Below are 57,671 nucleotides of genomic sequence, written 5' to 3' on the forward strand. Positions count from 1 at the left end.
GCACATGATATTTTTGTTTAATCTCTATCAGATGTTCCGGCGATAGGGCATTAAACGCTTCAACCATCCATTCCGGCCAACCTTGACCTTGAATGATATCCTTTTTAAAAGGTGTTTCTTGCTCCCAGGTATATTTTCCGTCGTTTAAACTAATTAAATCGTTAAAGCACATAAAATTATTGACCCATCCCCAGACCAGATAACTACCAATACCGTAACGCAGTGGATCTAATAGCACATGGTCAATGGTTTTATACGTGCCCGGCTCACACACCATTAAAATAGTGGTACTGAGTGGATAGGTGGAAAAATTATGCACCACAACCCCATGTAAATCGGCCCAATCATACTCTTTTATCCGTTTTTTATTGGGGTGTAAAAAATGAATCGGATTTTTAAACGAGGTAAAATTAAAGAAATAGCTTTCATTAATATACACTTTCTTGGTTTTACGATTAAGGATTATTGGACTACCTTTTCGTGTAAAAAGATTTTGGTATAATTCGGGAATCATTAAATATAGAGTAATAACAAAGCAAATAATAATAATATACGGAATCATAAATATAGCCATATGACTAATAGAATCTATATTTATTAATGTAAGTAAATATATTGATACTGGTATAACGAAAATCAATAAAATTGTAATAATCCCACTAACACATAAATAAAAAATCTGATCAGATGAGGTTTTACGAAGAAAAGCACAGTAGTTATCGTTGGCATACAGTAAGCGATCATCGGCACCTGAAAGGTAATTCGTACCTTTATCTAAATCATCTATCCAGCCTAATATTTGTGGGCGATATTGTGATGGCATAATTGCTCCTAATTATTCCTTTTGCTTTGTTTTTATTGGCTAATCTGGTTATTGCACATGATATTTTTGTTTAATCTCTATCAGATGTTCCGGCGATAGGGCATTAAACGCTTCAACCATCCATTCCGGCCAACCTTGACCTTGAATGATATCCTTTTTAAAAGGTGTTTCTTGCTCCCAAGTATATTTTCCGTCGTTTAAACTAATTAAATCGTTAAAGCACATAAAATTATTGACCCATCCCCAGACCTGATAACTACCAACACCGTAACGCAGTGGATCTAATAGCACATGGTCAATGGTTTTATGTGTGCCCGGTTCACACACCATTAAAATAGTGGTACAGAGTGGATAGGTGGAAAAGTTATGCACCACAACCCCATGTAAATCGGCCCAATCATACTCTTTTATCCGTTTTTTATTGGGGTGTAAAAAATGAATCGGATTTTTAAACGTGGTAAAATTAAAGAAATAGCTCTCATTAATATACACTTTCTTGGTTTTACGATTAAGGATTATTGGGCATCCTCGCCGTGTAAAAAGATTTTGGTATAACTCAGGAATACAAATGTATAAAGCAAAAATACTAGTAATAAATGAAATGAGAAAAGTAATAAACATAAAACTTTCAGTTTCGGGATTAAACTCAAAAAGTAACAGAAAAGATATATAAATCGCTGGAAATAAACATATAATGATAAATGTAGAAACACATAAATAAAAAATCTGATCAGATGAAGTTTTACGAAGAAAAGCACAGTAGTTATCGTTGGCATACAGTAAGCGATCATCGGCACCTGAAAGGTAATTCGTACCTTTATCTAAATCATCTATCCAGCCTAATATTTGTGGGCGATATTGTGATGGCATAATTGCTCCTAATTATTCCTTTTGCTTTGTTTTTATTGGCTAATCTGGTTATTGCACATGATATTTTTGTTTAATCTCTATCAGATGTTCCGGCGATAGGGCATTAAACGCTTCAACCATCCATTCCGGCCAACCTTGACCTTGAATGATATCCTTTTTAAAAGGTGTTTCTTGCTCCCAGGTATATTTTCCGTCGTTTAAACTAATTAAATCGTTAAAGCACATAAAATTATTGACCCATCCCCAGACCAGATAACTACCAATACCGTAACGCAGTGGATCTAATAGCACATGGTCAATGGTTTTATACGTGCCCGGCTCACACACCATTAAAATAGTGGTACTGAGTGGATAGGTGGAAAAATTATGCACCACAACCCCATGTAAATCGGCCCAATCATACTCTTTTATCCGTTTTTTATTGGGGTGTAAAAAATGAATCGGATTTTTAAACGAGGTAAAATTAAAGAAATAGCTTTCATTAATATACACTTTCTTGGTTTTACGATTAAGGATTATTGGACTACCTTTTCGTGTAAAAAGATTTTGGTATAACTCAGGAATACAAATGTATAAAGCTAAAATACAAGTAATAAATAAAATGAGAAAAGTAATAAATAAAAAACTTTCAGTTTCGGGATTAAACTCAAAAAGTAACAGAAAAGATATATAAATCGCTGGAAATGAACATATAATGATAATTGTAGAAACACATAAATAAAAAATCTGATCAGATGAGGTTTTACGAAGAAAAGCGCAATAGTTATCGTTGGCATACAGTAAACGATCATCAGCATCTGAAAAGTAATTCGTACCTTTACCTAAATCCCCTATCCAGCCTAATATTTGTGGGCGATATTGTGATGGCATAATTGCTCCTTTTCGTTAATTAATTTTCTTCGACTTTTTGGTAATAATTAGTGGGACTGCTTCACGGTTATTATACTCAATGATTATTTGGTATTTTTTTATACCAATAGCGTTAATTGTGCCTGCAATCCATTTATTAATAATCAACCCATCTCTGTCAATGCTATCATCTTGTTTAACAATAACATTTTCAACATTACTATATTTTGGTTCGCTTTCGATCACTATTGTTCCATCTTCTAGAGTATGTGTTAATTGAAATTCAGCTGGCTCATGGATATAACGCTCGCCAGTTTGGGAAGGAAATTTGCTTTTCATTGCCGGCAATTCATATTTATTGAAAAACATTTTTTTATCAGTGCAAATACTTTTGTCGGTCACAGGACCATTTTTTATCTCTAAAACTTCAATACCGTTGGTTGATACACGGCATTTTAAATCAATATATTTATCGGTTATCACACTTGATTGGTTATCAAGATATTCCCAGTTATAAAGATATAAACGAATGGAAGCCGTTAGTACTTCGTTAGGATTGGCTTTGGCAAAATCAGGAATATCCACATAAAAATAGATGTGACGTTGAAAGATATTGGCTGAATGAGGCATTGGTACAACAGGGACACCATTATAAAGCGGTACCTTACGGATAAAGGTTTGGATGCCATAGATGGCAATGGTATAGTCATTGAGCGCTAAACCAAAACCACTGTGTGAACGGCGATCATCTTCATGATAAGCGTCATAACCTAAATATTCGAACTCTGCGTGTTTGCCAAAATAGCAACGATTTAACCAATGCTGAATAGGCGTGTATTTATCATACTTTTTACTAAACAAAATGGCAATTGCACCACCTATCATTAAAACAACACCGATAATAATGGGGATCAAGGTACCGATTAAAGCTATGGCTGCACCCATAATTAAAACAATAGAACCAATTGATCTCATGTAAAAATATCTTTTATTTTCCATATCCAACATATCAAACGCACTATTTAACTCAGTAACAGCATCAAGGACGGTGATTATTGTTGTTACTCTGGTAACAGTTTTACTAATTAGAGTATTTAATTTTAATTGGCTATTGATGGCTTGAGTATTAGCATTGATAACCATAGCGTCTTTTAACTTCATCAAGAGTTTAATATTATGGTATTGATTAATTATATCAACCCCCATCGTTGCCAGATATACCACATCTTTTATTAGTTGAACTTTTACTTGTTGTTCGCCACTGCCCTCTTTTGCAACGCCCCACTCTTTAAGCGTGTCGTTTATATTCATCAAAGTGATAACACCTGATATCGAATTCACTGTCAGATTAATGGCAAAAGTTAATTTTCTAACTTTGATTTCGTTATTAACGTTTTCTAACCTAGATTCATTATTGGCATTTTCTAATTCAACTTTAGTTTTGTTTGAAAGATTTTCTATATTTTCTTTTTCTTGATTTATTTTTATGATTTCATTGTTACGATTTCTTGAACTAATTTTTATTTTTTTATCTTGGGTTGACTTCATGCCTTCGGTTGCATTACCAAGCTGAGCTCGAAGGTTTTTTTGTTTATAAATTAGCTTAAAATAGTCTTTATACGCATTTTCAACAAATTTTTTTAATGGGTAGGGGCTTAATATCCCATTGGTTTGCTTAATAAAATCGACAAATAAGCTTTTTGTTATTTTGTCTGGAAAACAGAGCGTAAATTTGGCTTTTTTGGTTTTAATTGTACCTGTTTTGGTCACCTCTTCATCAATGTCAAAATTTTGCAAAAACTCCAGTTCATGCGGATGATAGATACCTCGATTAAAAAAACCTCGCTGCATTTGGGTTAATAAATTTTGAATTTTAGCGTAATTTTGGGGGTTTATTTGTATAGTAATTTCAACTGGCATCGCTCCGATTCTGACTAGTTGATCAAAAGCGTTAAGTCGCATCCACGGTGATTTTATGGCGGTATGTAAATTATCTTTAATTAGTGCTGCCTGCTTTCTTAAGGCGGTGCTATTTAATAAATGTTTTATATTAGCGCTATGGCCTGAGTTTGACGTTTTTGATTGAGCCATTTCTGACATCTGTTGATTGACTTTTTCAAGATCTTTATTTAATTTTTGAATTTCAGCCTTATATTTTCTTTTGTCCTCTATCAATTTTTTAGTTTCAGTTTCAGCTTTCTCATTGTTTGAATTTTTCGCATTTTGTTCTTCCAGTTCTTCTATTTTTTGCTGATAGCTTTTAATTTTAACTTCATAATTTGCTTTATGCTGTTCTAATATATGTAGTTTTCTTTTTAGTTCTACTTCACTTACTTCTTCAATTGCTTTAGTTATGATAGCTCCAACTCTTAATGCATTTGATATAATATCTCTGGGTTTTAGTAGTCGATTATCCGCCAGATCAACATATACCTCTTCATCACGATCAATACCTTTAGGGTTATTATAGTCAATAATGTAATAGATGCTTTCTGGATTGCTAAGCAGTTCATCCCACAAGGCATTATCAGTACCTAACTTTATTTCTGAATGGGTTGAGTCTAATAGTATTTGCGTAACTTCATTTATATGCGCTATCGAAGTTGTTTCAACTGAAAAATCAAATTCACGTTGCCAAAAATGGACTGGGTTAAAACTGCTTGGTTTTGCTTGATCAAAGTCCGATATAAACTCTGGCTTACCAAACAACCAGCGGACATAAGTAAAATAATCTTGTGACCATTCTTTACAATAATCTACAACTTCGTTATAAGCCACCTCTAATTCGGTATTAAAACTCTTAACTGTTTCTTGATTAACACAGTCATCAAAATCGTCTAATGCTTGCTTTTTGTCTGACGATAGTCTGCCTATTATAGCTCGCATTCCTGCTGATACGGGGATACCGTTATAGCCAACATTATCATTACCAGAATTTACAAGTTTTTCAATCGCTTCCTCTACTTTATCAATTTCACGATCATAATACATTACAATTGACTGACGGTACTGAGTCATTAATTCAAATATCATCCGTTTTTTTAACATTCCAGCATCATAATATTTAAAACGTTGCTGCAATTTTGGATTGACTGTTTTGAGCATATTTTTGGCGCGTTGTTCATAAATTTTAGTTTCTTTATCGATGTCATCCAAATTATCAATAACTTCTTCAGCAAGTTTTAATTCGTCATCAGTCAGAGGTTTTTCATTAAATATATGCAAATGTGAAAGCCGCTGAGAGTTTAGCTCTTCAGCAATACCAAAAGTGTCTTCCACAACGACACCACATGAGGAACCTGATAATGGATTGACGTGGTAGGCAAATGAACGTTTTTGATCATAAAGACTGATAAAAGGATGTGCCGATTGGAAGTTTGGCAACAGGTCTTTTTTTATTCTAAATTCAAGTACATTACTGACACTTTCGGTATCATCTGCTTTGCCAAAAATATCCACAAAAGGTACTGCTCGATTGCTGGTTGCTTGATCGGGATCGTCTTTCAATTTGGTTATGTCAATGTGGGTAAAACGAGATAGCGCCAGTTTGTCTTGTTCTTTAATATATTGATCAATTGTTTCGCTAGACCAAGGTTGTGAAACATATGCTACCCATGCATCGGTAAAGATTCGATCATCCAAATTAATAAATGAGGCTGGAATGGAGTGGCAGGCATTGTAACATGCTTTTGATAATGGTCTTGGTTCTGTACCACTTAAACTATAAGCATCTTTTAAACGTAATACACCATTAAAACACTCATAAGCTTCAAGCATTCGTGTATTAATATCATCTCCTTTTTGTTGCATCACATAAACATAACCTTTGCGCAGAGTACGCAAAATATAGCCATAATCGTTTAACTGTTCGTCAGGCATGCGATTTTTAAAGTTTATTTTTTGTGCATAATTAGCTAACGATTGATAATCTACATCACTTTTTGCGCCTTTAAACGGCGCTAATTTAATTACCGCCTGACGCAGTAAAAACACCGGAATACCTTTTCGTTCACATGCAGGACATTTTCCAGCAGCTTGTCTTTTATTTTGATTGCCTATATTTATTTCTTTTCCCATGTTGGTTATGCCTTATTATTTTATTTATCTAATATCCCTAATGTTTGTACTTTCAATAGCAATATTGGCATTATTAATTTGTGTTGATAGTGTTCCAGGTGTTTTTTTAGCAAGCTCCGTTAGCATTAAAACTTTGGGATTTTGGGTAAAGGCTTGATGGTGCCTTAAACCACAAATTCCCCAAAATAAAATATCACCAGCATCAACTAAACCTAATTGCATAGCTTGCTCAACCAATTGTGTCGCCTCGGCGATAATATCCTTTGATAGTGGTAAAGATTGTTGATCTTCAAATTGTAATCGGTTATTTGCCCAAGCATTAACCAAAGTACGAACTATTCGAATATTTTTAATAAGCAGATTGTCATCAATATCCCAACTTTTTTCTGGGATGGGTTCGTTATTAGCAGTAAATTGAATAAATTTACCATTATGAATTGAAGGATAATAATAGTTGTAAATTTGAGAAAATTGCGCTTTTAACCACGCTTTACTTTGATTGGACCCCACTTCATCCAAAAATTGCATCCGAAAAGGCTCAAAAAATGGATAATACGGTTCTTTTAAAGTCCGACCAATTGAATTGCCAATATTAATTAATTGTTTTGCCAATGCTGAGGGTTTTTGGTCACTAACCAGATAAGCACAGATATAACGTTGTGACCAAAAACACTCTAATGCCGCTTGTCGGCTAATGTCATCAATTATGACATCATCGGTTAATATACTTGGCTCAGCCAATTGAATCAATGTCGGGCAAACACTTTGATCGTAATTCAGATCAGTACGTAATACTGTTGTTAGTTTTTTTTCACCAAAAGCTTTATTTTCGCCAAATTGATACGTTAGTTTTTCAAGTGATAACGGACTTGCCCAATGAAGTACAACTCTATTATCAATTAACAGATAACGATATCTTCTAAAATTCTCAAACTCATTTAATTCCTCGAACATTTCTAACCTTTTTTCCTACCGCGTTTATCATTAATTTCACTCATTTTTAGTAAAATAGTTATTTTTTGTTTACGCCTGTTTTCTTATAGCATTACATTTTAAGTAGACTTCATCGACAATGCCCCAACTCAATGACCTTTTCGTTGATTTTAATAGATGAATTACTTTGATCTAACATTGGGTTGACCAATAGCTTTTGGTAGCTGAAAGTGGAAATAATTGAATAATCGCAAAGTTGATTTAATTGTTCATCTATTGAAATTAGATAAATAACAATCAATCTATTGTTTATAATATCAATTCTAAGCGAATAACGATTTTTTAAAACCGTTTTAAAAGTGCGTTAACACTGGCTAATGTTATTTTTTAAAACGATGTTTCTATTACTTCCTTACATATCCTAACGAACTAAATTCTATTTATTATTTTTAAAAATGAAATATTTACCAATATTATCCTTAATATAAGTAAGTTACATTTAGTTTAAAGAATATAATTTATTTGTATGATTTTTAAGCTGTTATTGTGTTTTTTAACTTAATTATGTGTTCTTTTTTATCAATTTATAGTCAAATAATCATTATTAGCATGATTATAATCACTCTTAGCAAGCTAAATAAGGGAGACAAAATGCCAATTAACTGTAACATTTATTCATTTAATTTCAAGGTTAGAAATTAACATTTATTAAAAATAATGTTGCAGATTATTTTATATAAAAAGGATAACGTTACTTCTCTTATCTCAAAATAATATGATTGAAATACTAATATTTTGTTTTTATAACTGTTATTGCTTACTATATTGTTAAGTGTTTTCGAGATAATTAATACTGAATTTATTGTTTATTAATCTAATAAATTTAACACACTAGGAATTAGGAACCCATGCATATACATTTTATTATTCATGAAGATTTCGAAGCACCTGGAGCTTATGAACAATGGGCCAAAATGCACCATCACACTATCAGCTATTCTCGGGTTTATCTTGGTGAACCTCTTCCCAACAATGTAGATAATATTGATATATTGATTATTATGGGTGGCCCACAATCACCAGCAACAACCAAACAAGAGTGCCCTCATTTTGACTCGCTAGCCGAACAAGCTGTAATATTATCGGCTATCAATTCAAAAAAAATCGTACTTGGCGTCTGTCTTGGTTCACAATTAATTGGTGAAGCTTTAGGAGCCCCACATGGTCATAGTCCGGAAAAGGAAATCGGTAAGTTCCCTATCACCTTAACTGAAATAGGTAAAAATAATCCTTTATTTGTTGATTTTGGCAAGGGTTTAGCTGTCGGCCATTGGCACAATGACATGCCAGGTTTAACCCAAGAAGCACATATTATTGCCTATAGTGAAGGCTGCCCACGACAAATCATTGCTTATGGTCCTTTAGTATATGGTTTTCAATGCCATATGGAGTTAACTTTAGAAGTTGTTGAACAGCTGATTGCTCACTCAGAAAGTGATCTTAATCAAGCAGCAAAATATCGTTTTGTTGATACACCTAGCCAACTTCGTTCCCATGATTATTCTGAAATGAATCAGAAACTGTTTGGCTTTTTAGATAAATTAAGCCTTAATTATTTATCACTTATAAAAAAATAAGCAATTTAGTAGTTAGGATGATTGTTGTATGCAAAACACTATTGTAGATAAACCTAAAAAACGCAGTAATTTAAGGTTAAAATTAGGTAAGGAGTATTTTATTCTCAAACGTAAACTAGATTGGTGGCGCAACCGTCACTCCTATAGCGTAATTGATAAGAATAATAATACTTGCTGCTATTCTCATAAAAAACATCAATCGGTATTGTTAAGACAACTGAAAGATGTTGATATGTATTTGCAATATAACAAAATTACTAACCTTCGCTTAGCAATTGAACAGCTCGACGGTTCGATAATTAAGCCCAATCAACGATTTTCAATTTGGCAAAAAGTTGGTCGACCATCTAAGAAACGCGGCTTTTTAGAAGGTCTCTCATTACATAATGGCCAAATCGGCAAAGATATTGGTGGTGGTTTATGCCAACTTGGCAATTTGATTTACTGGATAGTATTACATTCAGATTTAACCATTATTGAACGATGGCGTCATAGTTTTGATGTTTTTCCGGATGTTAATCGTACTATTCCATTTGCTTGTGGTGCAACACTTTCTTATAACTATATCGATTTACAATTACTCAATAAAACCAATACAACCTACCGACTTAATCTTTGGTTAGATGATGAATATTTACATGGTGAACTGCTTGCCAATACACCTTTATCTTATCACTATGAAATATTCGAAACCGATCACGTTATTGAACAACAATGGTGGGGCGGATACACTAGACACAATAAGATATGGCAACGAAAAACCCATTTGCTCGATAATCAAATAGAGGAAAAACTCATTAGTGAAAATCATGCAATTATGATGTATACACCTTATTTAACACAACCAGACAAAGTGTAAAAATTATACAGCAATGATATTAAATTAGATAGTCATAAGCTATCTAAACAATAGTTTGTGGGATATATTGATAGACCGTATACTCGACAGTATAAATGAGTTAAAAATACTTAATAAATGAAAGGAGCAATTTCATGGCTTATACATTACCCCCTTTACCTTATGCTTATGACGCTTTAGAGCCTTATATTGATACTGAAACAATGCATCTTCATCATGACAAACATCATCAAACTTATGTAAATAACGCTAATGCATTATTAGAATCTCTACCTACCGAAGTTAAAGACTTTTGCCCTGAAACATTACTAAAAAATCTAGACAAAGTCCCTGCAGACAAAATTACTGGTGTTAAAAATAATGTTGGTGGTCATGTTAACCACACTCTATTCTGGGAATTATTAAAAGTTGGAACTGAACTTAAAGGTGAACTTAAAGCTGCTATTGAAAAAGACTTTGGTTCAGTTGATGCATTTAAAGAAAAATTCTCAGCTGCTGCGGCAACTCGTTTTGGTTCTGGTTGGGCATGGTTAGTATTGAAAGATGATAAGCTAGAAGTGGTTTCAACTGCTAATCAAGATTCCCCAGTTATGGGTGAAAAATTCTCAGGCGTTTCTGGCACACCAATTTTAGCGCTTGACGTTTGGGAACACGCTTATTATTTAAAATATCAAAACCGCCGTGCTGATTACATCGGTGCATTTTGGAATGTTATTAACTGGGATAAAGTAGCTGAATTATACGCAGAAGCGAAAAAATAAGCTCATTTAAAAATATCACATTATAAAAATGACGCAATATGCGTCATTTTTTATTTATTATTCATTTACATTATTATCAATGATGTGAACAAATTGGTAATTGCTAAGTTATACTTAAATCCGTTACAATGTAGGATTAATTAAAAAACTTAAAAATTAACAAAACAACATAATATGTTTGAAATTAATCCTATCAAATCGAAAATAGCCGAATTAACCGAGCGAACAGATGTGATTCGGGGGTATCTTTGACTACGATCTCAAGAAAGAACGTCTTGAGGAAGTCAATGCTGAATTAGAACAATCGGAAGTTTGGGCAGATCCAGAAAAAGCACAAGCATTAGGTAAAGAACGAGTAATGCTTGAAGAGATCATCAATACCATTAATTCATTAGATCAAGGACTTGATGATGTTGAAGGCTTACTTGAACTTGCTGTTGAAGCAGAAGATCAAGATACTTTTGATGAAGCAAATCTAGAACTAGAGCAATTAGAAAAAAAACTAGCTGGTCTCGAGTTCCGTCGAATGTTCTCAGGTGATTATGATAGTGCTGATTGTTATTTAGATATTCAATCTGGATCAGGTGGCACTGAAGCACAAGATTGGGCGGAAATGCTACTTAGAATGTATCTCCGTTGGGCTGAATCAAAAGGATTTAGTACCGAAGTGATGGAAGTATCAGATGGTGACGTAGCAGGCATTAAATCGGCCACTATTAAGGTATCTGGTGATTATGCTTATGGTTGGTTACGTACCGAAACTGGCGTTCATCGCTTAGTTCGTAAAAGTCCATTTGATTCAGGTAACCGACGTCATACATCATTTGCATCGGTATTTGTCTATCCAGAAATTGATGATAATATTGATATTGATATCAACCCTGCCGATCTACGTATTGATGTTTATCGCGCATCTGGTGCAGGTGGTCAGCACGTTAATAAAACTGAATCTGCTGTTCGTATTACCCATGTGCCAACAGGGATTGTGACTCAATGTCAAAACAATCGCTCTCAGCATAGTAATAAAGATCAAGCGATGAAACAGCTCAAAGCGAAACTTTATGAGCTGGAAATGCAGAAAAAGAATGCCGAAAAACAGCAGATGGAAGAAAATAAATCCGATATTGGTTGGGGTAGTCAAATCCGTTCATATGTACTTGACGACTCGAGAATTAAAGATTTACGTACCGGCGTCGAAACCCGTAATACTCAAGCCGTTTTAGACGGTGATTTAGATCAATTTATTGAAGAAAGCTTAAAAGCAGGTTTATAACCCTGTTTGGTGATAAATAAAAGGTAATATTATGTCAACACAGCAAGAGCAACAAAACCATATTGAAGAGTTAAACAACGAGCTTACAATACGTCGTGAAAAGCTAGCTGCAATTCGCGAACAAGGCATTGCTTTTCCAAACGATTTTCGTCGTGATGCAATCTCAAGCGATCTTCATAAATTGTATGATGATAAAACTAACGAAGAGCTAATCGAAAATAAAATTATCGTTACTGTTGCTGGTCGCATGATGATGCGCCGTATTATGGGAAAAGCATCATTTGTATCACTACAAGATGTAACTGGACAAATCCAACTTTATGTCACTCGTGATGATCTACCAGAAAATTACTATAATGAACAATTTAAAAAATGGGATCTTGGTGATATTGTTGGTGCTAAAGGTTATTTGTTCAAAACCAAAACTGGTGAGCTTTCAATCCATTGTCAAGAAATTCGCTTATTAACAAAAGCACTACGCCCATTACCAGATAAGTTCCATGGCTTAGCCGATCAAGAAATGCGTTATCGTCAACGTTATCTTGATTTAATTACTAATCAACAATCTCGAGATACCTTTATTGCTCGTTCAAAAGTGGTGACTGAAATTCGCAACTTTATGCTTGAAAACCACTTTATGGAAGTTGAAACACCAATGATGCAAGTGATTCCTGGTGGAGCTTCAGCAAAACCATTTATTACTCATCATAATGCGCTAGATTTAGATATGTACTTACGGATTGCGCCAGAACTTTACTTAAAACGTTTAGTTGTTGGTGGATTTGAACGAGTATTTGAAATTAATCGTAACTTCCGTAATGAAGGGGTATCACCACGACATAATCCAGAATTTACAATGATGGAAATGTATATGGCTTATGCCGATTATAAAGACCTAATTGTATTAACCGAAGCATTATTCCGCCGTTTAGCTATCGCAGTAACTGGTGATGCAGTTGTACAGTATGGCGAACATACTTTTGATTTTGGAAAACCATTTATCAAAATGACGATGCGTGAAGCAATTTGTCATTATCGTCCAGAAACGAATAATGCGGATTTAGATGATTTTGATAAAGCATGTGCAATTGCCAAAGATGTGGGAATCAAAGTAGAAAAAGGTTGGGGATTAGGTCGAGTTGTAACTGAAATTTTCGAAGAAGTGGCTGAAGCTAACTTAATACAACCAACTTTTATCACCGAATATCCAGCTGAAGTATCACCACTGGCTCGTCGTAATGATGAAAACCCATTTGTCACTGACCGCTTTGAATTTTTCATCGGTGGACGAGAAATTGGTAATGGTTTCTCAGAACTTAATGATGCAGAAGATCAGGCGCAACGTTTTGCCGATCAAGTATCACAAAAGGATGCCGGTGACGATGAAGCAATGTTCTATGATGAAGATTACATCACCGCATTAGAACATGGTCTACCACCAACTGCTGGCTTAGGGATCGGTATTGACAGAACTGTAATGTTATTTACCAACAGTCATACTATTCGCGATGTAATTTTATTCCCGACAATGCGTCCAATTAAATAACGGTTGTTGATTACTATTAAACCAAACTCACTTATTGAGAAATAAGTGAGTTTTTTATTTATCAAAATAGATCTGTTTGATTTTAGGCGTATGGATTACGCATTACAATACCACTAAACCGCTAATGAGAGACACAGACAAGATTAACTCTACCGCCACCATAATTCATTGTTAAATCTACATGACCATATCTCGCAGAAACTATATACCGATAATTCTTATCATAATCATTGCCCTGGTTGAGAACCTCATCTGTCCAGTACCACCAAAGGGAGGTTTGGAAGTCGTTAAAGTTGGCATTGTAATCACCCATAGATCCCCACTCTGCAAATAAACCTGCACCGATGTTACGTTCATAATAACCATCAGATGATGAAGGAGTTGCACCAACAAAACCTTGACATCTATAATTATTTGATGGGCAAATTGCATTAGTTAAATCCTTTACTTCAGTAATACGATAACCAATCTTTTCACACCACGATATTTGTTGATAGCTGTAGTTTTTAGGCCCTCGATTGACGAACCATTGTTTTAACTGGAAACCGTATTTAATCACTTCATTATCACTACTGTCTCGACCAACTAACTCGAAAGTCTGGGGCAAAGAAGGGTTATATATATTATCAGGAGAATCTGATTCCCACTCAGTAGCAACAGGACCTGTCAGTTTAACTCGTACACTTGTACCTGAGGGATCTGGTGTCATCGTTGCTTTAATACCTTCGCGTTCAACCTCTTCCCATTTTAAGGGTTGAGCAACACCACCTATAATTAAATCAAAATATAAACCATCGGCGCCTGTCGTTGGGAAGTTTAAACCATAAGTGGTCGAATCAAACGACTGGGTAATAAACCCATTTTCAGGATCCCAAATGGATGGAGGACCTGCAAAATGCCCCATATTTGTTACTTTTGAACCATATAATAAATTGGGTTTAGCAAAACACACTTTTGGCGATATTTTAGGATTGATATAATAAGTTGTATTACTCGCGTTAAAAGTATTACTATTTGGAAAGCCATAACGAGTAGTTAAGGCGCCATCAGTATTTGATAATGTTAATTTGTATGGCGCTTTACAGATATCTAATGTTGCATTACGTGCAACCGATTGATTATTTTTATCTACGATAGATAATGTTAAAGAACCAGTAGCGGTAACATTCTCATCGCCATCATCATCTCCAAAATAATTATATGGTTCTGCGACAAGTGAACTTAAATTTATTGAATAAGTATCAGTTGGCACTAACATGTCAATATTAGCTAACGTTTCACCTAAATTTGGTAATTCGATTGGCTTAATGAATGAATTATTTTTTGCAGGGGTGTATTTAGTTCCATCAGAGAGGGTTATCCCGAGCAGACTATCGGTGTTAGTCACACGAGTCCCTCCTCCATCAAAGGTAAAATAAGGCGCATGACCATGAATAAGATTTAATGTTTCAGATGTTAATGCTTGACTAGAAAAGGATAGTTGCATAAAAGCAACCATTATTAACCCTAATAAAATCCGCCGAGATAAAAAAGAACGGCAAAAGGATTGTAAAAAAAAACGCAGAATTCTGCTTGATTTCGATAAAAAACAAAATATAGTAAAAAATGAATATTGGGAGCTCAACTTTGACGAATTTAAAATATATGTTGCCCATATTGGCTTTTGGAAATTACAGTACATCTAGACGATCTCGCCAATTAATATTTTTTTATTTAAATTTATATGCAAACTTGCAAATATTCAGTCGGAATTTTTTACTTAAAAGAGTAAAGTAGTATAGAGACAGAAAAATTTCTCGCAACTTTTTTAGCCACTTTATTGGTTAAGCTTCGTAAAGTCTTAATGGAAAATTAATTATAAAAATCACTATTATTACCATCAAAAGAATCGACCTTCATATCCAAAAACCCCGTTCCTCAATTTTTTTAAAATAGCTCTACTATTTAAAAGTTATTACTCACTTATTTATTCTAAATAACATACTATAAATGAAATATGTTTTATTATTTTATTGAGCAGAAATAATAGTTATTAAGTTATCCCCAACGCTTTGGATCAGAGTTGGCTTATTATATTTATGAATACTTTTTATAAAAGTTAGCGCTTGCTGACTAAAATAATTATTTATTAAGTAAAACGTAGAGATCTTATAGAGTAGTAAAAAAGAGGAAATATGATTAGCCATTAATCGATTTTATAATTAACGGCCAGAATGTTTATCTTAGTTATTTGTTTTAGTTTGTTGCGGTAAGATTAAATTTAACACAATGGCTAAAATCCCACATAAACTAATACCCTGTAATGCATAAGAACCAAAATCGAAGATCATGCCACCAATACCAAATACTAGTACTAACGAGACAATACACATATTCCGTGATACAGAAAGATCGACTTTATGTTTGACTAAAATATTAATACCAACCGAAGCAATTGAACCAAATAACAACACCATGATTCCACCCATTACGACAGTTGGAATTGAACTTAAAAATGCCCCTATTTTACCAATGAAAGACATTAAGATTGCCCATAATGCCGCCCAAGTCATTACCTGAGTTTTAAAATTGCGGGTTAAGGTTACCGCACCAATAACTTCGGCATAAGTAATACATGGAGGCCCACCCAAAAATCCTGCTGTTGTAGTAGCCAATCCATCACCCAACAATGTCCTCTGTAAACCTGGTTCACGAGTGTAATCTTTACCTGTTACAGCACCAATTGCCATAATATCACCGACATGCTCAATAGTTGGAGCAATCACAATTGGAATCATATATAAAATAGCTTGCCACTGAAACTCAGGAAATGTGAAATCAGGGACTTTAAACCATGCTGCATCAATAACTGGTTGAAAATTGACAATACCCAAAGCACATGAAAGTGCATATCCAACCACAATACCGGCAATAATCGGAACTAATCTAAAAAAGCCTTTTGCCCAGATAGCAACAATTAAAGTCGTTAACAAAGAAGCCATCGAAATAATGATAAGTTGATAGTTTTCGGCTTGAAGTCCACTATCTTTACCCATAGCCATACCAACTGCAACTGGGGCTAATGATAAACCAATTACCATAATAATTGGCCCGGTAACTACCGGCGGTAAAATCCGATCGATAACATTATTACCATTAATTTTGACCAGAAAAGCAAAAAACATAAATACCAAACCAGCGGCAACCAATCCACCTAAAGTTGCCGGTATTCCCCATTGAGCTACTCCAAAAGAAATTGGTGCAATAAAAGCAAAAGAAGAGGCTAAAAATACCGGTACTTTATTTTTAGTTGCAAGTTGAAATAACAATGTACCGACACCGGCAGTAAATAAAGCCACATTTGGATTTAAACCAGTTAACAGTGGCACTAAGACTAAAGCACCAAAAGCGACAAATAGCATTTGAGCACCAGTAAAAATATCTTGCCAGGCTGGTTTTAATGGTGAAGTATCCTTTTTAATTTCATCATTATTGATTTTAACCACGTTTTCCTCTCTTCTTAAACTTCTTTTTGCCAATAGCAAATTAATTATTAAATAGCAGACATAAAAAAACCGGATAAACCGGTCTAAAAATTGAGATTTTATTTAGTGCCAAATATTTTGTCTCCGGCATCACCTAGCCCAGGTAAAATATAGCCTTTATCATTTAGGCGATCATCAATTGATGCCGTATAAAGTTCAACATCAGGATGTGCTTGTTCTAATACTTTGATACCTTCTGGCGCAGCAACTAAAACTAACACTTTGATATTTTTACAGCCTGCTTTCTTAAGTAGATCAATAGTTGCTACCATTGAACCACCGGTTGCTAGCATCGGATCAACCACTAACGCCATTCGTTCTTCAATATCAGAAGTGAGTTTTTGGAAATAAGGAACAGGTTCAAGTGTTTCTTCGTTACGATAAAAACCAACAACACTAATTCTTGCACTAGGTATGTGTTCTAATACGCCATCCATCATACCTAAACCAGCACGTAGGATAGGAACAACAGTAATCTTTTTACCTTTAATACGTTCTACTTGCACAGGGCCACACCAACCTTCAATGGTTACGGTTTCTGTTGGTAAATTAGCGGTTGCTTCATAAGTTAATAAACTACCAACTTCACTGGCAAGGTTTCGGAAATCTTTTGTGCTAATATCGTGTTCACGCATTAAGCCAATTTTATGGCGAACTAGAGGGTGTTTTACTTCAACAATTTTCATGGGGGCCTCAGTGTTATTCTTTAATGATCTAATTAGTAGGTGTAAATAACCACTGAGAGGCGATTTTAGCATAGATATCAAATCATGAAAACCTGAAATCCATCCAAACCTAATCAATAATGTGATAATGATATAAATTTTAGAAAAGATTTTAAAATTGATTACAAACTTTCACCATCAAGGTATTCAACAGGTAAATCGATGACCTTTTCAGCAATATTTTCACCATTTATACGTTTCAAGAGTAATTCTGTAGCAATTTTTCCCATTTCAATTCTTGGCGTATGAATGGAAGCTAATTTAGGATTCATATACTGACCAATTTTATGACCATGAAAACCAACAATCGCTATTTGTTTAGGTATTTCAATACCAATACGTTGACATTCAAGTAATACACCTAAAGCCAAATCATCATTGGTACTAAAAATACCATCAACACATGGATATTCTTTTAATATCTGGTGTAAAAATCTCGCCCCCAAATCATAAGATGAGGCTTCTTTAGTGGCTAATGTTTTAGGCGTTAATCCTGCCTCTTGCATGGCTTTTTCATAACCTTGTTGCCGAATGATACTACGTTGATCTTGTCTTGCACTAAAATAAACAATGTGACGTCGTCCTTTATTTATCATGCGATGAATCATATTTTTTGTAGCAGTGAAATTATCAAATCCAACCGCCATATCAATGCAAGGCGACACGCTGTCCATAATTTCCACTACTGGGACACCTGAAATTTCAATCATCTTTAAGGTAGCTGGATTATGTATCCTTTCCGTCAAAATTAATCCATCAATATTATAAGACAATAAAGAACGGACTCGTAACTCTTCTTTATCAGCGTTATATCCGGTGTGAGTGATCATGGTTTGATAACCTTGCACATCGGAAACCATCTCAATACCTTTTAAAATATCAGCAAAAACTTGGTTAGTTAACGAGGGAAATACAACTCCAATAGCATGACTTTTGGCATTTGATAACATATCAGGAGCTTTGTTAGGAATATACCCGAGCTTATCAATAGCCGATGATATTTGTAATTGAAGTGATTCAGATACAAGCTTAGGATCTCGCAAAAAGCGACTTACTGTCATTTTGCTGATCCCAACTAAATTAGCAATTTCCTGTAAGCCTGGACGGCGTTTCTTATTACTACTCATTTACTTTTTTTCCGGTAATCGTGGTTGCCAATCGATAGGTGTTTTACCATGCTGTAAAATAAAATTATTGGCTTTTGAGAAGTGTTTACAACCGAAAAATCCACGATGAGCCGATAATGGCGATGGGTGTACCGCCGTTAACACATGGTGTTTTTGACGATCAATAAATTGACCTTTCTTTTGTGCCGGTGACCCCCAAAGTAAAAAAACAACACCCTCTAGATATTTATCAATTGCCGCAATAACATGATCGGTGAAGGTTTCCCAACCTATTTTGGCATGCGAGTGAGCTTGTCCTGCTTCAACCGTTAATACGTTATTGAGTAATAACACACCTTGAGTAGCCCAATAGCCTAAATAGCCATGGTTAGGTATCGTGAATCCTTCAATATCAGTTGCTAACTCTTTATAGATATTTATAAGCGAGGGTGGCGGTTTAATTCCGGGTAATACAGAAAAGGATAAGCCATGAGCTTGATTTGGACCATGATAAGGATCCTGCCCTAATATCACTACTTTAATATCACTAAATGCCGTAAAACGAAAAGCATTAAATACATCGTGCTGAGGTGGGTAAATAATTTTACCTTGTGCACGCTGCGTTGCCACAAACTGCATTATATGTTGAAAATAGGGCTTCTCTTTTTCAGAGCCAATAACATCATTCCATGTTAATTGATTACTCATATTTGACCTTTACAATTGTTTTATCTAGTTCAACACTGGATTTATTGATGATATTAATTATACCTAAAAATACCAATAAACCTACTGATAATCAATGATGAGAAAAGTACTCTTCGTTCAACAGTCAATACGTGTTCAACTAATAAAAAGATGAATAAAATACCTTGTTTAGTTTAAGATCATCAAAATATTACTTAAATTGCAAATGACAATAAAAGATTACCTTTTAATAAATATAAAGTTATTTGCAAAAATCAGGTCAACCCACACAATCAACGGTAAAACTTATCAGATTAATAGCTTTTTTTGACTTTAATCAAATTTTGAAAGTGCTATATTACTTATAAATAATTTAGGACAATAAGGTCCAGATCCATTAGGAGGATTTAAAAATGATTACAGGTATCCAAATTACTAAAGCAGACAATCAAGCACTACTTAACTCTTTCTGGTTATTAGATGATTCAACCAAAGAAGCTCGTTGTGTTGCTGCTAAATCAGTTTACAAAGAAGATCAAATCGTCCCAACTGCGGAACTTGGTCAATTCGAATATCGTGAAGTTCCATTAGATGTAGCACCAACAATTAAAGTTGAAGGTGGTCAACATTTAAATGTAAACGTACTTCGTCGTGAAACATTAGAAGATGCAGTACAACACCCAGAAAAATATCCACAATTAACAATTCGTGTTTCTGGTTATGCAGTACGTTTTAACTCACTAACTGCTGAACAACAACGTGACGTTATTGCTCGTACATTTACTACTAAAATGTAATTTACAGAGTATGAAATAGTATAAATTAGATTAACCCAGTTTAATACTGGGTTAATTTTTTTAATATAGATAATTTTGTTTTATTTTTTCTCTCTCGCTTTCTGTTATTTTTAACGCTTTAGTTAAATATCCCGCAATTGACCCGAATCTTGTACGCATTTCATCAAATGCAGCTTCAAGGTAACTACTACGCGCTTCCATCATAGAATACAAAAAAGCTAAAATTTCAGCATTATTGGTCTCTTTTTCATATTTCTCCATTCTACGCATATTACGTGAATACCTTAATTCACTTGTCATTGCATAATCTAATAATATAGTTTGTTCATCAACACCTAAAATAGCTAATATAATTGCTATACCGAAACCAGTTCTATCTTTACCTCCTCGACAATGTTGTACTATCGCCAAATTTCGGCTATCTAAAATAATATCAATAAGTTCTCTATATATTTTGGCTGTTTCAGGATTACGGATAAAATCACGATTTTGTTCTTGCATAATTAGCCCAGAACCATCAATAACCATTTTGCCATTTTTGCTTTGGCTTAAACTAATGAGTTCCTGTATTTTTTCATGATCATTACTAGCCTTAGCAGCTAATTCTGCTGAAGATGCATCGGGAATTAAACGAAATGTATTTAGCTGATTATGCCACAAGCGATTGGGTTGTTTGCTGTATTCTTTTTCATTACGATAATCAATAATAGTATGAAAATTTGCTGTTTTTAAATATGCGATATCCTTATCTGTCAAATTATGTAAATGATCTGAACGATAAAGATTACCCCATCTAACAGTTTTACCATCACCAGTTCTATAGCCGCCAATATCACGAAAATTATTTGCACCTTCCAATGGTAGAACACGTTCAGCAGTCACATAATTTTGACCATTAATATCAAGGATAAAATAGCAACGTTTATCATCAAGAATATCTAAATCAATGCTTGATTGTGTTGTTTGAGTAAGTACAGTTTTTTCAGCATTTTTTATATCAGCACTATCACTCAAATAAATTTTTACCTCATGCGACTTTGGTGGTGATTGCCAACTTAGACGCACACGGCTTGGTGTTAATCTTTCAACTGCATTAACTATAATATTATTGTGCATCTATTATTTCTCCGTTGCCGCTTGTTCAATACTGAGTTTTTGTCTATCCATGTAACGAACAAATGGAAAGTAAACCAACATAGCAACAACCAATAATACCACATGCCATATTGCCATTTGCCAACCACCAATCATAAATCCTTTAATAATTTCAGGCGTTCCAGCCGTTGGTAGAGGCATACCATTAACACGAGGAATAATACCAATCAATGTAGCAAAATAAGATAAGCCCACATTAATGGTTCCGGCAAAAATTAAAGGTAAAAATAAAATTGGATTTAATACCATAGGTAAACCAAATTTGTAAGGCTCACTAATACCAAAGCAACCTGGTATAAAGCCAATCTTACCTAAACTTTTCATTTGTTGGCTCTTACAGCGTACTAATAAAATAGATAATGCTAAATAACGCGGTCCTTTTTGTGCATTAATAAATGTCATTGTGACAATAAATGGTAACGCTTGACCTGCTTGAAATGCTTCTAAATTGGCTATATCAAAAGGATAGAATAAAGCATATAAGATAGCCGAAGTCGCCATTGAACCGTGAATACCAAAGAACCATAAAAATTCCGCTAAAAATACAATTAATAACGCTGCTGCTAAACTTGCACCTAAGCCTTGAAGTGGTACTTGAATTATGGAATAAATTAAATTATGTACATTATCAAATTCAGTAAGACCAACTAACGCATTAATTAGAGCGAATACTACGGCAATAATAAATGCGGGGATGAGACTCGAAAAAGATTTTGATACAAAATCAGGTACTGACTCAGGCATTTTTATCGTTAGTTTACGATTAAGTAAGAAAATATAAAAACGTGTAGCAAATAATCCTACTAACATCGCAACAATCATTCCTCTTGAACCAACATACAAAAGATCAATGGCGGCAATACCGTTGGTTTTCATTGGAGTGATAAAAAGGAAAGCCATTAGCCCCATTAATGCAGCTAAAATACCATCTTTTTTATGTAATTCTGCCATCTTATACGCAATAGCTACCACGACATAGAGTGAAATCACGTTCATGGTGACTACTGAAGCAACTTTAAAAGCGGATTTTAATCCTGTTGCCACTAATACTGCCTGATAAGATTCAATATTTAAACTATTTAAAACCGCAACAATCGAGCCCACCATCATGACAGGTAATAGCATCATCATGCCACTTGAAACAGCTTGCACAGAATAACTTGATTGAATAGAGCCAATAACTTTTTGCAATTTTGCTCTAAAGCTCATTAGTGTTTCTTTATTATTTATCATAATAAAATCTCTCTTATTAGCTTATTCATTTCTCTAAAATTTCTAAGGCAGTTTTTAACACCTTTTCACCATTCATCGTTCCATAGTCCAGAGAATCAATAACAACTATTGGAATGTCATGCTGTTTTTTTAAGTTTTCATAGATATACTCTATTTGCGGTCCTAACATAATAATGTCCAGATCATCATATTGATCTAATTCAGTTTCGCTTACTGCATTAATATTGACATCAATACCCATCTTTTCCGCAGACTCTTTCATTTTTTTGACTAACATACTGGTAGAGAATCCACCCATACAAGCTAGCATAATGTTATAAGTCATATTAATTACCTCTTTAATTATTTATCTTTTAATATTTCTATAATTTCAATGGCTAAATCTCGCATTGAAATTGCATTCATTAAGTGATCTTGAGCATGAATAATCAGTAACGAAACTGGAATATGATTACCCTGAATCTCGTTTTGAATTAATTCAGTCTGTGTTTTATGCGCAATGGCTAAAAATTTTTTTACTTCTTCAATTAAACTATCGGCTTGTTCAAAATTACCTTTACGAGCAGCTCTAATTGCTTTTAGGCAGCGACTTCTTGCATCACCGCTATTGGTAATTAGTTGCATTACAATCTCTTCATACTCATTCATTAATTTTTCCTCAGTTTGATATATTTCATGTAATAAATAACAGCAATAACCGTGCCAAAACAAAATAAATTAAAAATAATCAATAAGTAATTTTTTAAGTTGCTAATGTGTTTTTATGTGTTTTAATACACATTGAAGAATGGATTTGCTAAAACACATTAGGATGTGAAATGTTAAGAATTGAGATTATTTTCCAAAAATTACAGGAATTAACGCTAAAAAACAGTGAAGGAGTTACTACTTCTGAACTTGCCATATTACTGAATTATTCTCGGGCAAATGTTAGCCACGAATTAAATCAGCTTATTAAGCAAGGAAAAGTGGTTAAAGATAAAGGAAAACCAGTCAAATATTCTATTGCTAAATCTTCGATAAAAACCGAAAACAAACCAAATTTCAAATTTGGTGAATTCAAAAATTTCATCGAGTCTAGCACCAGTTTGCATACCTTGATTGAACAAGCTAAAGCAGCCATATTTTACCCTCCTCATGGTATGAATATTTTAATTACTGGTGAGACTGGGGTTGGCAAATCACTGTTTGCCGAACTGATTTATAACTATGCTAAAAGTGTCAATAAAATTAGTCCTGATGCGCCATTTATCCATTTTAATTGTGCTGATTACGCCTCAAATCCACAACTACTTTTAACCCAATTATTCGGCTGTAAAAAAGGTGCCTATAGTGGTGCAATTGATGATCGTGAAGGTTTAGTTGAAAAGGCGCACACCGGACTGTTATTTTTAGATGAAGTTCACCGTTTACCACCAGAAGGACAAGAAATATTTTTTACTTTTATTGATAAAGGCCTTTTTAGACGACTAGGTGATACCGTAGAACGAACCGCACAAGTTCGCATTATTGCCGCAACCACAGAAGATCCTAATTCAGCATTATTGCGAACATTTACTCGTCGCTTTCCTATGAATTTAACAATTCCGCCTTTAAGAGCAAGAACTTTTGAGGAAAGGTTTAATCTAATTCAAAATTTCTTTAATACCGAATCAGCACAATTAAAAGAAAAAATTGTCGTATCAAGTAATGCCCTTCGCGCTTTGTTAGGCTATAACTGTCCCAATAATATAGGGCAACTTGAAGCTGATATTCGTTTTATTTGTGCAGCCGCCTATGCCAAACATATTTCCTACAGTAATTCAGAATATATCTATATTAATAGTGCACTATTACCAAATCATATCAGTGAAGCATTATTGATTGAAACACAACATCGCCAAACGTGGAATAAAATCATTGGTATTAATCGAAAAAATATTATATTTCAGGGAGAAGATAATAAGATCCTATATGAAAATAATAAATCTAATGATATCTACGATATCGTAAATCGAAAAATCGCTGAATTAAAAACACAAGGTAGAGGAAATTTCGAACTCGAAGAAGAAATTGAACAAGAGATTCAGGATTATTTTTATACCTATATTTATAATAATACTAAAAAATATGATAAGAATAAGCTGAAAAATATAATTTCAACTAAAGTATTACGTTTGACTGAAGCCTTAATTGAACAGGCTGAAAACAGTTTACAGTGTAGCTTTAATAACCGTATTTATTATAGTTTAGCTAACCATATCGAACAGACATTAAAGCGAATAAATAGCAATCAAAAGATTAGTCATCCGCAATTAAATAAAGTCCGAACGAATTATCCAAATCAATTTAATGCTGCACTTGATTGTCTCACAATGATTGAACACATTATGGATACGACACTGCCCATCGATGAAGCAGCTTATCTGGCCATGTTTTTTATTTATGGTACTAATAATCCTATTTTACCTTCAAATAATGTGCAAATTGTCGTTATTGCTCACGGAGATAAAACCGCAACTTCAATCACGAAAACAGCGCATGACTTACTTAATATTGAATATGCACTTGCTTTTGATGTGCCACTTGATGAATTACCACAAAAAATTCTCGAAAAAATTATTAACCATATTCAATTAACTAAAAATAAATCAGACATGCTATTACTGGTTGATATGGGATCTTTGAAAAATTTTGGTGAAGAGATAGAGGCAAAATGTAGTATTAAAACCAAAACAATTCAATTGGTTAGTACTTTACATGTTATTGAAGCAATTCAAAATGCAATGAACGGATATTGCTTAGAAGAAGTATATGAGAATGTGTTACAAATTCATATGCTTAATCAAGCGCCATCAGTATCAGCACCGCAAGAAGAGAGTTTAGTTAATAAAAAATTAGCCATTTTAATTATTAATGTACCGAATAAAAGTACCAATATCACCATAGATTTATTAAATAATGTACTTTCATATCGACAAAATATCTTAGACATTATTGCACTTAGTTTATCTCACGAAGATGATAAATTATTTAAAGAAATCGAAGAAATTCAGCAAAGCCATACTATTGTTGCTATAGTGAGCCCATTTAACTTTAATACGTCAATAAGCCAGTTCGATTTAACATCATTAATTTATCCGGACAATATTAAGAAATTACAGCAATTAATTGATATTGAAACCATTTACTCTTTAATCGAAAAAACACTTTCGAATATTTTATCCAATATTGAACCGCGCGATTTACTAACCGATATTAAGCATTTTAATGAAAATATAACCCGTAAATTTAATATTAGAGTATCAAATAATACTTTGATTGGACTGGTTATGCATATCGCTTGTATGCTTGAACAGATAATTAATGGCGAGCAGAGCAAGGTTAAATTTATTGATAAACAAAATTATATTCGTAAGTATAGGAATGAATATTCAATTATTAAAGATGAATTAGTTATCTTCGAAGAAAAATATAAAATTATCATTCCTGAAGAGGAGATATGCTATATATTAAAATTCTTTAACCACCTTTAGAAAAGGTGGCAATATTAAGCCATCCTTTTGATATAACCTGATCAATAAAGCCCGTAATATCACGGGCGGTTATGAGGTTATTTAAAAATTAGGCCTATTTTTTGCCAACAAAAATATAAGCCATTATGAACGATGAGCAAATTGATATTAATACCCCCAATATTGCAAAGATAAAGTATGGGCCAATATAGGCAGGTAAACTAAAGATACTTGATAGGATATAGCCATATAACCTTACACCAAATAAAGCAATAAAAGCGGAGGCAATCGCACTACCGGCAGTTGCGGCAATAAAGGCTTTTTTATACTTGGTTAATACACCGAATAGAGCTGGCTCGGTGATACCTAATAATGCAGATACTGCGGCAGAAACAATAACCGTTTTTTCTTGCTTATTTTTCGCTTTAAAATACATAGCAGCAGTCGCACCAGCAATGGCCATATTTGCCATAAACATCATCGGCATCAACATATCATAACCTAATTCAGCAAAATTCTGCAACGCTATAGGGGTCATTGCATGATGCATACCCGTCAAAATAGCGACCGGTCGAATTGCGCCAACAATAGTGCCAGCAAACACAGCAGAAACATCAAATAGCGACCGGATAAATAGCGCTAACAATTTACCTAAATAGATACCTATAGGACCAATTAAGGTAAGAGCCAATAAACCAGCAATAAATAAAGTTACCGTTGGTGTGAAAACTGTTTTGAGCACATTAGGCATAATTTTATCAACAAATCGATAAATATAACTTAATGCCAGTACAGAGAAGATAATCGGAATAACACTACCAGCATAGTTAAAAATCGATATTGGTATCATATCCAAAAAATAATAAAAACTGGCAGCATCGGGATTAGTTACTAGTAATTTTGCCGCATCAATTAAAGTTGGATACATCAAACAAGCGGCGATTGCAGCGGCTAAATACTCATTAGTTTTAAATATTTTTGCTGCCGAAACCGCCAAAAAAAATGGTAAAAAGTAAAACACACCACTAGCGATTAAATCGATAATAATAACTGTATCACTGGTTTTAGGAACGACTTTTAACGCAATGAGACCAGCAAGTAACCCTTTAATCATCCCCGCGCCAGCAATTGCCGGTACGATAGGACCAAAAACACCTGACACCGTATCCATAAACAAAGAAACAATGCCTTTACGTTCTTTGACAGATTCTTTGGATAGTTGTTTAGCTTGATCATTTTCTGGCGTTTGTAATCCTATTTCATCAGCCAGAATGTCAAAATAAACTTTAACTTGAGTACCTACTACAATTTGGCATTGATCACTTTGAAATTGAGCACCAATTACCCCGGTAATTTTTTTAATTTCATCCCAATTGACCATGGTTTGATCAACTAAATCAAATCGTAAACGTGTCATACAATGCCAAGCATTTTTAATGTTTTCCTTACCACCAATATTAGCGATAATTTTTTTAATACTTTCTTGTTTACTCATTAGAACCTCAATCGTCCCTAGAATTGGTTTAATTAAAATAATAGAAACTTTAAATTATCAATACAAGAATGAAAAGTTTGATCTAGATCACAAAAAAAGGGGTTTTAACATTGAAATTTACTATATTTTTCAATTGGTATGCTTTTTATCGACAATTTTAATTCAAATTTGAACCAATAATTTTTCACTAATATTTTGCTCTTTACAGATGTGAAAAATATCGGTAATTATATAAAAAGAAAAAATTTTAAAGAGGATACTAACCCTATGTTACCAACCCTTATCACTGACATTGAATGTATCATTACTAAACCTGATAGACATAATCTTGTTACCGTAATTATTTATACAGATAAAGATGTGATTGGTTATGGCTGTGCAACTTTTCAACAGCGCCCATTAGCCGTAAAAACCATTGTTGATGAATATTTAAAACCGTTGCTAATTGGCCGAGATGCCAATCATATTGAAGATATTTGGCAGATGTTAATGGTTAATGCTTATTGGCGTAATGGGCCAATCATTAATAATGCTATTGCTGGTATTGATATGGCATTATGGGATATTAAAGCCAAACTAGCGAATATGCCTCTTTATCAATTATTTGGTGGTAAATCAAAAGATGCGATAGAAGTGTATACTCATGCTACCGGTGAAACATTGTCAGAACTTTTTAAACAAGTTGACCAATGTATTAGTCAAGGTTATCGCCATATTCGTTGTCAGTTAGGGTTTTACGGTGGAAAACCAGAAGAATTGCATAGTCCACAACAGTCAAGTAGTGGTGCTTACTTTGATCAAGATCAGTATATGCAAAATACTTTAGAGATGTTTAAAAAGTTACGAGAAAAATATGGTTATAAAATCCATTTTTTGCATGATGTACATGAAAGATTATTTCCTAATCAAGCAGTCTCTTTTGCTAAACAAGTTGAGCAATACCAACCATATTTTATTGAAGATATTTTACCGCCTAGTCAAAACCAATGGCTGGAGCAAATTCGTAGCCAAACTTCAGTTGCTTTAGCGACCGGTGAACTATTCAATAATCCATTAGAATGGCAAGAGCTGATCATTCAACGTAAAATTGATTTTATTCGTTGCCATGTTTCACAAATTGGCGGAATTACACCTGCATTAAAATTAGCTACTTTTTGCCAACCATTTGGGATAAGAGTTGCTTGGCATTGCCCACCTGATATGACACCAATTGGAGCAGCTGTGAATACTCATTTAAATATTCATTTACATAATGCAGCAATTCAGGAATATATTCCTTATTCGGCAAATACACAGGCAGTATTTCCTGGTATTATTGCCGCCAAACAAGGCTATTTATATCCAATAGAGAAAATAGGCATTGGTATTACACTAGATAAAGCTCAGGCAGATAAATATCCCGTGGTTTATCGACCACATGAATGGACACAAAGCCGCTTGCCCAATGGAGTTATACATACCCCATAAATCAAGATAATGAATATTTTTTAAATAACCTAAGTTGGTTGATAAATTTACTTTTTATCATCAACTAATCTTAATTCAAAATTAGGTTTATTAAACGGTGTAATATAAGTACAAGTATAGTGAATATCAATAATTTCACTAATGGCATAAATTGCACCATTATTTAAAAAACACCGATTAATAATTTTCATTGCTGGCATGCCTTTTTTGCATTTGAGTAATTCAGATTCCTGACGATTAATGGCAACAGCTTGATATTGAGTTAGATAATGGGATATCTCATAGCCTTTACTTAATACATATTGTTGAATAGAGTTTTCAATATTTTTTTGTTTCAGATCAGGAAAATATCGACAAGGTAACTTAGAAATCTCAATTTGGGTACCTCGACCGTCAACAAAACGAATACGATGAAACTCCCAAATATATTCATCATCAGTTAGATTAAATGTTTGTTTTTCTTCCAACTGTACTCGTCGTTTACGAAATAAAATCAGTTTAGAGTTGATTTGATCATAATGTTTTTCAGTCAGCGAATTATAAATTAAAGGATTATTTTTAGTTTGTTGATTAATAAAAGCACCCGAACCTTTTTGAACCGAAATAATACCAATTTGCAGCAGTTTTTCTAGCGCTTTACGTATAGTATGACGAGAGACTCCATAACTTTCCGCAAGCTCTCGTTCGGGGGGCAATTTTTGATTAACAAAACTTAATTGTTGATAAATTCGCCCTAACAGATCTTGAGCAATAAAATCTTTTTTCTTTATCTTCACAAGCTGTTACCTTATAACTCACTCACAACAGAACAACAACATCATATTATTGCGTATGTTCTCACGATTAAAATGTAAATTTATAGTTTTAATTAAATTTAATATAAAAAGGGATAATATTTTATATTATTAAATAAATTTAAATTTTTATTAATTTAATACATTTATTAATTCGGATATATCAGCTCGTTCCATATAATTAGCATTAACATAAGCAAAATAAATCTTTTTATCTTGCCCAATTAAATAAGTTGCTGGTATTGGCAATGTATAGCTATCATCGCCATTAAAATCCAATAAATTAGCACCTAAACTATTATATAACTCTCTAACTTTTTCAGGTAATGTGAATACTAAACCAAACTTTTTAGCTATGTTATTTTTAATATCTGATAGTATCGTTATCGACATCGATTTTTCTTGTTTTAACTGTGCGCTAATTGAAGCTTTCTGCGGTGAAATAGCAATAAAATGCATATTTTTAACTTGCTGAATCAGTTCTAAATTATTTTGAAAATGTTCTAATTCTTTTACACAGAACGGGCACCAACTACCTCGAAAGAAACTAATAATTACGGATTGAGTTTCAAGTAATTTGTATAAATTGATTTCTTGATTATCAGTTGATATTAGTGAAAAGTCTGGTGCAATATCTCCACATTGTAAAGAATGACTATCTAGTTTTTCACTTAACATATCTGCTAATGAGTTATCCAAAATATTTTGTACATCTTGGGGTAATTGGGTAATTAAATCTTGTCTTAATGTTTGTAAATCTTCAATTAGTTTCATTTAACGATTTCCTTTCTTGATACATTTTCATGAATTTGGCTTAATACCTTTTTGAATATAGCAACATCATTATCAGATAAATTATTAGTTATTTTTTCTATCCAAAAACTGTGCTCTTTTAACGTTTCCGTCAATAAATCCATTCCTGCTGGGGTTAAACAAATAATAGAAATTCTTTTGTCATTGTCATCATTTCTTTTTGATACTAGCTGATCATTAATTAGAGAACTAACAAGTGTTGTTGTTGAAGCTTTAGTTATCCCTAATAATTTAGCTATTTCTTGCAAAGATAATTCTTGGTATTCTTTTAATAAAACTAAAATAATTAATCGACTTTCTGAGAGATGATATTTCTGGAGACGTTTGGCACACTCTATATCAATTAGATTAGCAACAGATAACAACGTAAAGCATGTTCGGATCTTTTCTAAATCTACCGTGTTTTGTTTCTTCAAAATATTACAAAAAGATAAATAGCGATTTTCAAGCTGCATATTTTATATCCATAAAATTAGTTAGCCACCTTACTAATTTTATATGCTAATTAAGATATGGTTTTATGTCAATAAGGGATATTGAATAATAAAGAAAAATATACGATATCTGAAAACAGCAATAATACTATTTAAAAAAGCAGAATAAAAAAATCGAGCCATTATTTGGCTCGATTGTATAATCAATAAAGAATGTTATCCAAAAAATTTCTTCACTTTATCAAGAAAGCTTTTTTCTTTTGGGCTATGTTTTGAGTTTTTATCCGATTTAAAACTTTCGCCTAACTCTTTTAATAACTCTTTTTGTTTGCTAGTTAGATTAACTGGTGTTTCAACTGCAACATGGCAATAGAGATCACCTACAGCACTGCCTCGTAATGATTTAATGCCTTTTCCACGTAACCTAAACATTTTACCGGTTTGTGTTTCTGCCGGTATGGTTAGGCTAACTTTACCGTTCAGGGTTGGTACTTCAACCTCACCACCTAGTGATGCTAACACAATATTAATTGGAATTTCGCAATGTAAATTAGTGCCATCTCGCTCAAAGATTGCATGCGGTTTTACTTGTACTTGTACATATAAGTCACCAGCTGGAGCACCATTTAATCCCGCTTCACCTTCACCTGAAAGTCGAATACGGTTTCCTGTATCAACCCCAGCAGGAATAGTAACAGAAAGTGTTTTAGTTTTTTGAACACGTCCTTCTCCATGACATTTTTTACATGGATTTTTAACCACTTTTCCACGCCCATGACAAGTCGGACACTCTTGCTGCACAGCAAAAAAGCCTTGCCGCATTTGCACAACACCCGCACCGTGACAGGTATTACAAGTTACAACATCTGAAGCTTTTTCAGTTCCTTGACCATGGCAAACATCACAATTTACCCAAGTTGGTACTTTAATTTCTTTGCTTACACCGCTAGCTGCTTCTTCTAATGTTAATGAAATATTATATTGTAAATCATTACCACGCGATGCGGCTTGACTTCGTCCTCGGCCACCACCGAAGAAATCACTGAAGATATCATCAAATGCAGAACCGCCTCCAAAACCACCAAATCCGCCGAAACCACCAGCGCCACCTTGCCCTTGTTCAAAAGCAGCATGGCCATACTGATCATAAGCAGCTTTCTTTTGTGGATCCGTTAAGATTTCATAAGCTTCTTTAACTTCTTTGAATTTTGCTTCAGCTTCCGCTTTGTTATCCTGATTTTTATCCGGATGATATTTCATGGCTAGGCGTTTGTAGGCTTTTTTTATCTCAGTTTCACTGGCACTTTTACTCACGCCTAATGTTTCATAATAATCTTTCTTCGCCATAATTAACCTTTAAATTTAATCATTATATAAACAACTAAACGGGCTTGAGTTACCTCGCGCCCGTTTAATGTTTTACATGTTTAAAACTCGTTGCAATAACTCATTAAAAAACATATCAGTTAATGCTTATTTTTTTTCATCATCAACTTCTTTGAAGTCTGCATCCACAACATCATCTTGTCCTGCAGCACTTCCGCTATTTGCTTGACCTGCAGATTGATCTGCTTGAGCTTGTTGTTGAGCTAACTCAAGTAATTTTTTTGAAGCTTCCATTAATGCATTAATTTTAGCTTCGATCTCTGCTTTGTCTTCACCACGAGCAGCATTTTCTAAATCACTCACAGCGCTTTCAATAGCTGTTTTATCATCAGCAGATAATTGATCACCAGCTTCAGTCACTTGTTTACGAGTTGAGTGAACAAGGTGATCAGCTTGGTTACGAATTTGAGCTAATTCTTCAAATTTACGGTCTGCATCAGCATTTGCTTCAGCATCATTTACCATTTTTTGGATCTCTTCTTCGCTTAATCCTGAGGAAGCTTTAATGGTAATGTTTTGCTCACGACCAGTATTTTTATCTTTTGCTGATACATGCAAAATACCATCAGCATCAATATCAAAGGTTACTTCGATTTGCGGCATACCACGTGGTGCAGCTTGAATACCATCAAGGTTAAATTGACCTAATGATTTATTATCACTTGCACGTTTACGTTCACCTTGTAATACATGGATAGTTACGGCTGATTGATTATCTTCAGCAGTTGAGAATACTTGACTGTGTTTTGTTGGGATAGTCGTGTTTTTCTCAATCAAGGTAGTCATTACACCACCCATTGTTTCAATACCTAATGATAATGGTGTTACGTCAAGTAATAATACATCTTTAACATCACCACCTAATACACCACCTTGTACTGCAGCACCAACAGCTACTGCTTCATCAGGGTTAACGTCTTTACGTGGTTCTTTGCCAAAGAAATCTGCAACAGCTTTTTGAACCATTGGCATACGTGTTTGACCACCAACTAAGATGACATCTTTAATATCAGAAACACTTAGACCGGCATCTTTTAATGCTGTTTTAACAGGTTCCATTGAACGTTTAACTAAATCTTCAACTAATGATTCAAGTTTAGCGCGAGTCACTTTGATATTTAAGTGTTTTGGCCCACTTGCATCAGCAGTAATATACGGTAAGTTAATATCAGTTTGTTGCGCTGATGATAATTCAATCTTCGCTTTTTCAGCAGCTTCTTTTAAACGTTGCATTGCTAATGGATCATTTTTAAGATCAAATCCTTGTTCACGTTTAAATTCGTCAACTAAATAGTTAATTAAACGTGAGTCAAAGTCTTCACCACCTAAGTGAGTATCACCATTTGTTGCTAATACTTCAAATGTTTTTTCACCGTCAACTTCATCAATTTCGATAATTGAGATATCAAAAGTACCACCACCAAGGTCATATACAGCAATAGTACGGTTACCAACATCTTTATCTAAACCATAAGCTAACGCTGCTGCGGTTGGCTCGTTGATAATACGTTTTACATCTAAACCGGCAATACGACCAGCATCTTTGGTTGCTTGACGTTGTGCATCATTAAAATAAGCAGGAACAGTAATAACTGCTTCTGTCACAGGCTCACCAAGATAATCTTCTGCAGTTTTCTTCATTTTCTTTAATACTTCAGCAGAAATTTGTGGTGGAGCAATTTTTTGACCTTTAACATCAACCCAAGCATCACCATTATCAGCTTTAACAATTTTATATGGCATAATGCCAACATCACGTTGTACTTCGGCATCTTCATAGCGACGACCAATTAAACGTTTAATTGCAAATAATGTATTTTGTGGATTGGTTACAGCTTGGCGTTTAGCTGGTTGACCAACTAAGATTTCACCATCTTGAGTGTAAGCAATAATGGAAGGGGTTGTGCGATCACCCTCGGCATTTTCTAATACTTTTGCTTGACCATTATCCATTACTGCAACACATGAATTTGTTGTACCTAAGTCGATACCAATAATTTTACCCATAATCTTTTCTCCTCAAACCTGTATTTTATTTCTTATATATAAGACTGAAAACATCGTTTTCAAGTCCTTTTTTAGATAAAGAAATGTTTTTGTTTTCACATAAATGGGAACAATATTATTAATATCAAGGGGGGTACAAAATTATTTTTTACAAAATCTTGATTATCAGCTTTTCAACACTTATTATTGCCGCTCTTTTTTTTACGAAAATTAATTTATAGGATCCTTATGGAACAAATAAAACTTGCAAACCCAGGGCCACTTGGACTAATGGGGTTTGGTATGACTACAATTTTATTAAATATTCATAATGCAGGATTTTTTCCAGTTATGACGGCAATCGTTTCTATGGGTATTTTTTATGGTGGCTTAGCCCAAGTAATCGCAGGAATTTTAGAATTCCGTAAAGGAAATACTTTCGGAACAACAGCATTTACGTCATACGGTTTCTTTTGGATTGCTTTAGTTGGTATTTGGTATTTACCTACTTCACCAGCAACTGCACCTACCGATGCAACCTTTCTAGGCATTTTTCTAGCTCTGTGGGGTATTTTTACTGCATTTATGTTTATAGGTACATTAAAAGCTAATCGAGCATTACAATTTGTTTTCGCCAGCTTAACCATTTTATTCGCTCTATTAGCAATTGGTAATATTTCTGGTAACCATAACATTATTCATATTGCTGGTTTTGAAGGCATAATTTGTGGTGCAAGTGCAATTTATCTTGCGATGGCTGAAGTTCTAAATGAACAATATGGTCGTACAATTCTACCTATTGGTGCAGCAAAAGGCGCTACACATTAGTTCATCAAAATTCAGATACCTACCCAATTCTATCGGTAGGTATCAAGTTCTTTTCCGCAACAATCCATTATCATTTTTCACTCATTAATGCTCGGCATACATCTCGCAGCGAGAGTGTATGTTTTTCTAATCTTTCATCAGATAAATAATTATCTTTAGACGAGTGAGCATTTTTTATAAGAATTTTATTATTTTCATTTATATGACCTGATGTGATCATAATGTAATTAGATAATTGAGTTTCAATACTCCCGTCATGAAAATGAACATCCGCTATATTTAGCTCAGATCCTTGTGGTTTAAAAAAAACTAAATCATCACCATTGGCAATACTATCCAAGAAAATAAATTTTTTATCGTTGATTTGCTTAGCATAGCTTTCTAACATTTTTAGACCATATTGGCCACTATTGCCGCCATCATAAAGAACAAAAGCAATTTTTTTCTTTTCTTTTTTATCTAACTTATTAATAAGATTAATAATAGTAATAATACTTGATGAATTACAAACGAAATTTTTAGTGTTTGGAATCCCACTCTTAAATTTGGCAATTAAGAAAAACAACAGTACTGTTGAAACTATAGCTGAAATGCCAGAAACACTGAAAAAGCCATTAATCCGGATATCAGGTAAAAAAACTAGGTAATTTAATATTAATGATGCAATGAATAAAAATATAAAAGGGGCAACACTAATAAAGTAAGTCAGCTTACTAAATTGCGATTGAAAAGCATACGTTTTCTGTAAATTAAAATTATTGATCCCAGTATCGTAATTAGTACAAATAATGACTTCTGCTTTATTGAGATCGCCGATATAGGCATTATAATAATTTTGATAACGTCTAGTCGCTAATTTTAATTTAGATAGCTTCGCATCCACTTGATAACCCAATGGCGCTAATTCCTTAGATAATACCCTTAAAAAAGAGATTTTTTCTTTTGGATTAAACCTTTTACCAAATATGATGCCATATCGTAAAATCAGATCTTTCAATATTTCCATTATTAATAAACTATTTTTATATAAAGTTAGACAATATAGTTAATATGATTTTAAAAATCATATTAACTATAAATAGATTAAGATAAAAATTAACTTAATAACATTGAATTAGTTATTACATTAATAGTCATCATCATTTTCATTGTTGTTTGATTGAGATATGTTGGCAATGGCATCTTGAATATTTTCATGCCCAGCCTCGATACTTTCCGCAGTAAGATCATTCAATGACACAGAATCCCTATTACATACTGCATTAATTACCATAGGCAGACTCATACCTGTAATGACTCGAACATTCATGCCAAGCTCATTCCATTGAGGAACGCATTGCATTGAAGCATTATATGGAGATGCACCATAAAGGTCGACAAATATAAGAACACCATCGCCAGAATCTAAAGATTTTGAACAATTGAATAAATCAGTTTTTAACTGATTTATATCTTGTCCAGGATTAAGTGATAATGATTCAAATTGGCTTTGTTCTCCAACAATCATTTTCACACTGTCTTTTATTCCAGCAGCCATACTTCCATGGCTAACTAATAAAACACCGATCATGTTATTAATCCTATATTATTCAAACATTTTAATTACTTCACTTAAAGGTACTTTCTTTAATGAAGGCGTTGCTTGGCAATAAATATCCATATTTGGAAAACTATTTTGTAAATCAATTAATAAATCAAGTTGCTCTTTATTAATCGATACTTCTTTAATAATTGAGGTTGCCCCTGGAACTAATGGTAAACCACCAATATTAAGATTAGTTACTGGTACGCCAGATTTAATAATTTTATACATTACTTCAATATTTTTAGTAATTAAAATAACGTTAAAATCATCATATTGACGATCGTTCCAATACCTAACTGCACCATCTTCTTTTAATACTCTAATTTTATGACCCGTGCTGGCACCTGCGCCAAGAATAATATTTTTGGTGAATTCATCATTTGCCGAATAATCATCTGCAACAAATAAAGCATTAGCGCCGGCCGCTTTTGAAACATTTGTCGCGACTTGGCCATGAATAAGACGGCTATCTACCCGAGCTAAAACAACTTTTCCCATAATTTAAAACCTCTATTATTATGTATATTTGATTATTTTTATAAAATACCAATTGCGGCTAAAACACCAAGAATAACAGTTAGCCCAATTAATGCTCTAGTTACTTTCAAACCTTTCTTAGAAAAATAAAAGTACAGTCCCATTACAACAACAAGTGGTAAAACTCCAGGTAAAATTTTATCCAATGTATCTTGTATAATGAAATCTTTACCAGATAAGGTAAATTTTAAACTAGAAGAAACTTTAATATAGCTTGCAGCTAAAATACCCATCATAAATAGACCTAAAATAGATAAGGCTTCTATGATCATCTGCATCTTATTACCAACAACTTCTGTTGCCGCATTTCTACCTAATTTAAATCCTAATTGGGCAAAATAGTAACCAACAAATAGTTGATATAAAACAAATCCGACAAATGGGAATAACGCACCTATCGCTAAACCTTCTTGTGCCCAAGGTAATGCGATGGCAATAAAAATATATTGTATTGTGCCTGAGTCAATCGCATCCCCAATACCAGCTAAGGCTCCCATTAAACCAGCTTTAGTGTTGTAAAGCACATCATTGTCAATACTAATTGGTTTGTTTTGATAAACTTCATCAGCACGTACTGCTTCTAGTGAAGCCATAATTCCTGAAATAGTTCCACCACCCCAGGTAATTTGAGTATTAAAAAATAACAAATGTCGTTGATAAGCAGCTGCTAATTCACTTTTTGATTTATATAACTTTTTAAGAATTGGCATTAATCCCCACATTAATGATGCCGCAAGGTAACGGTCAAATGAGTGTGGAATTTCATTGGCATAATACCAACGTAACCATGCAAATGTGATATCTTTTTTAGTAATCGTTTCTGGCTTTAGATCAATACTTTCTTGTACTATTTCTGTCATTATAAAATTCCTCTTTCTAATTTATTAATCAAATAACTAATGATTAATAATCATCGTCATCAACTTGATTGTTATTTGAATTATTTCTAGGTTGATCTACCGCAGAATTTACTGCTTCACTTTTTGCAAGAACAAAAATAAAGGCAACTATTGCCCCAACTATTGCGTAAGTTACCATGGTAATATTTAGTGGTTTGGCAATAACCGCCATAAAATAGGCAAGTAGGAAGAAAATGATGTAGCTTTTTTTACCAATAACATAAATTGTTAACGCAATACCCACAGCAGCAAGCCCACCACCAATTACATTAAGAATATGGAAAACTAGTCCTCCAGCATTCGATTTAATCACATCAGCAATAATTGGTGCCCCAAAATATAACGCAACAAACATAAACGGTACGAACAATGCAAAGCTACAAATTATTGGTAACACGATGATAGAAAAGGTTAATCCTTTACTATTAGCTTCTTTGGCATATTTTTCCGTTAATTTCATAATCATGGTATTAAAGAAAAATCTTAATTGATACAAGTAAGATCCTAATAAACCTACCGGTACGGCTACAGCAACAGCGGCTGTTGGTTCCATTTTACCCAGCAATGCGACGGGAACAGCAACTGCGGTTGCTATAGCTGGCTCTGATGGCATTTGCCCTCCAGGTGAAAAAACACCCATATAAATCAACTGAATAGCAGCTGTTGTTATCATTGCATTAGGAATGTCATTAAATACAATCCCAACAATTAAACCAGTCATCATAGGTGTAAATCGCAACGTTAATGTAGCACCACCTAGCCCCCGAGACATTACCATTGCAACCCATATTGATATAATAGCTGCTTGAAGAAACGTTACATGCATTTCTTGCATATATAAACTCCTTACTATTTTTATAATTAATTAGTTAGTTTCCGATAAATGATTAAGAAACCACCGATTGTAGCTCTAAGTTATTAACAAAATTTTCTACATCTTGTACACATTTTTCCCCCATACCTTGCAAACACTCAATTGCATAAGCAGAAGTATGTGGTGTAACAAGAACTTTAGGATGTTTAACTAAAGGATGATCACAGTATGAAGGTTCAACATACATGACATCCGTTGCGTGACCTGCTACAGTGCCATTATCAAGTGCATTTAAAAGTGCAGTTTCATCAATTAATTCAGCTCGAGCGGTGTTAGTTATATAAACGCCTTTTTTCATCAAAGAAAATTGCGGCGCTTTTAAAATATGATAACTAGTCTCATTTAATGAGGCATTTAACGAGATAATATCTGCATTTTGCAGTAAATAATCTAACTCAACAATTTCAATATTATTTTTGTTAGCCCAATCAACATTAACTTTTGGATCAACTACAAGTAGGCGAGCATTAAATCCATGTTTGAAAATTTCTGCCACGCGACTACCAATGTTGCCACAACCAATAATACCAATTACTTTACCCGTAACATTGATACCCAAAAAAGAGGCTCTTTTCTTCCATTCATTTGACTTAACCGCTTCTTGTGATTGAACAGTTTGTCTAATTAATGCAAGTAAATTAGTCACTGCATTTTCAGCAACAGCATCACGTTCAACCAAAGGAGGGACGATCGTAACTATTGTGCCATGTTCTTTGGCTGCAACGACATCAACATTATTAAATCCGATACCATGACGGGAAAGTAATAGTAAAGGTTGTTTTTTATTATCAAAAAATTCTTTATTAAAAAAAGGTCGGACACTGGCAATAACAATATTGAAATCTTGTAGTGCATCAGCTAATTCCTTCCCTGGAATATTATTTTCAAAAGTAAAATGTTTTACTTCACCTATTTTTTCTAATCTTTCTAAATGATTAGGAAAATATTTTCCAAAACTACTTGAGTTGATTATAGCGATTTTATAATTTTTCACTCAATGCTCCTAATTCATGATTTATATACTTATATAAAGTTATTTATAGGAATATAAATATTATTTTATTTCCATTCAGCCACGATGTGACTGGTAACATTTAGTATAGTTTATAAACTTTTTAAAAAAGTGAATTTAGATCACATATTTAATAAAAAATTATTTTCTATGATTGTTTGGTAGCAAATTGAATGAATAAGAAAGTTAGAATTGAAAAATAATTTATTGATTATATTATCGATTTTTATAATTATATAATCTAAACATGAAAATTTTTAACAAATTATTTAGATATAAAAAAAGGGCATAATGCCCTTTTTCAGATTGAATTAGTTAATATTACTTTTTATAAGCATCATTATGTACACCAACCGCTGCGCGACCTGATGGATCATTTAGATTTTTAAATGACTCATCCCATTCAATTGCTTTAGCTGTTGAACAAGCTACTGTTGGTCCACCAGGTACACAATGCGCAGCACTTTCAACTGGGAATAATTCATCAAAAATTTCACGATACATATAAGCTTCTTTTGAAGCTGGAGTATTGTATGGGAAACGGAATTTTGCGTTTTCCAACTGTTGATCGGTAATTTTGCTTTCGGCAATCTCTTTTAAGGTATCGATCCAACTATAACCTACACCGTCAGAAAATTGCTCTTTTTGACGCCAAACCACTGATGCTGGTAAATAAGATTCAAATGCTTCACGAACAATGTGTTTTTCCATTTTACCATTACTACCACACATTTTATCTTGTGGATTAATGCGCATAGCAACATCTAAGAATTTTTTATCTAAGAATGGTACGCGAGCTTCAACGCCCCAAGCAGCCATTGCTTTATTAGCACGCGCACAGTCATACATATGCAGTGCCGCTAATTTACGCACAGTTTCTTCATGGAATTCTTGAGCATTTGGCGCTTTATGGAAATATAAATAACCACCAAATACCTCATCAGCACCTTCACCCGATAACACCATTTTGATTCCCATTGCTTTAATTTTTCTTGCCATTAAATACATTGGGGTTGATGCGCGAATGGTTGTGACATCGTAAGTTTCGATGTAATAAATAACATCACGAATCGCATCAATACCTTCTTGGATGGTGAAGTTAATTTCGTGGTGAACCGTACCTAGATGGTCAGCAACCGCTTGTGCTGCTTTAAGATCTGGCGCTCCTTTTAAACCAACCGCAAACGAGTGTAATTGTGGCCACCATGCTTCTGATTTTTCATGATCCTCGACTCGACGCGCAGAAAACTTTTTAGTAATCGCTGAGATAACTGAAGAATCAAGTCCACCAGATAATAAAACACCATAAGGAACATCAGACATAAGATGGCTTTTTACTGACTCTTCTAATGCGACACGAAGTTCATTGATATCTGTCTTATTATCTTTGACATTATCATATTCCATCCAATCTCGTTTGTAATAAGTCTTTATTTCACCCTCGGTGCTAGATAGATAACAACCAGGAGGAAATGCTTCAATGGTTTTACAAACAGGTACTAATGCCTTCATCTCAGAAGCAACATAAAATGTACCATTTTCATCATATCCCATATACATTGGAATAATACCAATATGATCGCGACCAATAAAATAGGTACCTTTGTTGATGTCATAAAGAATAAAAGCAAACATACCTTGTAGTTCATCAAGACAGTTAATACCTTTTTCTTGATATAAGGCTAGGATAACTTCACAGTCAGACCCTGTCTGAAATTCATAACGATCTTTGTACTGATTTCGGAGTTCTTGATGATTATAAATTTCTCCATTTACCGCTAAAACTAGGGTTTTATCTTTATTATAAAGCGGTTGAGATCCTGTATTAACATCTACAATTGATAAACGTTCATGAGCTAAAATAGCTTTATCAGAAGCAAAAATACCAGACCAGTCAGGTCCACGATGACGTTGTAGACTTGATAGTTCTAATGCTTTTGTTCGTAGTTGTTCTGGATCTGATTTAATATCAAGAATACCTAAAATCGAACACATTGATTTTCTCCATTTAAAATCGCCAAAGCGATACTATTTACAAATAAAACTTATTTTAATTATCACAGCAAGTAAAACACAAAAATAACAGGATACACATTATTGGTAAACAATTAAAGTACAATATCATTATACTTTTTCTATTGTTGTAATAAAGTTGCTATTATTTTTTTAACCATTGCCCTTGTTGTTTGATATATTGACCTGCTGGCGTTTTTTCTTGTGCTTTACTACCTGCTCGGCTCTGCACATCAGACAAAGGTACTTTAGTTTCTGCAGAGACTTTTTGATATTGCTGTTTACGAGCCTGATTAATTAATTGCGCAATTTCGCTAGCATTACCTTCATTTTTGACCACGCCTAGATAACCATCAGCTTGTTCACCAACCAAACCATTAACTTTGGCTTGACCTAATTCATTAATTGCCTGATCTAAATTTAAAGCAAAAACTGGTAAAGCTAATATTATTGATAATAATGCTATCGTTGCTTTTTTATAGATATTCATAATAACCCCCTTATTAAATACATCATATTAAATTGTATTAAATATGTGTAAAAATTATTAAAAAATCATCTTATGTTCCGCAAGAGTAATTTTTTAGATTCACGACATTATTAGTAAATAACGATCGATAATAATATTAATTTAGTATAAACCTGATTTATTGATAATGTTATCTAAGGCTTTATCAACTTTAATATTAATTTCATGATCAATCTTAACATTTAAATTGATATTAATTGGTTCATTTGGCGCTTGTACCTTAACCGTTGGTGTACAGCCAATTAATACTGCGCTACACACGATAATAGTAATCATATTTTTTAGCATAATATAGCCTCTTATCTATCAAGATTTCCCTTTCAAATACGCTTCAATACGTTTTCGAATGGGTTCACTAACCTGATCGGAAAGTTGTAAACTTATCAACAATTTTGCAATATTTTCTTCAAGATTAATATTTAAATTTACTGCTTTGCCATTCTCAACATCTCGGTTACTGCCTTGGATATTTAATCTTAATTTAGCAATCTCATTAGCATAATTAACCGTCCCTGATAATTTAGTATAATGAAAATTCTTAATAACATCTGTGAGAATTTTCATACTAGGATTAGCTTGTGCATAATTTTGCAATGCTGAATTTTCAAACCGCAAAAAGCCTTCATTGACCGTTGCTAATTGACCATTGTTAATAATAACTTCGGTCAAAGCTGTGCCTTTTTTAGTAGAAGGCAATAAGGTAACCGGTAAAACACCATCAATCGCGCCTTCTCCAGCTAAGCCTTCGGCGGGATATTTTGCAAAAATATCTTTTAATTGTACCTTTTTTAACCTTAAAGTAAATTTTTGTGGTAATTTTGCTAGATTCAATTGCCCTTTATCAAGAGAAACAGAACCAGAAAAAATAGCTGCTTGTGCTAATTGCCATTTTACAACGCCTTTATTTGGTGCAGCTAAAGATGCTGAATAACTACCAGCTAATTTTACTTTTTCAAAAATAACACCAATATTCACTTGTTGAATAGTTAATGCTGAAGTTGTAACAGTAAATTGATTATTGTTGAATAAGAGATTTATATCCCCGAAAGCGGATTTAAATTCGCTTGCTTTATATATGCCGTCAGATTTATTAATTGTTAATGTTGATTTTACATTAATTTGATTAGCTTCAAATGGAATAGGCAATGCTGCATCAAAGGTTAATTTTCCGATTAACTGTTTAATAATTAAATCATCAGAAAAGTTCGCTTTTTCAATATTAACTAGTGCTTTATCGGTACTTTTTAAAGAAAATTGCTTATCAGTTAAAACGCCACTGAATGGTAAAGTTAAATTACCTTTTTCAACACCAAAATATGGTAAGGGTGTGGTCAAAAGGCCATTTTCTATTTCAATCGATGAATTTGATTGATTAAATGAGATATCAGCAGCAAGCGTCGCCATATCCTGAGTATTACTGACTAGATTGAGTTGCAAAGTATTTTGATTTTTAACTGCTGCAACATTCAGATTAAATAACTCACTATCTTGCTGGTGTAATGTTAAATGTTCAATTTTAACATTTGTTGGTAACCAAACAATGATAGTCGAGATAAATGAAGGTTCAAAAGTAGATTGATCAAGTTGTTGTAATTGATCATCAGCAACCTTCGCTACTGCTTGTGTATTGGTTAAATCGGCTTTTTGCCAATAGATATCGATATTTTTAGCGCTTAGCTGTGACCATGATATTTTCACATCGCTGGCCGTTACCGATAATTGTGATGATTGAACAATATTTAATTCAGCAAAAGACAAAGCATCCCAGCTGATGTTAATACCTTGCCAGTCTATCGAAAGATTATATTTATCCTTAAATGCTAACCAATAACGCCATCCAGATAAACTTGCTATGATTATAATCAATAATATAAGCGACGGAATCGAATAACGTTTCTTTAAGCGAGCCATAATAAACTCTCAACAAGATAAAGTGAATCGCCGAACTATTATCGGCGATTAAATGAGATTATGCTTGAGTTTGTTCTCTGTTAGCAATATAAGCCAATGCCTTATCTATTCTGGCTAAGGTGCGTTTTTTACCAACCGCATAAACAGTAGCATCAACTGAAGGTGATTGCCCTATTCCGGTTACAGCAACTCGAAGAGGCATACCAACTTTCCCCATACCAACCTCAAGCTCTGCTGCTGTTACTTCAATAGCATGGTGAATTTTATCGATTTGCCAATCAAAGTCAGAAATTGCTTCAATTTTAGCCTTAACCAATTCTAATGGCTCTTTGGCAACGGGGCGCAAATGCTTTTTAGCAGCATCAGCATCAAACTCAGTAAAATCTTGATAACAATAGCTACTTGATTCAGCCATTTCTTTCAATGTTTTACAGCGCTCGCCAAATAATTTGACGATAGTAATCAAATCTGGGCCTTGATCTAAATCATAACCTTGCTTATTCATATGCCAAACTAAATGCTGTGCAACATAATCAGCGTCTAAATGATTAATATAATGATGATTTAACCAAAGTAGTTTTTCAGTATTAAATGCACTGGCCGACTTACTGACAGCATCTAAAGAAAAGTAACTCACCATTTCAGGCACCGAGAATATCTCTTGATCACCATGAGACCACCCGAGCCTAACTAGATAATTTAATAGTGCTTCGGGCAAATAACCATCATCACGATATTGCATAACACTTACCGCTCCATGACGTTTAGATAATTTTTGCCCATCATCACCTAAAATCATTGATACGTGACCATATTCAGGTAATGGTGCACCAAGCGCTTTAAGAATGTTAATTTGTCGAGGGGTATTATTAATATGATCTTCACCACGAATAACATGAGTAATTTCCATATCCCAATCGTCTACCACGACACAAAAATTGTAAGTTGGTGACCCATCAGTACGACGAATTATGAGATCATCAAGCTCTTTATTGGCAATTTCAATTGGCCCTCGAATTAAATCGTTGAAGACAACGACTCCATCAGTAGGATTAGCAAAGCGAACAACATGCGGTTCGTCATGATTATGCTGTTTTTGTACGTCATCACAACGGCAATGACCATCATAACGAGCTTTTTCACCATTCGCCATTTGCTGTTCACGTAATTTTTCTAATCGCTCTTTCGAACAATAACAACGATAAGCCGTACCGTTAGCTAACATTTCGTCGATCACTTGATTGTAACGATCAAAGCGTTTAGTTTGAAAATATGGGCCTTCATCCCATGATAATTTTAACCAATTCATACCTTCCATAATCGCTTCAATCGCTTCTGGCGTTGAACGCTCAAGATCGGTATCTTCAATACGTAATACGAAAGCACCTTGTGCATGGCGAGTATATAGCCAAGAATAAAGTGCTGTACGAGCACCACCCACATGTAAGTAACCGGTTGGGCTTGGTGCAAAACGGGTTTTAATTTTCATGAAATAATCCTATTAATAACAAAAAAGAACACTCAAACGACAATTCGTTGCTCGGGCTCTTTTTTATCTAAACTCTTCTCATAAGTGAGAAAAATAATAACATTTTGTAATAAATTCAATTTAGTTGCTTATTCTAACACGCCAAAAGGTTTCGGCAAGCCATCGTTAACAGCATAAAATTAACAACTATTTTATAAAAGTATTGAGTAATTAACTATATATTTTAGTATAAAAATCAAACTATAACGTATAAGTTAATTTTCATAAAAAGATTAATGCGCTTCATCCCAATTATTCCCAATACCAACATCAACTTTTAACGGTACTGAAAGTTGATAACAATTCTCCATAATTGATTTAATCAACGCACTATATTCACTCACCAACTCTTCTTTAACTTCAAACACCAGCTCATCGTGTACTTGCATCACCATTCTGATATTACCTGTCGGTTGATTTTTTATCCACTCGCTCATGTTAATCATCGCAGTTTTGATGATATCAGCTGCAGTACCTTGCATTGGTGCATTAATTGCCGCACGTTCAGCGCTTCGTTTTTCAATACCATTGCCAGAAATGATTTTTGGTAAATATAATCGTCTTCCTGATAAAGTTTCCACATAGCCTTGTTGCGTTGCCAATTGGCGTGTTTCTTCCATATAAGTTTGTACACCAGGATAACGTTCAAAATAGCGATCAATATAGAATTGTGCTTCTTTACGGGGAAGATTAATTTGTTTCGATAATCCAAATGCACTCATACCATAAATCAAACCGAAATTGACTGCTTTCGCTCGTCGTCTCTCTTCGGCTGTAACATCTGCCTCTGGTTTACTTAATACTTCACTCGCGGTAACCCTATGAATATCTTTATCATCAGCAAAAGCGCTAAGCAGACTTTGATCTTGTGATAAATGCGCCATAATGCGCAACTCTATTTGTGAATAATCGGCTGAAATAATCTTATAACCTTGTGGTGCAATAAATGCTTGCCGAATTCTTCGTCCTTCTTCATTACGTACAGGGATATTTTGTAAATTCGGATCATTTGATGACAACCGCCCAGTTACCGTACCAATTTGGTTATAATTGGTATGAATGCGATGGTCTATTGGACTTACCATCAGCGGTAATTTATCAGTATAAGTGTTTTTCAGTTTTGCTAAACTACGATAAAACAAAATTTTACGCGGTAAAACATACTGCTCAGCAAGTTCACTCAACACATCTTCACTAGTTGATGGATCACCTTTTGGTGTCTTTTTTAAGACAGGTAATTGGTGTTTATCAAATAAAATAGCTTGAATCTGTTTTGGTGAAGAAGGATTAAATTTTTCACCTGCTAGGAAATGTAATTCGGCCTCTATTTCTAGCATTTTTTTATTTAATTCAATGGAATAATCATTTAACTGTCTAGTGTCAACTAACACGCCAGCCCTTTCCATATCGGCCAACACAATCGCCAACGGCATTTCAATATCGGTAAATAACTTACTGAGCTTTTGATCTTTTTCCAATTCAGGCCATAGTTTCTGATGAAGTTGCAAAGTAACATCCGCATCTTCAGCGGCATATTGCGTAGTTTTTTCAACTTCAATAGCATCGATAGTGACTTGTTTTTTATCAACCTTGGTTAATTCATTATAAGTAATAGTTTTAAGATGCAAATAACGATTCGCCATACTATCCATATCGTGTCGTTCAGTGCTATTTAAGACATATGACTCCAACATTGTATCATAAGCAATACCTTGCACATGGATACCATAATTAGCTAACACACTGTAATCAAATTTGGCATTTTGGGCGATTTTCTTAATTGCTGGGTTTTCTAATATTGGTTTTAATTTAGTTAATACATCATTTAATGGTAATTGATCTGGCACACCGAGATATTGGTGATTAATTGGAATATAAGCAGCTTGATAAGGTGCCACGCTTAATGATATGCCAACCAATTTAGCATGAATATGATCAACATTATCCGTTTCTGTATCAAAGGCAAATTGCTGACAGTTAGCTAATTTACTAACCCAATCATCTAATTGCTCATGGGTTAATATGCATTGGTAATCTGTATCAATTTTATCTTTAACGGTATCGCTTTCCTGTGAGAATAACGACATATTATCAATATCAGTAGCTGTTAGTTTTTGTTGTTTTAAAAAATTACCGGCTATTAATTCTTTTTGCCAACGATGAAAGCCATAATAGGCAAATAATTCGACTAATTTATTTACATCAAGATCTGTAACAAGTAGTTGTTCATTCGTAAAATCTAATGCCACATCGGTTTTAATGGTAGCTAATAGATAAGAAAGCTCTGCATCCTTTTGATTGTCTATTAATTTTTGCTTTAATGATTTAGCTCCTCGAATCGATAATTTCTCAATATCGTCTAAATGGTTATAAATATCTTTTACACTATCAAAAGCAGTTAATAAAGCCTGTGCTGTTTTTTCTCCAATTCCTGCTACCCCTGGGATATTATCGGAATTGTCACCTCTTAATGCTAAATAATCTATAATTTTTGCTGGTGGCACACCAAATTTATCCATAACACCTTGCGGATCAAGCGCGGTATTATTCATGGTATTAATCAGTGTAACTTTATCGCTGACTAATTGCGCCATATCTTTATCCCCAGTACTAATGAGTACTTGAAGATTTTCTTTTTCTGCTTGTTTGGCTAAAGTCCCGATCACATCATCGGCTTCAACACCTTCAACGCAAAGTAATGGTAAACCCATCGCTTTTAAAATGGTGTGAATCGGTTCAATTTGTGGTCGCAAATTTTCCGGCATCTCGTCACGAGTTGCTTTGTATTCACTATAAATTTCATTACGAAATGATCCACCTTTAGCATCAAAAACTACCGCTATATGGGTAGGATTATATTGATTCATCAAGCTACGAATCATATTAATAACACCAAATATAGCCCCAGTCGGTTCACCATTGGCATTGGTTAAAGGTGGACAAGCAAAAAAAGCCCGATAAAGATAAGAAGATCCATCAATTAAAATAATTGGCGCATTATTTGGCATCAATAGTTACCCAAATGTTATTAGATTTAATAACTATAAGTATAACCTAATTAACAGTAATATTCTTGCTGACTCCGATAATATAGTGTAAAAATAATCCAGATAATAACGAGCTTTTATCCAATCCAATGCATGAAAATTACTGTATATCACTATATGAGTAATATATAATGTGACATCTATTTTCGCCTGAGTACTAAATAAATGACAGAATTAAGTCTTGCTGCGCAAAAAGTCAAAGAGGCATTAGCAGCTAAAAATCTTGAAACCCCATCATGTCGTTTAGCTATGGAAAATAGCGAACGGAAAGCTAAAATCGAAGCACATTTCCGAGAAATCATGAAACTCATGGAACTTGATTTGCATGATGATAGCCTCGCCGAAACGCCGCATCGAGTCGCAAAAATGTATGTTGATGAAATATTTTCCGGTCTTAATTATCATAATTTTCCGAAAATAACTCTTATTGAAAATAAAATGCAGGTTGATGAAATGATCACTGTTCGTGATATTACTTTAACCAGTGTTTGTGAACACCATTTTGTCACCATCGATGGTAAAGCAACCGTTTCTTATATCCCAAAAGATAAAGTGATTGGTCTATCAAAAATCAACCGAATTGTTCAGTTTTTTTCACAACGGCCACAAGTACAAGAAAGATTAACCCAACAAATTTTGGTTGCATTGCAAACACTACTCGGTACAGTCAATGTTGCAGTATCAATTGATGCAACACACTTTTGTGTAAAAGCCCGAGGCATTAAAGATTCAAATAGTTTAACCACCACTACCGCGTTAGGTGGCGGATTTAAAACTAATCCAAGTACTCGACAAGAGTTTTTAAGAGCGTTAAAACACTATTAATCAATAAAATAATCCAATATAAAGTATATGTTGGATTATTTATCAGTAATCGACTAAAAAACAGTTATCGCTTATTTATACTCACAACAGGAAAAATATAAATATGCTTGATACTACCTCAAGCGTTTTTATATTAACCAATCACAATATTGCCAATACCGCCATAAAAAGCCCAATTGTTATTGCGTGCATCTTCAAGAAAGATTGGTATAATTGGCAGCTATTTTAGTGAAAACATAATAATTAACTAACACGCTTTAATGAAGATAATCCGCGGTATTGATAATTTAAACAATGAATTTACTCAGTGTGTACTTACATTGGGCAACTTTGATGGTGTGCACTTAGGACACCAACAATTAATAAATCATTTAATAGAACAAGGTAAAAAATTAAACTTACCGACAGCGGTTATGTTATTTGAGCCACAACCATTAGAGTTTTTTAGCAAACAAAATGCTCCGGCAAGATTAACGTCATTTAAAGAAAAAGTGCGACTAATTGAAAAACTCGGTATCGACTATATTATTGCTGTACCTTTTACCCAAACCTTTGCCAATATGTCAGCCAATGCATTTATTCAAGACTGGTTGATTAATAAATTGAACGCTAAATATATTGTTATTGGTGATGATTTCCAATTTGGCCGTGACCGCAAAGGCAACATCAATCTGTTACAACAATATACTCCAAATAACCATTTTTCGGTTGAGAGTATGCCAACCTTTGTTTGGAATAATTTAAGAATCAGCAGTACAGCTGTTCGTGAGGCACTGTTTAATAGTGATTTTGAATTAGCTCGTTGCCTTTTAGGTCGTGATTACGCCATTCAAGGAAGAGTGGTGCATGGTAATGCGTTAGCAAGACAATTAGGATTTCCAACCGCCAATATTCATTTGAATCGAAAAAAACCTGCTTTACAAGGGGTCTATTTTGTCAAAGTAAAAAACTGTTGTAGCAATCAATATTATCATGGCATTGCCAATATCGGTATTAGACCAACCATTGAAGGTAAAAAAGCGATTTTAGAGGTGAATCTATTTGACTTTTCAGGTGATATTTATGGACAATATTTAGACGTTACCTTTGTCTGTAAATTACGCGATGAGAAAAAATTTGACTCTTTAGCAGATTTAAAACAACAAATTTCACAAGATGTTTGCACTGCGAAACAGATCAGTGCAAAATTAACCAATTAAAAAGTAGTATCAACAAAAATAACTGGAATAAATCAGCATGACAGACTATAAAAATACATTGAATTTACCGGAAACTGGATTCCCTATGCGAGGCGATCTTGCTAAACGTGAACCAGCTATGTTGCAAAATTGGTATGATAAAGAACTTTATCGCAAAATCCGTCAAGTAAAAAAAGGCAAAAAATCTTTTATTTTGCATGATGGCCCTCCTTATGCAAACGGAAAACTTCATATCGGTCATGCCGTTAATAAAATAATTAAAGATATTATCATCAAATCTAAAGGTTTAAGTGGTTATGACTCCCCGTATATTCCAGGATGGGATTGTCATGGATTACCGATAGAACAAAAAGTTGAAGAACAGGTTGGTAAACCCGGCGTAAAAGTAACACCAGCTGAATTTCGCCAAATTTGTCGTGATTATGCGGCTTCACAAGTTGAACTACAAAAAGCTGATTTTATTCGTATGGGTGTACTTGGCGATTGGCAAAATCCATATCGTACAATGAACTATGATACTGAGGCGAATATTATTCGGGCTTTAGGTAGAGTGATCGAAAATGGTCATTTAGTCAAAGGAGCTAAACCAGTTTATTGGTGTACCGACTGTATGTCAGCCTTAGCGGAAGCCGAAGTTGAATATTATGATAAATCATCACCGGCAATTGATGTCAAATTCAAAGCAACTGACAATCAAGCAGTAGCAAATAAATTCGGAGTTAGTACTAACTTAACTATTTATGCGGTTATCTGGACCACCACACCATGGACATTACCAGCTAGCCGAGGAATTGCGCTTAATGCAACGGTAGAATATCAATTAGTCCAAATCAACGATAAAGAGTGCCTAATTTTAGCTGCTGATTTAGTTGAATCAGTTATGAAACGTGCTGATATCACTGATTGGAAAATCTTAGGTTCTTGCCAAGGTGATGCGCTTGAATTATTACGTTTCAAACATCCATTCCTCGATTTTGATGAGCCAATTGTGCTTGGTGAACACGTTACTGTTGATGCGGGTACTGGTGCTGTTCATACTGCTCCAGGTCACGGTGCTGAAGACTTTATCGTTGGCCAAAAATATGGCCTTGAAGTAGCCAATCCGGTTGGAGGTAATGGTTGTTATTTACCGGGAACTGGTGCTGGTTTAGATGGTTTATTCGTTTTTAAAGCCAATAAAGTAGTCATTGAGCTATTAAAAGAACACAATGCACTATTACACTTTGAAAATATTGAACATAGTTACCCATGCTGTTGGCGACATAAAACACCTGTAATTTATCGTGCAACTCCACAATGGTTTATCAGCATGGATAAACAAGGTTTACGTGCTCAATCGCTAAAAGAGATTAAACAAGTTCGTTGGATCCCTGATTGGGGTCAAGCTCGAATTGAAACAATGGTGGCAAATCGTCCTGATTGGTGTATTTCACGTCAACGTACATGGGGCGTACCAATGACGTTATTTGTACACAAAGAAACTGAAGAGTTACATCCAGACACACTACAATTAGTCGAAAAAGTCGCTAAATTAGTTGAGCAAAATGGTATTCAAGCATGGTGGGATGCCGGTATTAAAGACCTATTAGGTCCAGATGCCAATGATTATCGCAAAGTACCAGACACGCTAGATGTATGGTTTGATTCAGGTTCAACATTCTATTCAGTTGTTGGCGTACGTCCTGAGTTTGAAGGACATGAAGCAGATATGTATTTAGAAGGTTCAGATCAACATCGTGGTTGGTTTATGTCTTCGTTAATGTTATCAACGGCAATTGATAACAAAGCACCGTATAAACAAGTATTAACGCATGGCTTTGTGGTCGATGGACAAGGTCGTAAAATGTCTAAATCGCTAGGTAATATCGTTACACCACAAGAGGTAATGAATAAATTAGGTGCCGATATTCTACGATTATGGATTGCTTCAACCGATTATTCAGGTGAAATGAGCTATTCCGATGAAATCATCAAACGTGCAGCTGATAGCTATCGCCGTATCCGTAATACTGCGCGTTTCTTATTGGCTAACTTAAATGGTTTCGATCCAGTTAAAGATATGGTTAAACCTGAAGATATGGTGGTACTCGATCGCTGGGCGGTTAGCGTGGCTAAAGAAGCACAGGAACAAATTATTCAAGCCTATGAAAACTACGATTTTCATAGAGTGGTACAACGCATAATGCAATTCTGCTCAATTGAAATGGGCTCATTCTATTTAGATATTATCAAAGATCGTCAATATACGGCGAAAAGTGACAGTATTGCCCGTCATAGCTGTCAAACAGCGTTATACCATATTGCTCAAGCGATGGTTCGTTGGATTGCACCTGTTTTATCATTTACTGCAGATGAAATTTGGCAATATCTACCAGCAACAGAAAAATCAGAATTTGTGTTTGAAGATGAATGGTATACCTCACTATTTAGCCTATCTGAGAGTGAAACACTAAACAGCGCTTACTGGACACAAATTTTAACTATTCGTAGTGAAGTGAACAAAGTGTTAGAGCAAGGTCGTAATGATAAAGTTATTGGCGGTTCACTCGAAGCAGCAGTTACACTTTATGCCAATAGCGAAATTGCTACGGCACTTGCGAAATTAGAAAACGAATTACGTTTTGTATTACTGACTTCACAAGCAAGTGTTAAACCGTTAGACAGTGCATCACAACAAGCAGTACAAAGTGATATTCAAGGTCTTAAAATTGAGCTTGCTAAAGCACAAGGCGATAAATGCCCTCGCTGCTGGCATTATACTGTTGATAACAATCCAACTACTCACTTATGTAAACGCTGTGAAGAAAATATTCATGGCAATGGTGAAGTAAGACATTTTGCTTAACCACTAACAGTTAGTGATAGGAATAGAAAAGAGCTATAAAAATAATTTTATAGCAATTAACTAAGTACATTTACCGCCGACGATTGTCGGCGGTATTATAATAATGAGCATAGATTATATGAAAAAAGATAACGGACTTTACTGGTTATTATTAGCGGTAGTGGTTTTTGTTATAGATATCGCAAGTAAATTTTGGATTGTGAAGAATTTTTTCCTTTTTGAATCAGTAAATCTACTCCCCTTCTTCTCAATAACATATGTCCGCAATATTGGTGCCGCATTCAGTATATTTGAAGGCCAACGCTGGATACTGGCAGCAATTGCCTTTATTGTCAGCACCATAATTGTTTATATGCTATATCGCAATAAGCATAAACAAAAACTAGAAAACTTCTCATTAGCATTAATTTTAGGCGGTGCGTTAGGCAACCTATTCGATCGCCTCTATCATGGTTTTGTTGTTGATTTTCTAGATGTTAATTTTGGTGATTGGCATTACCCAACTTTTAATATTGCCGACTGTGCCATTTGTTTAGGTATTGGAGTCTTTATCCTAAGCAATTATATAAAACCGAAAAAGATGGATTAACATGCAAATTATCCTCGCTAATCCACGTGGTTTTTGTGCTGGTGTAGATCGAGCAATCACCATCGTTGAACGAGCAATCGAACTGTTTGGCGCACCGGTTTATGTGCGCCATGAAGTCGTTCATAATCGCTACGTAGTTAATCGTCTTAAAGAGTTAGGCGCAATATTTATTGAAGAAATCAATGAAGTACCTGACGATAGTATCCTTATTTTCTCCGCCCATGGCGTATCTAAAGCAGTTCGTGATGAAGCTAAACGCCGTCAACTACGGATATTTGATGCAACCTGTCCTTTAGTTACCAAAGTTCATATGGAAGTTGCTAGAGCAAGCTATCGAGGAGAAGAAGTCATTCTTATTGGTCACGCTGGCCATATTGAGGTCGATGGTACAATGGGGCAGTATAGCAATCCCGAAGGCGGTATTTATTTAGTCGAATCTATTGAAGATGTGCAGAACCTGCAAGTAAAAAACGACCAGCATCTCTGTTTTACAACTCAAACAACGTTATCAGTTGATGATACTGCTGAGATAATCTCAGCTTTAAAAAATCGCTTTCCAAATATTCGCAGCCCTCGTAAAAACGATATCTGCTATGCGACCACCAATCGCCAGCAAGCGGTTAAACAGCTATCATCTCAAGCCGATGTGGTTTTAGTAGTTGGTTCGAAAAACTCGTCAAACTCAAACCGATTAGCTGAACTGGCAAGGCGAAACAGTAAACACGCTTATTTGATTGATTTCGCATCCGATATTAATCTTGAGTGGCTAATTAATGCTCGAACTATCGGTGTAACAGCTGGGGCATCAGCGCCAGATATTTTGGTTAAGCAAGTTATCGATCACCTAAAAAGTTTAGGTTGTACATCATTGGTTGAAACCGAAGGAATTTCAGAAAATATCACCTTTGAAATTCCAAAAGAATTACGCATAGAGGCTAAATCAACTAACTAAGAAGAATGAGTTAGTTGCTTGAACTTTTCCAATAACTGCTCGTGGCTTTCGACACAATCCGGATCGGCAATAATCGCATTTTGAATCGGACAAACTCGCTGGCAAGTCGAATGATCATAATAACCAACACATTCAGTACATTTATTTGGATCAATTTCATAAGTATCAAACCCCATTGAGATAGCCTCATTTGGACACTCGGGTTCACACATATCACAATTAATACACTTTTCGGTTATTTTTAATGCCATTGCTATAATATCTTTAACCAGTAAAAAAATTGGCGCCATTATAACGCAATCGCCAATAATTCCTAATACGGATCTACATTGCTATCACATGATTATTAAAATTTTTGCAAAAAAATTTTGAGGAAAGGGGTTTTTTAAAACAAAATTTAGCACCAAAACTAATTAATTTTCATAAAAATTACAATTTATTATCTTTAGTTATCATTGCAAAGTAAATTAATACGTTACAATGCTCAAAAAAATAACAAAAGAAATAATAGGATGAAAAGATTGGCAAAATTCTTAACATTTAAATCCATCGTTATTACGGTTATTGGTTTTGTTCTGCTTTATATAGCAAAATTAATTTTGTTTCCTGCTGAACCAAATATTAATTATATAACCTCAACGGTCACTAAAGCGAATATTGAGAAAACTGTACTTGCTGATGGCACTATAAGTGCTTTCAAACAAGTTAGCGTTGGTGCGCAAGTTTCTGGGCAAATTAAAAAATTGTATGTTGAGCTCGGTGATGAGGTTAAACAAGGTGATATGATTGCTGAGATTGATGATCTTAAGCAAAGCAATGATCTTAAACAATCCGAGGCATCTCTTAACAGCTTAGAAGCTCAACGAACCTCGAAGCAAGCAAAATTAGTCAATTATCAATTAACCTATGATCGTCAATTAAAGTTGGTTAAAAAAGGGGTTGGCGTCCAATCTGATTTAGATTCTGCCAAAGCAGATCTTGATGCGATTAAAGCTGATATTGCCGCTCTTGACGCAGATATTGTCAGTGCTCAAGTCGCAGTTGATACTGCAAAAGTCAATTTAGGCTACACTAAAATACGGTCACCGATTGATGGTGTTATTGTTGCGATTCCGGTTGATCAAGGACAAACCGTAAACTCGGTACAAAGTGCACCAACTATCGTTAAAGTTGCCCAACTGGATAAAATGACCATTGAAGCACAAATTTCCGAAGCTGATGTTATTGGTGTAAAAAAAGGAATGCCGGTTTATTTCACTATATTGGGACAACCAAACAAGCGTTTTGATGGACTAACATTGCGAGCTATTGAACCAGCCCCTGACTCAATTAATACCGAAAGTTCAGCTAACTCAAGTACGTCATCGACCACCAAAAGTGCAATTTATTATAACGGTTTACTGGATGTCGATAATCCTGATCATATTTTACGTATTTCTATGACAGCTCAAGTTTATATTGTACTAGCAGAAGCAAAAGATGTCCTAACCATTCCATCACAAGCTATCCAAAAAAATACAGATAAAGATAAAGCGATTGTTTATGTTCTGAATAATCAAAATAGTATCGAAGAGCGAGAAGTCAATTTAGGGATTAATAATAATATTAATGTTGAAATCAAATCAGGTCTTAAAGAAGGAGAAGTTGTCGTTGTTAGTAGTGCAAATGGTGCAACATTTAATCCAAATAACAAAGGACCAAGGATAAGATTCTAAGATGACCAACAATAATACTCCATTAATAAAACTTGAGAATATTATTCGCGAATTTCCGG

The 57,671-nt window shown here is 34.2% G+C and carries 49 protein-coding genes (1 of these 49 running past the window's edge); 16 read left to right on the plus strand and 33 right to left on the minus strand.

Going from position 1 to position 57,671, the window contains the following annotated elements; translation table 11 throughout:
* The 5 genes from B6D18_RS03670 to B6D18_RS03690 form a co-directional block, all read right to left on the minus strand.
* Window positions 1-823 (minus strand): DUF6708 domain-containing protein (locus tag B6D18_RS03670; protein ID WP_086363201.1); only part of this gene is annotated, 823 nt, incomplete at its 3' end.
* Window positions 824-871: 48 nt separating this feature from the next.
* Window positions 872-1,693 carry a DUF6708 domain-containing protein gene (locus B6D18_RS03675; RefSeq protein ID WP_086363202.1) on the minus strand — a complete coding sequence of 274 codons (822 nt, stop codon included), beginning with the start codon at window positions 1,691-1,693 and terminating at the stop codon, window positions 872-874.
* Between the two features lie 48 nt (window positions 1,694-1,741).
* On the minus strand, window positions 1,742-2,563 hold the full coding sequence (locus tag B6D18_RS03680) for a DUF6708 domain-containing protein (protein WP_086363203.1): 822 nt from the start codon (window positions 2,561-2,563) through the stop codon (window positions 1,742-1,744).
* Between the two features lie 15 nt (window positions 2,564-2,578).
* The gene (locus B6D18_RS03685) at window positions 2,579-6,619 is read right to left on the minus strand and encodes a toxin VasX (protein WP_086363204.1); all 4,041 of its coding nucleotides are present in this window, start codon (window positions 6,617-6,619) and stop codon (window positions 2,579-2,581) included.
* 24 nt (window positions 6,620-6,643) lie between these two features.
* Complete coding sequence (locus tag B6D18_RS03690; protein ID WP_086363205.1) at window positions 6,644-7,573, minus strand: hypothetical protein; 930 nt, start codon at window positions 7,571-7,573, stop codon at window positions 6,644-6,646.
* 887 nt (window positions 7,574-8,460) lie between these two features.
* Here B6D18_RS03690 and B6D18_RS03695 point away from each other — a divergent pair.
* From B6D18_RS03695 to lysS, 5 genes are all read left to right on the plus strand, one after another.
* Entirely contained in the window at window positions 8,461-9,189 is a 729-nt protein-coding gene (locus B6D18_RS03695) for a type 1 glutamine amidotransferase (protein WP_086363206.1), read from the plus strand.
* A 28-nt stretch (window positions 9,190-9,217) separates the two neighbouring features.
* Window positions 9,218-10,048, plus strand: coding sequence for a VanW family protein (locus B6D18_RS03700; protein ID WP_086363207.1), 831 nt, complete (start codon window positions 9,218-9,220; stop codon window positions 10,046-10,048).
* A gap of 134 nt (window positions 10,049-10,182) precedes the next feature.
* The gene (locus B6D18_RS03705; RefSeq protein WP_086363208.1) at window positions 10,183-10,809 is read left to right on the plus strand and encodes a Fe-Mn family superoxide dismutase; all 627 of its coding nucleotides are present in this window, start codon (window positions 10,183-10,185) and stop codon (window positions 10,807-10,809) included.
* A gap of 174 nt (window positions 10,810-10,983) precedes the next feature.
* Window positions 10,984-12,082, plus strand: a protein-coding gene (prfB, locus tag B6D18_RS03710) for a peptide chain release factor 2 (protein ID WP_108720963.1) whose coding sequence is annotated in 2 segments (ribosomal slippage) — window positions 10,984-11,058 and window positions 11,060-12,082 — 1,098 coding nt in all. Because the reading frame shifts where the segments join, the coding sequence is not laid out codon by codon here.
* 31 nt (window positions 12,083-12,113) lie between these two features.
* Window positions 12,114-13,628: a lysine--tRNA ligase gene (gene lysS / locus B6D18_RS03715; protein WP_086353725.1), complete on the plus strand. Its 1,515-nt coding sequence runs from the start codon at window positions 12,114-12,116 to the stop codon at window positions 13,626-13,628.
* A gap of 121 nt (window positions 13,629-13,749) precedes the next feature.
* On the opposite strand, the gene B6D18_RS03720 is transcribed toward lysS, so the two are convergent.
* The 5 genes from B6D18_RS03720 to ung all read right to left on the minus strand — a co-directional run bounded on the left by B6D18_RS03720 (window position 13,750) and on the right by ung (window position 19,691).
* The gene (locus B6D18_RS03720; protein ID WP_086363209.1) at window positions 13,750-15,126 is read right to left on the minus strand and encodes a hypothetical protein; all 1,377 of its coding nucleotides are present in this window, start codon (window positions 15,124-15,126) and stop codon (window positions 13,750-13,752) included.
* Window positions 15,127-15,850: 724 nt separating this feature from the next.
* Window positions 15,851-17,104, minus strand: coding sequence for a uracil-xanthine permease family protein (locus B6D18_RS03725; protein ID WP_371328865.1), 1,254 nt, complete (start codon window positions 17,102-17,104; stop codon window positions 15,851-15,853).
* A 107-nt stretch (window positions 17,105-17,211) separates the two neighbouring features.
* A complete protein-coding gene (upp, locus tag B6D18_RS03730; RefSeq protein ID WP_086363210.1) occupies window positions 17,212-17,838 on the minus strand; it encodes a uracil phosphoribosyltransferase in 627 nt (208 codons plus the stop codon).
* Window positions 17,839-17,999: 161 nt separating this feature from the next.
* Complete coding sequence (gene gntR, locus B6D18_RS03735) at window positions 18,000-19,004, minus strand: gluconate operon transcriptional repressor GntR (RefSeq protein WP_086363211.1); 1,005 nt, start codon at window positions 19,002-19,004, stop codon at window positions 18,000-18,002.
* Complete coding sequence (gene ung / locus B6D18_RS03740; protein ID WP_086363212.1) at window positions 19,005-19,691, minus strand: uracil-DNA glycosylase; 687 nt, start codon at window positions 19,689-19,691, stop codon at window positions 19,005-19,007.
* Between the two features lie 392 nt (window positions 19,692-20,083).
* Here ung and grcA point away from each other — a divergent pair, with 392 nt between their 5' ends.
* On the plus strand, window positions 20,084-20,467 hold the full coding sequence (gene grcA / locus B6D18_RS03745; protein ID WP_034902904.1) for an autonomous glycyl radical cofactor GrcA: 384 nt from the start codon (window positions 20,084-20,086) through the stop codon (window positions 20,465-20,467).
* 60 nt (window positions 20,468-20,527) lie between these two features.
* On the opposite strand, the gene B6D18_RS03750 is transcribed toward grcA, so the two are convergent.
* The 4 genes from B6D18_RS03750 to B6D18_RS03765 are packed head-to-tail and all read right to left on the minus strand — an operon-like array spanning window position 20,528 to window position 23,503.
* Window positions 20,528-21,583: a tyrosine-protein phosphatase gene (locus tag B6D18_RS03750; RefSeq protein WP_086363213.1), complete on the minus strand. Its 1,056-nt coding sequence runs from the start codon at window positions 21,581-21,583 to the stop codon at window positions 20,528-20,530.
* Window positions 21,584-21,586: 3 nt separating this feature from the next.
* Window positions 21,587-22,855: a PTS sugar transporter subunit IIC gene (locus B6D18_RS03755; protein WP_086363214.1), complete on the minus strand. Its 1,269-nt coding sequence runs from the start codon at window positions 22,853-22,855 to the stop codon at window positions 21,587-21,589.
* Window positions 22,856-22,880: 25 nt separating this feature from the next.
* Window positions 22,881-23,180, minus strand: coding sequence for a PTS sugar transporter subunit IIB (locus B6D18_RS03760; protein ID WP_086363215.1), 300 nt, complete (start codon window positions 23,178-23,180; stop codon window positions 22,881-22,883).
* Between the two features lie 17 nt (window positions 23,181-23,197).
* A complete protein-coding gene (locus B6D18_RS03765; protein ID WP_034902898.1) occupies window positions 23,198-23,503 on the minus strand; it encodes a PTS lactose/cellobiose transporter subunit IIA in 306 nt (101 codons plus the stop codon).
* Between the two features lie 170 nt (window positions 23,504-23,673).
* Here B6D18_RS03765 and B6D18_RS03770 point away from each other — a divergent pair, with 170 nt between their 5' ends.
* Entirely contained in the window at window positions 23,674-26,370 is a 2,697-nt protein-coding gene (locus tag B6D18_RS03770; protein WP_086363216.1) for a sigma 54-interacting transcriptional regulator, read from the plus strand.
* Window positions 26,371-26,464: 94 nt separating this feature from the next.
* Here B6D18_RS03770 and B6D18_RS03775 read toward each other — a convergent pair whose 3' ends face one another.
* On the minus strand, window positions 26,465-27,844 hold the full coding sequence (locus B6D18_RS03775) for a PTS transporter subunit EIIC (protein WP_086363217.1): 1,380 nt from the start codon (window positions 27,842-27,844) through the stop codon (window positions 26,465-26,467).
* Window positions 27,845-28,111: 267 nt separating this feature from the next.
* On the opposite strand from B6D18_RS03775, the gene B6D18_RS03780 reads away from it, so the two are divergent.
* Window positions 28,112-29,311 carry an enolase C-terminal domain-like protein gene (locus B6D18_RS03780; protein WP_086363218.1) on the plus strand — a complete coding sequence of 400 codons (1,200 nt, stop codon included), beginning with the start codon at window positions 28,112-28,114 and terminating at the stop codon, window positions 29,309-29,311.
* 47 nt (window positions 29,312-29,358) lie between these two features.
* Here B6D18_RS03780 and B6D18_RS03785 read toward each other — a convergent pair whose 3' ends face one another.
* From B6D18_RS03785 to dnaK, 5 genes are all read right to left on the minus strand, one after another.
* Window positions 29,359-30,081 carry a GntR family transcriptional regulator gene (locus tag B6D18_RS03785; protein ID WP_086363253.1) on the minus strand — a complete coding sequence of 241 codons (723 nt, stop codon included), beginning with the start codon at window positions 30,079-30,081 and terminating at the stop codon, window positions 29,359-29,361.
* Window positions 30,082-30,237: 156 nt separating this feature from the next.
* Window positions 30,238-30,879 carry a peroxiredoxin-like family protein gene (locus B6D18_RS03790; RefSeq protein ID WP_086363219.1) on the minus strand — a complete coding sequence of 214 codons (642 nt, stop codon included), beginning with the start codon at window positions 30,877-30,879 and terminating at the stop codon, window positions 30,238-30,240.
* Window positions 30,876-31,373 carry a MarR family winged helix-turn-helix transcriptional regulator gene (locus tag B6D18_RS03795; RefSeq protein ID WP_086363220.1) on the minus strand — a complete coding sequence of 166 codons (498 nt, stop codon included), beginning with the start codon at window positions 31,371-31,373 and terminating at the stop codon, window positions 30,876-30,878. The genes B6D18_RS03790 and B6D18_RS03795 overlap by 4 nt, the downstream gene beginning before the upstream one ends.
* 195 nt (window positions 31,374-31,568) lie before the next feature.
* Window positions 31,569-32,699 (minus strand): molecular chaperone DnaJ, encoded by a 1,131-nt coding sequence (gene dnaJ, locus B6D18_RS03800; RefSeq protein WP_086363221.1) that lies wholly within the window; start codon window positions 32,697-32,699, stop codon window positions 31,569-31,571.
* A 126-nt stretch (window positions 32,700-32,825) separates the two neighbouring features.
* Complete coding sequence (gene dnaK, locus B6D18_RS03805; RefSeq protein ID WP_034903492.1) at window positions 32,826-34,745, minus strand: molecular chaperone DnaK; 1,920 nt, start codon at window positions 34,743-34,745, stop codon at window positions 32,826-32,828.
* Window positions 34,746-34,973: 228 nt separating this feature from the next.
* Between dnaK and satP the strand changes: the two genes are divergently transcribed.
* Complete coding sequence (satP, locus tag B6D18_RS03810) at window positions 34,974-35,552, plus strand: acetate uptake transporter (protein ID WP_086363222.1); 579 nt, start codon at window positions 34,974-34,976, stop codon at window positions 35,550-35,552.
* A gap of 70 nt (window positions 35,553-35,622) precedes the next feature.
* On the opposite strand, the gene B6D18_RS03815 is transcribed toward satP, so the two are convergent.
* From B6D18_RS03815 to polA, 12 genes are all read right to left on the minus strand, one after another.
* Complete coding sequence (locus B6D18_RS03815; RefSeq protein ID WP_144063947.1) at window positions 35,623-36,558, minus strand: hypothetical protein; 936 nt, start codon at window positions 36,556-36,558, stop codon at window positions 35,623-35,625.
* Window positions 36,559-36,678: 120 nt separating this feature from the next.
* Entirely contained in the window at window positions 36,679-37,122 is a 444-nt protein-coding gene (locus B6D18_RS03820; protein ID WP_086363224.1) for a PTS sugar transporter subunit IIA, read from the minus strand.
* Between the two features lie 15 nt (window positions 37,123-37,137).
* Complete coding sequence (locus B6D18_RS03825) at window positions 37,138-37,635, minus strand: PTS sugar transporter subunit IIB (RefSeq protein ID WP_065577934.1); 498 nt, start codon at window positions 37,633-37,635, stop codon at window positions 37,138-37,140.
* A gap of 38 nt (window positions 37,636-37,673) precedes the next feature.
* A complete protein-coding gene (locus tag B6D18_RS03830) occupies window positions 37,674-38,534 on the minus strand; it encodes a PTS system mannose/fructose/sorbose family transporter subunit IID (protein ID WP_086363225.1) in 861 nt (286 codons plus the stop codon).
* A 43-nt stretch (window positions 38,535-38,577) separates the two neighbouring features.
* Entirely contained in the window at window positions 38,578-39,399 is an 822-nt protein-coding gene (locus B6D18_RS03835; protein WP_086363254.1) for a PTS sugar transporter subunit IIC, read from the minus strand.
* Between the two features lie 61 nt (window positions 39,400-39,460).
* Window positions 39,461-40,441, minus strand: coding sequence for a D-isomer specific 2-hydroxyacid dehydrogenase family protein (locus B6D18_RS03840; RefSeq protein ID WP_086363226.1), 981 nt, complete (start codon window positions 40,439-40,441; stop codon window positions 39,461-39,463).
* A 339-nt stretch (window positions 40,442-40,780) separates the two neighbouring features.
* Entirely contained in the window at window positions 40,781-42,454 is a 1,674-nt protein-coding gene (asnB, locus tag B6D18_RS03845; protein ID WP_086363227.1) for an asparagine synthase B, read from the minus strand.
* A gap of 163 nt (window positions 42,455-42,617) precedes the next feature.
* Window positions 42,618-42,962: a YdbL family protein gene (locus B6D18_RS03850; RefSeq protein ID WP_086363228.1), complete on the minus strand. Its 345-nt coding sequence runs from the start codon at window positions 42,960-42,962 to the stop codon at window positions 42,618-42,620.
* A 141-nt stretch (window positions 42,963-43,103) separates the two neighbouring features.
* A complete protein-coding gene (locus B6D18_RS03855; RefSeq protein WP_173795303.1) occupies window positions 43,104-43,289 on the minus strand; it encodes a YnbE family lipoprotein in 186 nt (61 codons plus the stop codon).
* A gap of 18 nt (window positions 43,290-43,307) precedes the next feature.
* Window positions 43,308-44,912, minus strand: coding sequence for a YdbH domain-containing protein (locus B6D18_RS03860; protein ID WP_086363229.1), 1,605 nt, complete (start codon window positions 44,910-44,912; stop codon window positions 43,308-43,310).
* A gap of 58 nt (window positions 44,913-44,970) precedes the next feature.
* On the minus strand, window positions 44,971-46,401 hold the full coding sequence (gene gltX, locus B6D18_RS03865) for a glutamate--tRNA ligase (RefSeq protein ID WP_086363230.1): 1,431 nt from the start codon (window positions 46,399-46,401) through the stop codon (window positions 44,971-44,973).
* A 272-nt stretch (window positions 46,402-46,673) separates the two neighbouring features.
* Entirely contained in the window at window positions 46,674-49,448 is a 2,775-nt protein-coding gene (gene polA, locus B6D18_RS03870) for a DNA polymerase I (RefSeq protein WP_086363231.1), read from the minus strand.
* A 204-nt stretch (window positions 49,449-49,652) separates the two neighbouring features.
* On the opposite strand from polA, the gene folE reads away from it, so the two are divergent.
* The 5 genes from folE (at window position 49,653) to ispH (ending at window position 55,897) form a co-directional block, all read left to right on the plus strand.
* Window positions 49,653-50,312 carry a GTP cyclohydrolase I FolE gene (gene folE, locus B6D18_RS03875; protein WP_086363232.1) on the plus strand — a complete coding sequence of 220 codons (660 nt, stop codon included), beginning with the start codon at window positions 49,653-49,655 and terminating at the stop codon, window positions 50,310-50,312.
* A gap of 260 nt (window positions 50,313-50,572) precedes the next feature.
* Complete coding sequence (ribF, locus tag B6D18_RS03880) at window positions 50,573-51,511, plus strand: bifunctional riboflavin kinase/FAD synthetase (RefSeq protein WP_086363233.1); 939 nt, start codon at window positions 50,573-50,575, stop codon at window positions 51,509-51,511.
* Between the two features lie 37 nt (window positions 51,512-51,548).
* A complete protein-coding gene (gene ileS, locus B6D18_RS03885; RefSeq protein ID WP_086363234.1) occupies window positions 51,549-54,356 on the plus strand; it encodes an isoleucine--tRNA ligase in 2,808 nt (935 codons plus the stop codon).
* A 118-nt stretch (window positions 54,357-54,474) separates the two neighbouring features.
* On the plus strand, window positions 54,475-54,945 hold the full coding sequence (gene lspA / locus B6D18_RS03890) for a signal peptidase II (RefSeq protein WP_086363235.1): 471 nt from the start codon (window positions 54,475-54,477) through the stop codon (window positions 54,943-54,945).
* Window position 54,946: 1 nt separating this feature from the next.
* On the plus strand, window positions 54,947-55,897 hold the full coding sequence (gene ispH / locus B6D18_RS03895; protein ID WP_086363236.1) for a 4-hydroxy-3-methylbut-2-enyl diphosphate reductase: 951 nt from the start codon (window positions 54,947-54,949) through the stop codon (window positions 55,895-55,897).
* Here the strand turns inward: ispH and B6D18_RS03900 are convergent.
* On the minus strand, window positions 55,894-56,148 hold the full coding sequence (locus tag B6D18_RS03900) for a YfhL family 4Fe-4S dicluster ferredoxin (RefSeq protein ID WP_086363255.1): 255 nt from the start codon (window positions 56,146-56,148) through the stop codon (window positions 55,894-55,896). The genes ispH and B6D18_RS03900 overlap by 4 nt on opposite strands.
* 270 nt (window positions 56,149-56,418) lie before the next feature.
* Between B6D18_RS03900 and B6D18_RS03905 the strand changes: the two genes are divergently transcribed.
* Window positions 56,419-57,612, plus strand: coding sequence for an efflux RND transporter periplasmic adaptor subunit (locus B6D18_RS03905; RefSeq protein ID WP_216818832.1), 1,194 nt, complete (start codon window positions 56,419-56,421; stop codon window positions 57,610-57,612).
* A 1-nt stretch (window position 57,613) separates the two neighbouring features.
* A protein-coding gene (locus tag B6D18_RS03910) for a MacB family efflux pump subunit (RefSeq protein WP_086363238.1) crosses the window boundary here: on the plus strand, window positions 57,614-57,671 show its start. It continues 1,913 nt past the right edge of the window; only the first 58 of its 1,971 coding nucleotides appear in the window; the start codon lies at window positions 57,614-57,616; its stop codon lies beyond the right edge, outside the window.

This window comes from Gilliamella sp. A7, from assembly GCF_002142015.1.
Lineage (GTDB): Bacteria > Pseudomonadota > Gammaproteobacteria > Enterobacterales > Orbaceae > Gilliamella > Gilliamella apis_A.

Coding starts and splice junctions, on each gene's coding strand:
- ispH (WP_086363236.1), top strand. CDS start 54,947: ATGCAAATTATCCTCGCTAATCCACGTGGTTTTTGTGCTGGTGTAGAT.
- B6D18_RS03825 (WP_065577934.1), bottom strand. CDS start 37,635: ATGGGAAAAGTTGTTTTAGCTCGGGTAGATAGCCGTCTTATTCATGGC.
- ung (WP_086363212.1), bottom strand. CDS start 19,691: ATGAGTAATCAATTAACATGGAATGATGTTATTGGCTCTGAAAAAGAG.
- B6D18_RS03750 (WP_086363213.1), bottom strand. CDS start 21,583: ATGCACAATAATATTATAGTTAATGCAGTTGAAAGATTAACACCAAGC.
- folE (WP_086363232.1), top strand. CDS start 49,653: ATGACAGAATTAAGTCTTGCTGCGCAAAAAGTCAAAGAGGCATTAGCA.
- B6D18_RS03860 (WP_086363229.1), bottom strand. CDS start 44,912: ATGGCTCGCTTAAAGAAACGTTATTCGATTCCGTCGCTTATATTATTG.
- B6D18_RS03680 (WP_086363203.1), bottom strand. CDS start 2,563: ATGCCATCACAATATCGCCCACAAATATTAGGCTGGATAGGGGATTTA.
- B6D18_RS03765 (WP_034902898.1), bottom strand. CDS start 23,503: ATGAATGAGTATGAAGAGATTGTAATGCAACTAATTACCAATAGCGGT.
- grcA (WP_034902904.1), top strand. CDS start 20,084: ATGATTACAGGTATCCAAATTACTAAAGCAGACAATCAAGCACTACTT.
- asnB (WP_086363227.1), bottom strand. CDS start 42,454: ATGTGTTCGATTTTAGGTATTCTTGATATTAAATCAGATCCAGAACAA.
- ribF (WP_086363233.1), top strand. CDS start 50,573: ATGAAGATAATCCGCGGTATTGATAATTTAAACAATGAATTTACTCAG.
- B6D18_RS03790 (WP_086363219.1), bottom strand. CDS start 30,879: ATGAAACTAATTGAAGATTTACAAACATTAAGACAAGATTTAATTACC.
- B6D18_RS03775 (WP_086363217.1), bottom strand. CDS start 27,844: ATGAGTAAACAAGAAAGTATTAAAAAAATTATCGCTAATATTGGTGGT.
- upp (WP_086363210.1), bottom strand. CDS start 17,838: ATGAAAATTGTTGAAGTAAAACACCCTCTAGTTCGCCATAAAATTGGC.
- B6D18_RS03755 (WP_086363214.1), bottom strand. CDS start 22,855: ATGATAAATAATAAAGAAACACTAATGAGCTTTAGAGCAAAATTGCAA.
- B6D18_RS03695 (WP_086363206.1), top strand. CDS start 8,461: ATGCATATACATTTTATTATTCATGAAGATTTCGAAGCACCTGGAGCT.
- B6D18_RS03690 (WP_086363205.1), bottom strand. CDS start 7,573: ATGTTCGAGGAATTAAATGAGTTTGAGAATTTTAGAAGATATCGTTAT.
- B6D18_RS03675 (WP_086363202.1), bottom strand. CDS start 1,693: ATGCCATCACAATATCGCCCACAAATATTAGGCTGGATAGATGATTTA.
- B6D18_RS03900 (WP_086363255.1), bottom strand. CDS start 56,148: ATGGCATTAAAAATAACCGAAAAGTGTATTAATTGTGATATGTGTGAA.
- B6D18_RS03770 (WP_086363216.1), top strand. CDS start 23,674: ATGTTAAGAATTGAGATTATTTTCCAAAAATTACAGGAATTAACGCTA.
- B6D18_RS03835 (WP_086363254.1), bottom strand. CDS start 39,399: ATGCATGTAACGTTTCTTCAAGCAGCTATTATATCAATATGGGTTGCA.
- lysS (WP_086353725.1), top strand. CDS start 12,114: ATGTCAACACAGCAAGAGCAACAAAACCATATTGAAGAGTTAAACAAC.
- gltX (WP_086363230.1), bottom strand. CDS start 46,401: ATGAAAATTAAAACCCGTTTTGCACCAAGCCCAACCGGTTACTTACAT.
- B6D18_RS03820 (WP_086363224.1), bottom strand. CDS start 37,122: ATGATCGGTGTTTTATTAGTTAGCCATGGAAGTATGGCTGCTGGAATA.
- B6D18_RS03705 (WP_086363208.1), top strand. CDS start 10,183: ATGGCTTATACATTACCCCCTTTACCTTATGCTTATGACGCTTTAGAG.
- B6D18_RS03720 (WP_086363209.1), bottom strand. CDS start 15,126: ATGGTTGCTTTTATGCAACTATCCTTTTCTAGTCAAGCATTAACATCT.
- B6D18_RS03685 (WP_086363204.1), bottom strand. CDS start 6,619: ATGGGAAAAGAAATAAATATAGGCAATCAAAATAAAAGACAAGCTGCT.
- B6D18_RS03855 (WP_173795303.1), bottom strand. CDS start 43,289: ATGCTAAAAAATATGATTACTATTATCGTGTGTAGCGCAGTATTAATT.
- ileS (WP_086363234.1), top strand. CDS start 51,549: ATGACAGACTATAAAAATACATTGAATTTACCGGAAACTGGATTCCCT.
- B6D18_RS03795 (WP_086363220.1), bottom strand. CDS start 31,373: ATGCAGCTTGAAAATCGCTATTTATCTTTTTGTAATATTTTGAAGAAA.
- gntR (WP_086363211.1), bottom strand. CDS start 19,004: ATGAGTAGTAATAAGAAACGCCGTCCAGGCTTACAGGAAATTGCTAAT.
- dnaJ (WP_086363221.1), bottom strand. CDS start 32,699: ATGGCGAAGAAAGATTATTATGAAACATTAGGCGTGAGTAAAAGTGCC.
- lspA (WP_086363235.1), top strand. CDS start 54,475: ATGAAAAAAGATAACGGACTTTACTGGTTATTATTAGCGGTAGTGGTT.
- satP (WP_086363222.1), top strand. CDS start 34,974: ATGGAACAAATAAAACTTGCAAACCCAGGGCCACTTGGACTAATGGGG.
- B6D18_RS03850 (WP_086363228.1), bottom strand. CDS start 42,962: ATGAATATCTATAAAAAAGCAACGATAGCATTATTATCAATAATATTA.
- dnaK (WP_034903492.1), bottom strand. CDS start 34,745: ATGGGTAAAATTATTGGTATCGACTTAGGTACAACAAATTCATGTGTT.
- B6D18_RS03760 (WP_086363215.1), bottom strand. CDS start 23,180: ATGACTTATAACATTATGCTAGCTTGTATGGGTGGATTCTCTACCAGT.
- B6D18_RS03830 (WP_086363225.1), bottom strand. CDS start 38,534: ATGACAGAAATAGTACAAGAAAGTATTGATCTAAAGCCAGAAACGATT.
- B6D18_RS03700 (WP_086363207.1), top strand. CDS start 9,218: ATGCAAAACACTATTGTAGATAAACCTAAAAAACGCAGTAATTTAAGG.
- polA (WP_086363231.1), bottom strand. CDS start 49,448: ATGCCAAATAATGCGCCAATTATTTTAATTGATGGATCTTCTTATCTT.
- B6D18_RS03780 (WP_086363218.1), top strand. CDS start 28,112: ATGTTACCAACCCTTATCACTGACATTGAATGTATCATTACTAAACCT.
- B6D18_RS03815 (WP_144063947.1), bottom strand. CDS start 36,558: ATGGAAATATTGAAAGATCTGATTTTACGATATGGCATCATATTTGGT.